38 protein-coding genes are annotated in these 44,681 nt (G+C 65.5%); 2 read left to right on the top strand and 36 right to left on the bottom strand.

What is annotated here, in order from left to right; genetic code table 11:
• Positions 1-423: 423 nt before the first annotated feature.
• From miaB to rimP, 28 genes are all read right to left on the bottom strand, one after another.
• Positions 424-1,962, bottom strand: a complete 1,539-nt coding sequence (gene miaB, locus QP415_RS08415; RefSeq protein WP_016461922.1) for a tRNA (N6-isopentenyl adenosine(37)-C2)-methylthiotransferase MiaB — start codon at positions 1,960-1,962, stop codon at positions 424-426.
• Between the two features lie 11 nt (positions 1,963-1,973).
• Positions 1,974-2,486, bottom strand: a complete 513-nt coding sequence (locus tag QP415_RS08410; RefSeq protein WP_016461923.1) for a CinA family protein — start codon at positions 2,484-2,486, stop codon at positions 1,974-1,976.
• Positions 2,474-3,100 carry a regulatory protein RecX gene (locus tag QP415_RS08405; protein ID WP_048675833.1) on the bottom strand — a complete coding sequence of 209 codons (627 nt, stop codon included), beginning with the start codon at positions 3,098-3,100 and terminating at the stop codon, positions 2,474-2,476. Before QP415_RS08405 ends, QP415_RS08410 begins: the two co-directional genes overlap by 13 nt.
• Positions 3,101-3,103: 3 nt before the next feature.
• Complete coding sequence (gene recA, locus QP415_RS08400) at positions 3,104-4,195, bottom strand: recombinase RecA (RefSeq protein ID WP_003796169.1); 1,092 nt, start codon at positions 4,193-4,195, stop codon at positions 3,104-3,106.
• A gap of 248 nt (positions 4,196-4,443) precedes the next feature.
• Positions 4,444-4,668 carry a DUF3046 domain-containing protein gene (locus QP415_RS08395; protein ID WP_016461925.1) on the bottom strand — a complete coding sequence of 75 codons (225 nt, stop codon included), beginning with the start codon at positions 4,666-4,668 and terminating at the stop codon, positions 4,444-4,446.
• Between the two features lie 3 nt (positions 4,669-4,671).
• Entirely contained in the window at positions 4,672-4,986 is a 315-nt protein-coding gene (locus tag QP415_RS08390; protein ID WP_034475698.1) for a helix-turn-helix domain-containing protein, read from the bottom strand.
• 170 nt (positions 4,987-5,156) lie between these two features.
• Positions 5,157-5,879, bottom strand: a complete 723-nt coding sequence (gene pgsA, locus QP415_RS08385; RefSeq protein ID WP_285099678.1) for a CDP-diacylglycerol--glycerol-3-phosphate 3-phosphatidyltransferase — start codon at positions 5,877-5,879, stop codon at positions 5,157-5,159.
• Positions 5,880-5,896: 17 nt separating this feature from the next.
• Positions 5,897-8,746 (bottom strand): DNA translocase FtsK, encoded by a 2,850-nt coding sequence (locus QP415_RS08380; protein ID WP_048675841.1) that lies wholly within the window; start codon positions 8,744-8,746, stop codon positions 5,897-5,899.
• 57 nt (positions 8,747-8,803) lie between these two features.
• A complete protein-coding gene (locus QP415_RS08375; RefSeq protein WP_034475700.1) occupies positions 8,804-9,703 on the bottom strand; it encodes a PfkB family carbohydrate kinase in 900 nt (299 codons plus the stop codon).
• Between the two features lie 117 nt (positions 9,704-9,820).
• Positions 9,821-11,512, bottom strand: coding sequence for a ribonuclease J (locus tag QP415_RS08370; protein ID WP_016461930.1), 1,692 nt, complete (start codon positions 11,510-11,512; stop codon positions 9,821-9,823).
• A 99-nt stretch (positions 11,513-11,611) separates the two neighbouring features.
• On the bottom strand, positions 11,612-12,286 hold the full coding sequence (locus tag QP415_RS08365) for an ABC transporter ATP-binding protein (protein ID WP_016461931.1): 675 nt from the start codon (positions 12,284-12,286) through the stop codon (positions 11,612-11,614).
• Position 12,287: 1 nt separating this feature from the next.
• The gene (locus tag QP415_RS08360) at positions 12,288-13,496 is read right to left on the bottom strand and encodes an ABC transporter permease (protein ID WP_048675827.1); all 1,209 of its coding nucleotides are present in this window, start codon (positions 13,494-13,496) and stop codon (positions 12,288-12,290) included.
• 27 nt (positions 13,497-13,523) lie between these two features.
• Positions 13,524-14,714 (bottom strand): FtsX-like permease family protein, encoded by a 1,191-nt coding sequence (locus QP415_RS08355; protein WP_285099677.1) that lies wholly within the window; start codon positions 14,712-14,714, stop codon positions 13,524-13,526.
• Positions 14,711-15,592, bottom strand: coding sequence for a DUF6273 domain-containing protein (locus QP415_RS08350; protein WP_285099676.1), 882 nt, complete (start codon positions 15,590-15,592; stop codon positions 14,711-14,713). The genes QP415_RS08355 and QP415_RS08350 overlap by 4 nt, the downstream gene beginning before the upstream one ends.
• Positions 15,593-15,605: 13 nt before the next feature.
• Complete coding sequence (locus tag QP415_RS08345) at positions 15,606-16,031, bottom strand: DUF4418 family protein (protein WP_285099675.1); 426 nt, start codon at positions 16,029-16,031, stop codon at positions 15,606-15,608.
• 149 nt (positions 16,032-16,180) lie between these two features.
• Positions 16,181-17,077: a 4-hydroxy-tetrahydrodipicolinate synthase gene (gene dapA / locus QP415_RS08340; protein WP_034464064.1), complete on the bottom strand. Its 897-nt coding sequence runs from the start codon at positions 17,075-17,077 to the stop codon at positions 16,181-16,183.
• 104 nt (positions 17,078-17,181) lie between these two features.
• Positions 17,182-17,724 (bottom strand): GNAT family N-acetyltransferase, encoded by a 543-nt coding sequence (locus QP415_RS08335; RefSeq protein WP_285099674.1) that lies wholly within the window; start codon positions 17,722-17,724, stop codon positions 17,182-17,184.
• On the bottom strand, positions 17,721-18,461 hold the full coding sequence (gene dapB / locus QP415_RS08330) for a 4-hydroxy-tetrahydrodipicolinate reductase (protein ID WP_048675808.1): 741 nt from the start codon (positions 18,459-18,461) through the stop codon (positions 17,721-17,723). The genes QP415_RS08335 and dapB overlap by 4 nt, the downstream gene beginning before the upstream one ends.
• 97 nt (positions 18,462-18,558) lie before the next feature.
• Positions 18,559-19,863 carry a M16 family metallopeptidase gene (locus QP415_RS08325; protein WP_285099673.1) on the bottom strand — a complete coding sequence of 435 codons (1,305 nt, stop codon included), beginning with the start codon at positions 19,861-19,863 and terminating at the stop codon, positions 18,559-18,561.
• Between the two features lie 131 nt (positions 19,864-19,994).
• Positions 19,995-22,349, bottom strand: a complete 2,355-nt coding sequence (locus QP415_RS08320) for a polyribonucleotide nucleotidyltransferase (protein WP_016461940.1) — start codon at positions 22,347-22,349, stop codon at positions 19,995-19,997.
• Between the two features lie 184 nt (positions 22,350-22,533).
• Positions 22,534-22,803: a 30S ribosomal protein S15 gene (gene rpsO / locus QP415_RS08315; protein WP_007587851.1), complete on the bottom strand. Its 270-nt coding sequence runs from the start codon at positions 22,801-22,803 to the stop codon at positions 22,534-22,536.
• A 241-nt stretch (positions 22,804-23,044) separates the two neighbouring features.
• Complete coding sequence (locus QP415_RS08310) at positions 23,045-24,034, bottom strand: bifunctional riboflavin kinase/FAD synthetase (protein ID WP_048675804.1); 990 nt, start codon at positions 24,032-24,034, stop codon at positions 23,045-23,047.
• Between the two features lie 10 nt (positions 24,035-24,044).
• Positions 24,045-25,097, bottom strand: a complete 1,053-nt coding sequence (truB, locus tag QP415_RS08305; RefSeq protein ID WP_048675802.1) for a tRNA pseudouridine(55) synthase TruB — start codon at positions 25,095-25,097, stop codon at positions 24,045-24,047.
• Between the two features lie 5 nt (positions 25,098-25,102).
• Positions 25,103-25,552 (bottom strand): 30S ribosome-binding factor RbfA, encoded by a 450-nt coding sequence (gene rbfA / locus QP415_RS08300; protein WP_016461943.1) that lies wholly within the window; start codon positions 25,550-25,552, stop codon positions 25,103-25,105.
• 99 nt (positions 25,553-25,651) lie between these two features.
• On the bottom strand, positions 25,652-28,456 hold the full coding sequence (gene infB, locus QP415_RS08295; RefSeq protein ID WP_016461944.1) for a translation initiation factor IF-2: 2,805 nt from the start codon (positions 28,454-28,456) through the stop codon (positions 25,652-25,654).
• A 136-nt stretch (positions 28,457-28,592) separates the two neighbouring features.
• Positions 28,593-28,859, bottom strand: a complete 267-nt coding sequence (locus QP415_RS08290) for a YlxR family protein (RefSeq protein WP_204370722.1) — start codon at positions 28,857-28,859, stop codon at positions 28,593-28,595.
• Between the two features lie 65 nt (positions 28,860-28,924).
• Entirely contained in the window at positions 28,925-29,953 is a 1,029-nt protein-coding gene (gene nusA, locus QP415_RS08285; RefSeq protein ID WP_016461945.1) for a transcription termination factor NusA, read from the bottom strand.
• A 6-nt stretch (positions 29,954-29,959) separates the two neighbouring features.
• Positions 29,960-30,430, bottom strand: a complete 471-nt coding sequence (gene rimP / locus QP415_RS08280) for a ribosome maturation factor RimP (RefSeq protein ID WP_016461946.1) — start codon at positions 30,428-30,430, stop codon at positions 29,960-29,962.
• Between the two features lie 71 nt (positions 30,431-30,501).
• Between rimP and QP415_RS08275 the strand changes: the two genes are divergently transcribed.
• The gene (locus QP415_RS08275) at positions 30,502-31,506 is read left to right on the top strand and encodes a hypothetical protein (protein ID WP_048675797.1); all 1,005 of its coding nucleotides are present in this window, start codon (positions 30,502-30,504) and stop codon (positions 31,504-31,506) included.
• Between the two features lie 90 nt (positions 31,507-31,596).
• Here the strand turns inward: QP415_RS08275 and QP415_RS08270 are convergent, their stop codons facing one another.
• The 6 genes from QP415_RS08270 to QP415_RS08245 form a co-directional block, all read right to left on the bottom strand.
• Positions 31,597-32,646, bottom strand: coding sequence for a 3-isopropylmalate dehydrogenase (locus QP415_RS08270; RefSeq protein ID WP_285099672.1), 1,050 nt, complete (start codon positions 32,644-32,646; stop codon positions 31,597-31,599).
• Positions 32,647-32,786: 140 nt separating this feature from the next.
• Positions 32,787-35,042, bottom strand: a complete 2,256-nt coding sequence (locus QP415_RS08265) for an exo-alpha-sialidase (RefSeq protein WP_285099671.1) — start codon at positions 35,040-35,042, stop codon at positions 32,787-32,789.
• 161 nt (positions 35,043-35,203) lie between these two features.
• On the bottom strand, positions 35,204-36,400 hold the full coding sequence (locus QP415_RS08260) for a glycosyltransferase (protein WP_016461950.1): 1,197 nt from the start codon (positions 36,398-36,400) through the stop codon (positions 35,204-35,206).
• A 442-nt stretch (positions 36,401-36,842) separates the two neighbouring features.
• Positions 36,843-37,868 (bottom strand): ketol-acid reductoisomerase, encoded by a 1,026-nt coding sequence (gene ilvC / locus QP415_RS08255; protein ID WP_048675789.1) that lies wholly within the window; start codon positions 37,866-37,868, stop codon positions 36,843-36,845.
• Between the two features lie 2 nt (positions 37,869-37,870).
• On the bottom strand, positions 37,871-38,383 hold the full coding sequence (gene ilvN / locus QP415_RS08250; RefSeq protein ID WP_016461951.1) for an acetolactate synthase small subunit: 513 nt from the start codon (positions 38,381-38,383) through the stop codon (positions 37,871-37,873).
• Complete coding sequence (locus QP415_RS08245) at positions 38,383-40,149, bottom strand: acetolactate synthase large subunit (protein ID WP_016461952.1); 1,767 nt, start codon at positions 40,147-40,149, stop codon at positions 38,383-38,385. Before QP415_RS08245 ends, ilvN begins: the two co-directional genes overlap by 1 nt.
• A gap of 332 nt (positions 40,150-40,481) precedes the next feature.
• Here QP415_RS08245 and QP415_RS08240 point away from each other — a divergent pair, with 332 nt between their 5' ends.
• Positions 40,482-42,074, top strand: coding sequence for an aspartate:alanine exchanger family transporter (locus tag QP415_RS08240; RefSeq protein ID WP_016461953.1), 1,593 nt, complete (start codon positions 40,482-40,484; stop codon positions 42,072-42,074).
• Between the two features lie 696 nt (positions 42,075-42,770).
• Here QP415_RS08240 and QP415_RS08235 read toward each other — a convergent pair.
• Positions 42,771-42,926, bottom strand: coding sequence for a hypothetical protein (locus QP415_RS08235; protein WP_285099670.1), 156 nt, complete (start codon positions 42,924-42,926; stop codon positions 42,771-42,773).
• Positions 42,923-44,218 carry a threonine/serine ThrE exporter family protein gene (locus QP415_RS08230; protein ID WP_016461955.1) on the bottom strand — a complete coding sequence of 432 codons (1,296 nt, stop codon included), beginning with the start codon at positions 44,216-44,218 and terminating at the stop codon, positions 42,923-42,925. The genes QP415_RS08235 and QP415_RS08230 overlap by 4 nt, the downstream gene beginning before the upstream one ends.
• Positions 44,219-44,681 lie beyond the last annotated feature (463 nt).

Raw genomic sequence — 44,681 nt, 5'->3', positions numbered from 1 at the left:
CCCAGATTCACAGACACGAAAAGCCTCCCATTCCCTGGACTTCAATTTCGATGTCCAAGAAACGGGAGGCAGTTCATCGCTGGAGGAGCGGGGCACTCTCGGTGGAGTGTGCGCCGACTACATGCGAAGGCGCGGCACGTACCGCGTGCGCGGGAAAAGCCACGGGTCGCATAGGGGGGCTCGAATCGACCCGCACTACCGAGAGTGCTCCCGCATGCCGATCGCCTCACCATCGTGACGATCGCCACGAAACAAAAGTAACTCAGGAGTAGCACGTCACACGCTCGTTTGGCGGCGACATTTTCCCACTTTTCACTTGTACGACCGATCAAATGTGCAGTGCGGTCCGTACACGGTCCCCCGTGACATGTGGGCCTGTGCAGACAAGATGTCCACGCAGGCCCACATCAGTGCAACTCAGCGTCAGCGCGGGGCACCCACGCGCAGCGTGGGAATGCCCAGGGACACCGTGGTGTCCGGCTCATCCTTAGCCTGACGAGCCTCCCACGCGTCCCCAGCGCGCGTACGACGCACCTCGAACAGACCACCCTGCGTGCCCGAGTCGGCGATCAGGTGGTGAGGCGCCCCGTATGTGACGGTCGCGCGGATCATGTCACCCGGGCGCGGGCGATCGGCCTCGGACAGTCCCTGCGGCAGAGCGACGTGCACGAGGCGATTATCGCGCGCGCGGCCCGAGATACGGTGCGTGGCTCCATCCTTACGGCCATCACCCTCGGAAACGAGAACCTCAACCTCCGTCCCGGCCAACGCGGCGTTGTCCTCCGCGCAGATACGCTCCTGAAGCTTAATGAGGCGCTGGTAGCGCTCGAGCGCCACGTCGTCGGGAACCTGATCCTCGCGATCCGCAGCGGGCGTGCCCGGCCGCGGGGAGTACAGGAACGTGAAAGCCGAGGAGAAGCGAGCCTGCTCGACGACATCAAGGGTTGCCTGGAAGTCCTCTTCGGTCTCCCCCGGGAAGCCAACGATGATGTCCGTCGTGATCGCCGCGTGCGGGATAGCGGCACGCACACGCTCCAGAATGCCCATGAAACGATCACGGCGGTAGGAGCGGCGCATCTGACGCAGGACCGCATCGGACCCGGACTGCAGGGGCATGTGCAGGCTCGGCATGACCGTGGGCGTCTCCGCCATCGCAGCGATCACGTCATCGGTGAAAGCAGCCGGATGCGGCGAGGTGAAGCGCACGCGCTCGATCCCCTCCACGCGGCCAACGGCGCGCAGCAGGTCGGCGAAAGCGCCACGCTCACCGAAGCCCACGCCGTAGGAGTTCACGTTCTGACCGAGCAGGGTCACCTCAATGGCTCCCTGCGAGGCGACGGCCTCAACCTCGGCGAGGATATCGCCGGGACGGCGGTCTCGTTCCTTACCCCGCAGATGCGGGACGATACAGAACGTGCAGGTATTGTTGCAACCCACCGAAATCGACACCCAGGCGGCGTAGGCACTCTCACGGTGCGTGGGCAGCGTCGAGGGAAAGACCTTCAGGGATTCCTCGATCTCAACGGCCGCCTCACGGTTGTGCTCGGCGCGACGCAGCAGAGCAGGCAACACGTCGATGTTGTGCGTCCCAAAGACGGCGTCCACCCACGGGGCCTTCTCAACGATGCCGTCTCGCATCTGCTGGGCGAGGCATCCACCGACCGCGATCTGCATACCGGGACGCTTGCGCTTGACGGCCGCGAGCTGCCCGAGGTTACCGAAGAGACGGGTCGCAGCGTTTTCGCGGACGGAGCAGGTGTTGATCACAATGACATCGGCGCCCATGTCGCCCGCATCGGTCGCGCGGGCGGCAGCCTCAGGGACCTGCTCAACGGGGACGAGGCCGGCCTGCTCCAGCAGACCCGCCATGCGTTCGGAGTCGTGTTCGTTCATTTGGCACCCGAGCGTGCGCACCGCGTAGGTGCGGGGCGTCGCGGCACCATCCTGCATCATCGTATTCATCGCAGTGAAGTCTAGTCGCCGACCTGCGCGCCGGCGAAGTCGAGCACGTCACGCACGAGCAGGAGCGCGGCGTCAATGGCACCCGCACGCACAGCCGCGCGATCACCCTGAAGGTGCAGGAGCAGGTGCTCCTCCCCTGTCGGGTACGTGCACGCGATATGCACGGTTCCCGCTTCACAGCCGTCGGCCGGGCCGGGACCGGCGACTCCGGTCGTCGAGACGCCGATGTCCGCGCCGAACAGGGAACGTGCGCCCCGAGCCATCTGGCGCGCAACCTCCTCGTCGACAGGGCCCGTCAGCGCCAGCCGGCTTTCCGAGACCCCCAGCACTGAAGCCTTCGTATCCACCGCGTACGTGCAGGCTCCCCCACGAACGACACGGGATGCGCCGGGCACGTCAACGAGACGCGCGACGAGGCCACCACCCGTCAGTGACTCCGCCGTCGCAATCGTCAACCCGCGCCCTGTGAGATCAGCGATCAGCTGCGCAACCTGCTCGTCGCCCATGATGCTCACAGTCCCCATTGCCAGCTCTCCTCTGCGTTATCGTCGTCGTCACCCCACGCGTCGAGCGCCTCGCGCACGGCTGCGGATGCCACGGACGGCGAATAGCCTTTGCGCGCGAGCATCGAACTCAGTCTACGGTAGGCCGTCTGACGTGGGACGCCCGCGAGCGAGCGCCTTTTGCGGGCCACCAGCTGGGCCGCGCGCTCAGCCTCGTCCACGCGGTCAATCTGGGACAGGGCGCGCTCGATGGTCGCCGAGTCCAATCCTTTGCGCACGAGGATCTCGCGTAGCGCGCGGCCGGAGGCACCCGTGCCCGAAAAACGAGATCGGACGAGCGCATCGGCGTAGGCCTGGTCGTCGACGAGACCGACAGCCTCAAGGCGGTCAACGACCTCGGCGGCGAGCTCGGCGCTAAAACCGCGTCCTTCGATCGCGCTGGTCAGCTCGATGCGCGAGCACGCGCGCGCATCGAGCTTGCGCAGCGCAACTTCGCGTGCGGCTTCCACCGCCGCCGTGCCCGTCAGGGCCGCATTGCGTTCGCGGGCGCGCGCAAGCCTCTCGCCCGGGGAGGAGCGTCGACGACGCTCCTCCCCCAGCTCGGGATTATCCTCCGGATCCAGGTAGCGGACCACGACTCAGAAGCCCGCGTCCTCATCCGGATCGATGTCGGGCACGTCCTGGGAGGCCTGATCCGGGTCCGGAGCCTCGCCGATACCCAGCGAGACGAGGATCTTCTGTTCAATCTCGTTGGCCAGCTCGGGGTTATCCACGAGGAATTGACGCACGTTCTCTTTACCCTGACCGAGCTGGTCATCCCCGTAGGTGAACCAGGAGCCGGACTTACGCACGATGCCAGCCTCGACTCCCATGTCGATGATCGAGCCCTCGCGCGAGATGCCCTTGCCGTAGACGATGTCGAACTCGGCCTGCTTGAAGGGCGGAGCCATCTTGTTCTTCACGACCTTGGCGCGCGTGCGGTTACCGACGGGCGCACCGGCTTCCTTGAGGGTCTCAATGCGGCGCACGTCGATGCGCACCGACGCATAGAACTTCAGCGCCTTACCGCCCGTCGTGGTCTCCGGGGAACCAAAGAAGACGCCGATCTTTTCACGCAGCTGGTTGATGAAGATCGCGGTGGTGCCGGTCGCGGACAGGGCACCCGTGATCTTACGCAGGGCCTGGCTCATGAGTCGAGCCTGCAAACCGACGTGGGAGTCACCCATCTCGCCTTCAATTTCAGCCTTGGGCACGAGCGCCGCGACGGAGTCGATGACGATGATGTCGATGCCGCCCGAACGGATCAGCATGTCCGCGATTTCGAGGGCCTGCTCGCCCGTGTCAGGCTGGGAGACCAGGAGGGAGTCGGTGTCGACACCCAGGGCACGCGCATAAACAGGGTCAAGGGCGTGCTCCGCGTCGATAAAGGCAGCGTTACCGCCAGCCTTCTGGGCGTTAGCGACGGCATGGAGGGCGACCGTGGTCTTACCGGAGGACTCGGGGCCGTACACCTCGATGACACGACCGCGCGGCAGGCCGCCGATACCCAGGGCAACATCGAGGGCGAGGGAACCCGTGGGGATCACCTGGACTGGCGGACGATTATCGTCGCCGAGGCGCATAACGGAGCCCTTACCGAACTGCTTATCGATCTGCGACAGGGCGACTTCGAGTGCCTTATTGCGATCATTGGTCGCGGGCTTTGCGGCGGGTGCTTTACGGGCAGCCATGGTGATCCTTTCGTCTGCGGCCTCTCCGGCCTGCGGGTGTCCTGGCCTGGAATGCCACCCCTCTCCGAGGCGACATGACGAGTATGCGACCGGCCATCGTCATCTGCGTCCCGCGCGCATGCACCCTGTGGATGACACACGTCGGAACGTCGTCGCCCACAAGCTTAAATGGAACACATGTTCGATTGTTGATCGACACGCCGCAGACGAGCCAGACGGGCGTCACTCACAGGAGCATCGTCGCCCGTTCAGCGTCCTCGCTCGCGCGGATCGACGCGATGAATCCAGCGCGCATCCTCGCGCCCGGTTTCCTCACACAGCGTCGACCAGACCTCGTCAGGGTTTACTCCCGCGGCCAGCGCGTCATGCGCGGTCGCTCCCAGCGAGGCGAGATACAGGTCGGAAACGTACGAGCGGCCGAGGGCCGACCCGAAGGTCGCCTCGACCGCCTCGTAAAACTCAGAGTGCTTCACGCGTCAGGAAATCAGCGTGACGGGCACGATCTCATCGGGCACCGCGTCCGGAACAACCGCGCCATCGATGATCGCCATGCGCTCGGAGACCTCGCGCAGGACAAACCACAGCGGGACACGCAGGGCCGACGTGATGGCCTCAAGCAGTTCGGAGGATGCCTCCTTCTGGCCGCGCTCAACCTCGGACAGGTACCCGAGGGAGACCTGCGCCTCCGAAGAGACTTCGCGCAGGGTACGACCCTGGCGCTGGCGAATGCCGCGCAGGACATCGCCCAGTTCGCTGCGCAGCAGCGGGGTTTCGCTCAGTGTCTTTTCCATAGTGTTACTGTAGCCGTTCTGTTTTGAGGAGCGCATTGTCAGTTCGCGCATCGAAACGCTGTGACGCTGCTTTTTCATTCCTCGGCTTGCATTCATATCTACGCAACGCGGGAGGTTTCAGGCTTATTCCACCGACGAGTCAATGAGCCTATGGGTTGCGTCACCCAGGCTCAACTCTGGACGTGCTGCCCCGCGAAACCCCGCTTTGACGGCTCCTTCGACGCTTCCTCGTTCACGGATGCATCCGGGGTTGAGCTCTCATCCTCGCTTCCACCGGAACCACGCATGAGGCGCACACCCTCGAGGACGTACATGAAGCCCGAGTAGAGCGTGAGCGCGAGAGCGACGCCTGCGAGGGCCTGGCCGAGGTGAATGACCACGACGACCCATCCCTCGTTAGTCTCACTCAGTGCGGTGAAGTGCGCCCACGGGATCAGTAGCACACCGAGGGCCACGATCTGCATGAAGGTCTTGAGCTTGCCCGCCTGATTCGCGGAGACGACGACGCCGCGGCGCAGGAAGAAGGCACGCATTGCGGTAATGCCCAGCTCGCGCACGGCGATGAGGATCGTCACCCACCAGGGCAGGAATCCCTGGTAGGACAGCAGGCCGAAGCCGCACAGGGTCAGGGCCTTGTCAGCAATGGGGTCCGCGATGCGACCGAAGTCGGTGATCTGACCCCACGAGCGCGCAAGCTCGCCGTCAAAGCGGTCCGTGATGGCCGCAACGGCGAAGACGACGAAGGCCGCCCACAGCGCGGTCCATGACTTGCTTTGCAAGCCTAGAACCACGAACACGGGGACGAGAATCAGGCGCAAAACGGTCAGCGCGTTGGGCAGGTTCACGACGGGAACCTTGCTGTCTCGCTGCACGCGCGACACGTTATCGCTCATGACCGTTTCCTTTCCTCTCAGCGGCCCGTGAGCTGCCAAGCATCCTCGTTGTCCTCGGGCTCCTCGTCAACCCAGTCGGGCGATGAACCACCAAAGTTATGACCAGAGTACGGGTCTACCCCGCTGCCGCGCGAATCGCTGGCGTCAGCCGTGCCCATTTCGTAACCGGATGCGGGCGATTGCGTGGGAGCGGACGAGGCCGGGGCACCTGCCGTGCCCCCCGCGGCAGAGCCGACGGCCGGGCTGGGTGCCGCCTCGGGAGCGGCCGGAGCGGGCGCGGGGGTGGGCTCAGGGGCGGGCTCGGCGATGCCGGCGGACTCTCCGCGAAGCATGGCGAGGACCTCGGGAAGCTGCTCGGGAGTGACGAGCACCTGGCGAGCCTTGGATCCTTCGGAGGGGCCGACGATCTCGCGTGATTCGAGAAGGTCCATGAGGCGCCCGGCTCGGGCGAAACCGACGCGCAGCTTGCGCTGGAGCATCGAGGTGGAACCGAGCTGCGTGGAGACGACGAGCTCGGCGGCCTGCAGCAGGTCTTCGAGGTCGTCTCCGATGTCTTCGGCGACCTTGGTTTCCTTCTTGTCCGGCACGACGTCGTCACGGTAGTGCGTCTCCATCTGGCTCTTGACGTGCGCGACGACCTGGTGGATCTCGGATTCGGAGACCCACGCGCCCTGGACGCGCATGGGCTTGGAGGCGCCAGCGGGCAGGTAGAGGGCGTCGCCCTGGCCGATGAGCTTTTCGGCGCCGGGCTGGTCGAGGATCGTGCGCGAGTCGGTCAGCGAGGATGTCGCGAACGCGAGGCGCGAGGGGATGTTGGCCTTGATGAGGCCCGTGACGACGTCGACCGAGGGACGCTGTGTGGCCAGGACCAGGTGGATACCGGCGGCGCGGGCGAGCTGCGTGATGCGCTGGATGGAGGCTTCCACGTCGCGCGGCGCGACCATCATGAGGTCGGCGAGCTCGTCGACGACCACGAGCAGGTACGGGTAGGGGTGCAGGGTCCGGTTGAGGCCGGGCTTGGCCTGTACCTGTCCGGCGGCCACCGCCTTGTTGAAGTCGTCGATGTGCTTGAAGCCGTAGTCCGACAGGTCGTCGTAGCGCGCGTCCATCTCCTTGACGACCCATTCGAGGGCCTCGGCGGCCTTCTTGGCGTCGGTGATGATGGGCGAGATGAGGTGCGGGATGCCCTCGTAGATCGTGAGTTCCACACGCTTGGGGTCGACGAGGATCATGCGCACCTGCTGGGGCGTCGCGCGCATCATGATCGAGGTGATCATGGAGTTGACGAAGGAGGACTTACCGGAGCCGGTCTGGCCGGCGACGAGCATGTGCGGGGTCTTCGCCAGGTTGGTGACGACGTAGCCGCCTTCAACGTCCTTGCCGACGCCGACGACGAGCGGGTGCTGGTTACGACGGGCGGCTGCGGAACGCAGGACGTCGCCGAGGGCCACGTTTTCGCGGTCGGCATTGGGGATCTCGATGCCAATCGCGCTCTTGCCGGGAATCGGCGCGAGGATACGCACGTCGGCGGAGGCCACGGCGTAGGCGATGTTTTTCGACAGGTTCGTGAGCTTGTCGACCTTGACGCCGGCGCCGAGGACGACCTCGTAGCGGGTGACTGTCGGACCGCGCGAGAATCCCGTGACGCGCGCGTCGACGTTGAAGTCTGCGAAGACCTGGCCCAGTGCCGCGACGACCTGATCGTTGACGGCCGAACGCGTCATATGGGGCGGGCCAGAGACGAGGAGGTCTTCCGACGGCAGGGTGTAGGTGATCGAGTCATCCAGGTTGGGCTGGAAAGCGCCCTCGGGCTCGTCGGTGATCGGCGGGGGTGCCGGCTCGTCCTCGGGTTCCGGTTCGGGTTCGGGCACGTGGGCAGGAACCTGTACGGGTGCGGGAGCCACGGCGGGGCGCATCTGCGTGAGCATCTCGGTGGGCGCGTCGGGCGCCGAGGAACGAGGCCGGGGCGTGGGCGTGGGTGCCTGCGCAGCGATCGCTCCCGACTCGAGAAGACGCGTTTCTTCGGCCGAGTCGGAATCGGTGGCCTTGCGGAAGGACTCGTCGCCGTCGTATTCGTCGAGGAAGGCGTCGTCTCCTGCGGCGAGGTCCTTGCGGGACTTGCGGCGAGCTTTCTTGGCGGGGTCCTCCGCGTCCTTTTCTGCGGACTCAGCCTCTCCCTCGGCGCGCTGGCCACTGAGATGTGCAGCGAGGTCGCCAAGGCGCGCCGGCACATCCGCGACAGCCGTGCGGGTGGCCAGCAGGATCGAGTACGCGAGGAGCAGAAGCAGGAGGGCGCCAGCACCCCAGCCGGACAGGAGAAGCGCGAGAGGGCGTGCGACGAACCAGCCGATGAGGCCGCCAGCGGCCTCGATGCCCGGGTCGTCAGCCATACCGGGGTTTCCGCGTGAAATATGCACGAGGCCCGTCAGCGCTGCGGTGATACCGATACCTCCAGCCACGTGGTGTGGCAGAGCCGAGCGTCCGGATCGGGCGGTCACCAACTCAACGGCCAGTGCGATGAGAACCAGAGGAAGCACGACCGAGAAGATGCCGAACAGGCCCGCGGAGGCGTGGTGGATCGCATCCCCGGCCTCGCCGGAAATCTGGAACCACTCACGCAGCGCGATCACAATCGCTGCCGCGACCACGACGAAGGCAGCGGCGTCGCGCTTCACCTGCGCGTCGGTAGCCTTCCACGCGCGCACGGCACCGATGCCCGCGCGGCCAACCGCAGAAAAGAAGCGTGCCAGGAAACCCGGCTGCGTTGGTTCGGGCTGGGGCGTCTGGGCAGACCGAGAGGAGCCTCCCTTCGCGCGCGGGCGCGCGGGAGCCTTACCGGACGAAGAGCGTGGAGACGATTGTGCCATGATCATTCCACCATATCGCCCGCCGCGGCCCGACTCCGCCAGGCGCGCCGCGTAAGATCAGCGCAGGATGTTCGTCACGACCCCGGTTTCAAGGACGTTCTCAACCTGATCGCGCGTGGGAACGGGCAGCGCAGACTCGTGGGAAATTGCCAGCGCTGCGCCCGCGTTCGCCATCAGGCATGCGGTCTCCAAGTCGTAGCCCATCACCAGGCCCGCACACATCTCGGCGATGTGCGTGTCCCCCACGCCCGCGGTGTCCGCGATGGGCGTCTGGAAGGCGGGGATGGAAATAACGGGCGCATCAGCGAATTTTTGCAGCTCGCAGCCCCGCTCCCCCACGCGACGAACGGTCGCCGCGTCGGCGCGCATGTAGGAACGAATCGTCGAGCCGCGGCGGTTCGCCTCCAGGATTTCTGCCAGTGTCGCAGCCTCCCAGCTGCTCATCGTCACCACGTCCGCGCGCGCGAAAATCGTCTCCCATGCCTCGAGCGGAACCTGCGCAACTGCGGGCGAGACGGACACGACGAGAGTCACGAAGGGCGGAAGACCCGCAGCCCATTCACTCAGCTCGGAGGCTGCATGCGCGCTCGTCATATCGGAGGCGGCCACGTGGACCACGTCCCCTTCGCGCAATTCGATGCTCGTCAAAGCTGCGCGCGACGGTTCTGACTCGACGCCCGCCGTCACGACGGAACGCATCGACCCGTCTTCGACAATCAGCTGGATGACAACGCCAATGTCACCCACGAGCTCGGGGGTCAGAACCTCGACACCGGCTTCGACGAGCTGCTGACGCACCGCAAAGGAATTCGGTCCCGTCCCCAGAGGCGAGGCAGCGGCCGTCGGCACTCCCATTGCCGCAGCAGCGCACAGGGTCGTAAACCCGCCGCCCGGACGCGAGCTGGCTGCATCCGCGTGGACGGACCCCCCTCGCTCCGGCATGTATGCGATGTGCATCGGCAATACAAGAGCGACAGAATGCGTCGAAATGAAACGACCCGACACGAATTTTCCTTCCTTCAAGCGCGCGCTACCGCCCAGCACGCCACGGCCTCGTCGATGAAGACAGTCAGCCTACTGCTCGGTCACGACCGGAACGATCATAGGACGACGATGCAGGCGCCGCGCAACCCAGCGACCGATCACGCGACGCATCGCCTGCTGCAGGATGTAGGGGTCCTGACCGCCGGGTGCCGCAGCATCCTTGAGCGCCTGGGTGACGTCGGGGAGAATCTCCTCGAAGACCGAGTCGTCCTCGGCCATGCCGATCGCGCGGATCTCCGGGCCGGCCAGCACCATGCCCGAGTCGTGCTCGACGACCGCAAAAATCGAGATGAAGCCCTCCGAGCCCAGGGTGCGGCGGGTCTCCAGTTCATCTTCGGAGATCTCTCCGATCGAACGGCCGTCCACGTACACGTACTCACACGGCACGACGCCCGACACGCGCGCGACGCCATCCTTCAGGTCGACCGTCACCCCGTCCTCCGCCAGGACCACATTCTGCGGATCCATGCCGGTCTTGACGGCCAGCTGGCCGTTACCGACCAGGTGGCGAACCTCGCCGTGAATGGGCATCACGTTCTTGGGCTGAACGATGTTGTAGCAGTAGATGAGCTCGCCGGCGCTCGCGTGGCCGGACACGTGTACCTTCGCGTTCTCCTTCGACACGACGCGCGCACCCAGGCGGGTCAGGTCGTTGATGACGCGGTACACGGAGTTCTCGTTACCGGGGATCAGCGAGGAGGCCAGCACAACCATGTCGCCGGGCTCGATCGTCACGGTGCGGTGCGACCCCACCGACATGCGCGACAGGGCCGCCATCGGCTCGCCCTGAGAACCGGTCGCCATGTAGACACGCTCGGAGGGCGGCAGCTCGCTAATTCCCTTGAGGTCCACGATGAGGCCCTCGGGGATCGACAGGTAGCCCTTCTCCTCCGCGATGCGCATGTTGCGCTCCATGGAGCGGCCCACGAAGGCCACACGACGCCCGTGATGGGCGGCCGCGTTGATGACCTGCTGGACGCGGTGCACGTGTGAGGCGAAGGACGCGACGATGATCTGGCCACTCGCCTCGCCGAAGACCTGATCGAGCACCGGGCCAATCTCGCGCTCGGGCGTAATGAATCCGGGCACCAGCGCGTTCGTGGAGTCCACCATGAACAGGTCGACACCCTCCTCGCCCATGCGGGCGAACGCACGCAGGTCGGTGAGGCGGCGGTCCAGCGGCAGCTGATCCATCTTAAAGTCACCCGTGATGAGGACGTTGCCTGCATCCGTGCGCACGAAGACCGCGAGCGCATCGGGGATCGAGTGGGTGACAGACACGAATTCGAGGTCGAAGGGGCCGACGGTGAGGCGATCGCCCTCGGCGACGACATTGAGACCCGGGTCGGACAGGCGGTGTTCACGCAGCTTGGGGGCGACGAAGGCCAGGGTGAGGTCGGATCCGTAGATCGGGATGTCGCCTCGCAGCTTGAGCAGGTAGGGCACGGCACCGATGTGGTCCTCGTGACCGTGGGTGAGGACGAGGCCGACGACGTCGTCCATGCGGTCCTCAATCCACGAGAAATCCGGCAGGATCAGGTCGACGCCGGGCTGTGTCTCTTCGGGGAAGAGAACGCCACAGTCCACGACCAGGAGTTTGCCCCGGTACTCGAGGACGTTCATGTTGCGGCCGACCTCGCCGAGACCTCCCAGCGGGATCACTCGCAGTGCGCCCTCTTCCAGGGGCGCGGGTTCGCTGAGGTTCTCGTACAAAGACTTCATGATGCCAGTCTGCCACGTTGGCGCCCTTTTACCCGCATCGGGAGCCACGTTGGACAGGTCGGTCCCCTCACATTTGGCGTCATCGGGCGCGATCGTGGGTCACTGGTCGTGCAGGCGTCCGCCTTCCATGGCGTAGCAACGGTCGGCGAAACGCTGCGCCTCGGACTCGTGGGAAACGACAAGGACGGCCGTTCCACGATCGGCGGCGTCACGCAGGAGGGTCAGGACGGCGGTCGCGTTCGCGTTATCGAGGCCTGCTGTAGGCTCGTCCGCCAACACGATGGACGGTTCCATGAGGAGGGCGCGCGCAATCGCCATGCGTCGTAGTTCTCCGCCCGACAGCTCGGTGGGCTTGGCATCGGCAAGGTCGGTCAGTCCCACGGCGTCCAGCAGCTCGCGCGCACGGCCTGCCGACGCCTCGTCTGCGCTGTAGAGGATCGAGGGCAGCAGCACGTTGTCGAGGACACTCAGGGCGCGCAGGGCTGTATTGCCTTGGGGGACGAGGCCGATGCGCGCGTTGCGCAGCCGGGAGCGCTCCTCGTCGCGCAGCGAGTATAGATCCGTTCCCTCGACACGCACGTGTCCAGCCGTGGGCGTGAGGATCCCGGCGAGCATGGTCAGCAGGGTGCTCTTACCGCTGCCCGAGTGGCCAGAGATGACGGTCAGTTGCCTCTCGTCCAGGCCAAAATCCAGCGGGTGGACCGCGGTGAAGACCCGCTTTCCTCCGCGTGCCCTGGCGAACTCTTTCGACACACTCGTTGCCTCGATGATCATGTCACTCCCCTTCCTTCAGGGCCAGGCTGGCATCCATTGTTGTCACGTACCGCAGCGCTATCCACGAGGAGACGAGGGCGACGATGCCCACCGACGCGAGCGCCCCCAGAGCCAACAGCGCCAGCGTCAGCGCGGATGGCACGAGGAATCCGCCCCCCAGGCTCTGGTCGACGAGGCCGGAGAAGGACACGAGGAGGACACCCGAGATGATGATGCCGCCGACGCCTCCGAGGATGTTGACGCCGAGCGCCTCGCGGATGATGATGCCGGAGATCATGCGCCGGTGCGCGCCCATGGCGACGAGGGTGGCGAACTCGCGCCTGCGTTCGGCGACCATCAGGACGAACAACAGGGTGATCATGAGCAGGCCGACGCCCCACGCGACGCCGATGAGGACAGCCACCGTGCGCGACGTCGAGTCCAGGGATTGTGCGATGCCGCTGACCATCCTCGCCGACGTGGCGACCGCAACACCGGGCACCTGCTGCTGGATCTGGGCGGCCACGGCCTCGGCATCGTATCCGGGCGCCACTTTGACCATCACCGAGGAGATAATCCGGTCGGTCTCAAGCGTCGAATACTTGTTGAGGCCCTTGCGCAGCGAGGAGTCGATGACCTTCTTGGCGGTCTCAAAGTTCATGTAGACCGCGTTGTCAAGGGTCGATCCGGTCGCATCGAATTGCCCGACGACCCGCAGCGTGTTGTCGAAGAGCTGGAAGTTGTTGGGGTCGTTGGCCAGCACGTTGGCTCCGACGATCACCTCGTCGTCTCCCAGTTGTGTGCGCCCCACCGCGTCCCTCATCCACGGCTGGATCGTGAAGTCGGTGGCGGGATCGTAGGCGATCACCTGGTAGCGGCCCGAACAGCAGCTCGCCCTCGCCGAGGCCAGGAAGAGCTGGGAGGACGCAGCTTCGACCCCGTCAACGGCGGCCACCTCATCACGAGTCGCCGCATCCATGTAGAAGTATGACGGCTCGGCGCTCACCAGGAACGTCTGTGCGTCAAAATCGGTATCGGCCTCGGCGGGGGTCACCATGATGTCGGCTCCCAGGCGCGACTGGACCGTGCGCAGGCCGTGTTCGATCCCCTGGACGATAAGGGTCCCTCCGAAAATCGTCATCGTCATGAGCATGGAAAAGAGGACGAGGGTCCCCGTCCGCACGGGGTACCCGCGCAGGTTCATCCACGGAAGTCGCGAGCGCGACAGCATTGCGTCATTCCTCCTTGACCATCGTCCCTAGATCAGGACCGTTTTCTGTCCGCGCACCACGCGGCTTACCCGAACGAGGGCGAGGCGCGTTCCCGCGATCCCCACACAGGTGACTGCGGCTATCGATACACCGGCGAGGGGCAGTGACGTCCCGGGGGCGGTGAGGACCTCACGTATGCTCTCATCCGCTGCGAGAGGCAGAACGATGGCCGCGAGTACCACCCCCGCGAGTGCACCCACCGCGTGGAGTAACGCGGATTCACCCAGCATGACGCGGTTGATGATGCCATGCGATGCCCCGATCGAACGCCAGACGGTGAGTTCGGCGCGTCGTTCGTTCATGAGACTCACCTGTGCGACGACGAGAGCGCCGAGCAGCACCAGCCAGATGGCGCCGAGGACCCCGATCGCGAGCCCGCGGTGGGATCGAATGCCCGAGGCAGTGTCGACGAGGGCTTCGCTGCTGCGCACGGCCCTCACCTTACGCACGTAGAGGTTGATCCAGTTCGTGACGCTCTCGATAGTGTCACTGCCCGACGTGCGGACAAGCGCCGCCGAGTAGTCGGAGCTCGGGTCAACGGTGGCGTCGATGTCTTTGCCCGCCGCGCGGGCACCCGCGACAATGTCGGAGAGGGTATCCATACTGACGAAGACAGCGTTATCCAGCTCCGAGCCAGTGGCGAGCAGATGCGCGTTGATCGGGTGCTCCTCGCCGAAGACGGAGAGGGTCTGCCCGTCCGCCCCGGGGACAGCACTACCCACCGCGACGCTCCCGCGGGGCAGGGACGCCCGCTCCCCCTCGCGCATCCAGGGACCCAGCACGAAATCCGTCTCCGGTTCGAATCCGATAATCCACCGTGTGGAGCCATCGGAGAGCGTCTCTGAGACGTACAACTGGTGAGACACCGAGGCGATGTCCTCGTTCGAGGACATGCGCGCCAGAGCCGAGCGCGGCTGGTGGCAGCCCACGGGAGTACCGAGCATGAGGAGGCGCTTCTTATCCACCTGGTTCAGGCAGCTCGTCGGGTAGACGACGAGGTCGGCGCCGAGCCGCCGCTCGGCAAGGGACAGTTCGTTCCTCGCGGCAGCGACAAGAATGAACCCTCCGAAAACACACGCCGCCTGCGCGAGCGCGAGGAAGATGATGACGACGGACCGGAGCGGATGCGCCTGAGCGTTCGCGAGAGGAACGCGGCGCAGGGACAGGGCACCCTTCATCGGGTCCCCTCGCCGGTCCCCACAACATCGATCCAGAGGGCGGGGCGAACCCCGTACTGCAGATCGACGTTTGCCCCGCTGAGCGACGGCGTGCCCGAGGCATCGACGAATTGCGTGGCGAACCCGTAGGTTCCGGGAGAGCGCAGCCACCAGTCGGCGGTCCCGTCCTCGGACACGCTCAAGGGGCTTTCGGCAGCGTGCTCGGTGGCGAGGGCAGCACCGATGTCGCTACGCGCGGCCGGGGTGTTGAAGTAAATGACGCTCTCGGTCTCGCTCAGCGCGAAGACACGGTCATCGGTCGGCGCACCACCGCTCGCGCCCGTGATGGACTGATCCGCGTTCTCGTTGTGCACCGTCTCGATGAGGCCACGCTGAACGGGGGTAAACGCTGCCTCGTAAAAGTCCCCGTTCATCCACGCGCGCAGATCGGAATGTTCCCATGTGATGTCCTCGAAGGGCACGTGGTGATACTGGCGGGCCTCGAGGACATCCGCGCTCAGCAGCAGCAGCTGGCCATCGATCTCATCGAGAACGATCCACCGAATCGGCTCGGCCCCATTGGACGTGTCGCCATCTTGCTCGTAGGAGCCAAACTCGATCGTGTCACCTTTGGACGCGCGGCGGTACGGCAGCGCCGGATCGGCATCAACGAGGGCCTGCGCGCGCTGCGCGGCATCGCTGTAGCGTCCCAACGAATGGAAGATCTCGTAGGCGCCCTGGGCATCCCCGGCCTCGTCAAGGGCGACGGCCTGACGGTAGCGCATCGCGTTGCGCGCGATGACCGTCAGAGCGATAGCGAGCGAGAGCACAAGGAGAACCGCGCCAATGCGCACGGTTTTTCGACGAAGTAGGGCCCTCACGCCGTCATTGTCTCCCATCTGGGCGTATCCGTCAGGCGGAGATCTTCTGGTCCTTCTTGAAGGAAGCGACCAGCGCCCCGATGCCACTGCCGGCGACAAGGACGCTCATGATGCGCACAAAAGGCTGGAAAACCGTGTGGCAGCGCATCGTCTTCATCATGCACAGCGGGCAGATGCCGCCGGGAATAAAGAAAACGACGACGCTGGCGATCACCGCGAGCGCGAGCAGGGCCAGGCGTACGGGCTTGTTCTTGACGAGGGCTGAGGCGCCGTAGAGCGCGATGAGTCCAACTGCGCTGCCGGCCACCATGTTCTGGCACTGATGGCAGTGCATCCACGTACCGTCGGCCCGTTGCTCGCACGCCGAAAAGACGGTCACCCCTCCGGCGAGCAGCAGCGCACTGAGGGCGGCAGGAACCAGGGGGATGATAACGTCCTTCTTTGCCACGGTATCCATTCCTTGCAGACACAGTCAGTGTTGGTGAACTTTACTTAGGTATATTAAGCCTTATTTCACATGACCGTCAACGATCGGCCCTCCCCTCCTCGGCAACGCCGCCGAGGAGACACGTCGCCCCCGCCGGATCTCGACGGGGGCGATACGTATCAGAGCAGACCAGCGGCGCACAGGGCGCGGCGCAACGCCGACACCTCATCATCGCTGATTCCAACCATCGGCAGGCGCACGGCCGGGCTATCGATGACGCCCTGGAGCCACAGCGCGTACTTCGCCATGACCGCCCCCTGGCCACCGCCCATAATGGCGTGCACAAGGGGACGCAGCGAATACGACAGCTCACGGGCCTCCCACACCTGATCGGAGTCGAGCAGCTCGATCATGCGGCGGTAGTGGGCCGAGGCCACGTGCGTCACCACCGAAATGAAGCCCGAGGCGCCACCCGTCATCCACGCGAAGTTCAGGCCGTCATCACCCGAGTAGTACTCCAGGCCCGTGCGGTGCATGCGCTCCACACCGGTCTCCACGTCACCCGTGGCGTCCTTGACGCCCAGGATGCGCGGATGCTGGGCGAGGATGTCCAGTGTCGAATCAGAAAACGCGATGCCCGTACGACCCGGAATGTCATAGAGCATGACCGGCAGATCGGTCGCATCCGTCACGGCGCGCACGTGCGCACGCAGGCCCTCCTGGGAAGGACGATTGTAGTAGGGGGACACGATAAGCAGACCGTCCGCTCCGTGCTCCTGGGCGCCCTCGCCGATACGCACCGCGTGCGCCGTGTCGTTCGAACACGCGCCACACAGGATGAACGCGCGATCTCCTACCGCCTCACGGACGGCGTCCGTCAAGTCATTCTTCTCCGGCTGGTGAGTCGTCGGTGACTCACCCGTCGTGCCGGACAGCAGGATCGTGTCGCATCCCTCGTCGACCAGCTTGATCGCCAGGCGCTGCGCGGATGGCAGATCAATCTCACCGGTGGCGGTCATCGGCGTGACCATGGCGGCTGCGAGGGAACCGAAGCGGCGGGGAGGAATGTTACTCATGCGCTCCATGATACGCACGCCCCTGTACTCCGGGCACGACCGGCTCGAACGTGGACAGACAGCACCGCCGCTTGCCCACGTGGGATGGCTCGCGCCGTGGGCCCTTAGTCGCGCTCGGCCCACCACATGTGCTGCGTAGGCCCATCGCCCAGCACGCGCACCGCGCCGGAAGGCTCAAAACCCGCCGACGTGTAAAAACGCTGACGCTCCTCGTCGTCGACACCCACCCACACGCGCAGCTGGCCACTCGTCAAGTCAGCAACAGCCGCCAGCAGGCGCGACGCGTGCCCCGACCGCCGGAAGTTCTTCTCCACCGTCAGTTCGTACACCTGCGTCGCGGCCACCGCGCCGTCGCCCGAGGAAACAGAATCGCCCGAGGCGGCCCCGGCCTCGTCGGGGCCCGCGAGTGCGAAACCGACAACGGTATTGCCGTGGAGGGCGACGAGGAGGGCAGTACCCGCGGGCCGCGGAGAGGCCAGCGTCGCCTCCCATTGGGCAGCGAGGGCCTCTTCCGTAATGCCCTGGGCGTCGAGGGCGTCCTGCCCCATGAGGGAGCGCCAGGCCTCGACCTGCAGGCGAGCAATCGCGCGCGCGTCGCCGCCCTGAGCGGGACGCACGGAGCGGTCGGGGCCGACAGGCGAGCTCACAGGCCCATCACCTGATCGAGCCCGATCGTCAGGCCCGTGCGGCCACTCACGCGGCGCACGCCCAGCAGGACGCCGGGCATGAAGGACACGCGATCAAAGGAATCCGTGCGAATCACCAGCTGTTCGCCCGCGTTGCCCAGCAGGATCTCCTCCGAGGCGGTCAGGCCACGCAGGCGCACGGCGTGGACCGGAACCCCGTCGACGCGGCCTCCGCGGCTGCCCAGCTCATCGGTCTGCGTCGCGTCGGGCATCTCCCCCAGTCCGGCCTCGGCGCGGGCCTTCGCGATGCCGCGTGCGGTCGCCACGGCGGTGCCCGAGGGGGCGTCCACCTTGGCGGGGTGATGCATCTCGATGACTTCAGCGGACTCGAAGTACGGGGCAGCCATGGCTGCGAACTTCATGGCCAGGACCGCACCCATCGCAAAGTTCGGGGCGATCAGGACGGCGCGCCCCACGGCCTCAGCATGCTCGCGCACGCGCGCGTAGGACTCATCCGTCCAGCCGGTCGTGCCCACGACGACATCCACGCCCGCGTCGAGGAGCGCGTGCACGTTGGACTCGGTGACGCTGGGGATCGAGAAGTCAACGGCCACCTGCGCGCCGTTCACACTCTCGGCCGTGATCTTATCTCCCGCGTCGAAGAGCGCAACAACCTCCATATCCGGGGCGCCCATCACCGCCTGGACAACAGTCGAGCCCATACGGCCCTTGGCTCCGGTCACTGCCACGCGAATCATTGCGCTCTCCTTCATGGGTTATGTGTTGTCTTCAGAGTATTCCCGCGCCAGCGAGGGCTCACGCGGATGGACAGGGGGTTTCTCACTCCCCCGTTTCTTACTTGGCAGGCAGGACGAGGGCCCGACAATCCAGCTTGATGATGAGAGACGCAGCCAGTGCGCGCACGTCGGATGCCTCCACCGCGTCGAATTCTGCAAGAGACTCGTCAATAGGACGGTAGCGTCCGATGATCTCCGAGCGGCCCAGGCGCATCATGCGCGACCAGTTGTCTTCCAACCCCAGGACGACACCGCCACGTACCTGTCCGCGCACGCGTGTCATCTCCTCCTCGGTCGGGCCCTCTGCTGCCAACTCCTCCAGCTGTGCGCGCATGATGGCCTCGACCTCGTCGACCTTGTCGGGGCTGCAGCCCGCATACATGCCGAAGGTTCCCGTGTCCGAGTAGGCAACATCGAAAGCGTAGGTTGTGTAGGCCAAGCCGCGCTTTTCGCGCACCTCCTGGAAGAGGCGCGACGACATGGATCCACCCAGGACCGACAGCAGGACACTCATGGTCGGGCCCGCCGGGTCCGTCGCCGACAGGCCCTCGCACCCGATGATGACGTGCGCCTGGGTGACGTCGCGTCGGCGGGTAATGTCCTTGTCGTGTTCGGCAATCGGGCTCGGGGCAGTCGATCGACGAGGCCGGGGCGAGGCCGCACTGCGCCCATCCCAAGGAGATCCATCCAGGGCGACCTGCACGCGCTCGCACACTGATTCGTGGTCGACGTTACCGGCGGCGGCAACAATGAGAGACGAGGGGCCGTAGTGAGCCTGGTAGTGCTCCCACACGTCGGCGCGCTCGACCTCGCGGATCGCCTGAGCCGTACCACCCACAGGGCGCCCGATCGGACGGTCGCCATGGACGGCCAGCTGGAAGGCATCGTGAACCGTATCGGTCGGCGAATCTTCCCCCATCGCCAGTTCGTCCAGGATGACGCCGCGTTCCATCGAAAAGTCATCCTCATCCAGGCGGGAGTCAGTGACCATGTCGGCCAGCGTCTCGATCGCCATGTCGAGGTCCGCGTCACGCACGCGCGCCCAGTATGCCGTATGCTCGCGCGCAGTTTCTGCGTTCGACTCGCCGCCAACGCTATCGAAAGCGACAGCGATATCGAGCGCAGAACGCTTGTTCGTGCCCTTGAACAGAAGATGCTCCAGGAAGTGCGTCGACCCGGCCGTACGAGGCCCCTCATCGCGCGAGCCCACGGGCACCCACAGAGAGACTCCCGCGCTCTTCGTCGCCGGAATCCTCTGGGTCAGAACGCGCGTCCCAGCTCCCAGGATCGTGCGTTCAATGCGGGTGTCGCCGTCCTCGATAGACAGGCGCGCCTCGTCGAGCGGCAGTGGCTTGGGGGTCATACTTCTCCTCTTGCATCCCTTGATCGGGACTAGGCACGAAACGTTCACAGTGTAGCCGCAAAAAGGCCGGTGGCCGGGCGGAGCACACGCCCCATCCCGACCACCGGTCCGATTCAGCTAGCGGGAGCTACTCACTCCTCGGAAGCGCCCTCTTCACGCTCGTCATCACGGCGACGACGGGTGCGGGTGCGGGGGCGACGCTCGCGACGCTCGGAGCGATCACGACGCTCACGACGCTCACGACGCTGCTCGGCCTGCTCGCCCTCGGGGGCCTCAAGCTCACCGGCCTCGCCGTCGATGACGGCGTGCAGGCTCAGCTTGCCGCGGTCGCCGATCTCAGCGATCTCAACCTCGACCTGCTGGCCGACCTGCAGGACGTCGTCCACCGAGTCGATGCGCTTGCCGCCCACGAGGCGACGCACCTGCGAGATGTGCAGGAGGCCGTCCTTGCCGGGGGTCAGCGACACGAAGGCGCCGAACGACGTGGTCTTGACGACCGTGCCGACGAAACGCTCGCCGACCTCGGGCATCTGCGGGTTCGCAATCTGGTTGACCATCGTGCGGGCAGCCTCGGCGGAGGCGCCATCGGAGGAGGCGATGTAGACGGTGCCGTCGTCCTCGATGGTGACATCGGCGCCGGTCTCGTCCTGGATCTGGTTGATCATCTTGCCCTTGGGGCCAATGACCTCGCCGATCTTATCGACGGGGACCTTGACGGTGATGATACGAGGAGCGTTGGGGCTCATCTCATCGGGGCCGTCAATCGCCTGGTTGATGAGGTCGAGGATCGCCAGGCGGGCGTCGCGGGCCTGGGCCAGCGCGCCGCGCAGCACCTGGGAGTCGATGCCGTCGAGCTTGGTGTCCAGCTGCAGGGCCGTGATGAAGTCACGGGTACCGGCAACCTTGAAGTCCATGTCGCCGAAGCCGTCCTCGGCGCCCAGGATGTCGGTCAGGGTAACAGCCTTGAACTGGCCGTCGACCTCGCCCGTCATGAGGCCCATCGCGATGCCCGCGACGGGGGCGCGCAGCGGCACGCCGGCCTGGAGGAGGGACAGGGTCGAGGCGCAGACGGAGCCCATCGAGGAGGAGCCGTTGGAGCCCATGGTCTCGGAGACCTGACGGATCGCGTAGGGGAAGTCCTCACGCGACGGCAGGACGGGAACCAGAGCGCGCTCAGCAAGGTCGCCGTGGCCGATCTCGCGGCGCTTCGGGGAGCCGACGCGGCCGACCTCACCCGTGGAGAACGGGGGGAAGTTGTACTGGTGCATGTAACGCTTGGCGTTGACGGGCGACAGGTTGTCGATCTGCTGCTCCATGCGCAGCATCGCCAGGGTGGTGACACCCAGGATCTGGGTCTCGCCGCGCTGGAAGAGGGCGGAGCCATGCACGCGGGGCAGGACCTCGACCTCGGCGGACAGGGAACGGATCTGGCGCGGCGTACGGCCGTCCATGCGGATCTCTTCGCGCAGGGTGCGGTTACGGATCGTTGCCTTCTCGAGCGAGCGGAAAGCAGCCTTGAGGGCCTTCTCCGACTCGGGGAAGCGCTCGGCCAGAGCGCCCAGCATCTCTTCCTTGACGGCGTCGACGGCCTCGTCGCGGGCGAGCTTGCCCTCGGTCAGCAGGGCCTGAGCGATCTTCTCGGCCGCGTACTCCTCGACCGCCGCGTACTCTTCGTCGGTGTAGTCCAGGAACAGCGGGAAGTCGGCGGTCTCCTTGGAGGCCTTCTCGGCCACCTTGATCTGAGCCTCGCACAGCGCCTTGATGAAGGGCTTGGCGGCCTCGAGGCCGTCGGCCACGACATCTTCGGTGGGGGCGGTGGCACCAGCCTGAATGAGCTCCCACTCATTCTTGCCGCCGCCGGCCTCAACCATCATGATCGCGACATCTTCGGAGCCGTCTTCCTTGGTGACGATGCGGCCCGCGACAACGATGTTGAACACGGAACGCTCGAGCTCGCTCCAGCGCGGGAACGCGACCCACTGGTCATCGATCAGGGCCAGGCGGGTGCCGCCGATCGGGCCCGTGAAGGGCAGACCAGCGATCTGGGTGGACATGGACGCGGCGTTGATCGCCAGAACGTCGTAGGCGTCGTCCGGATCGATCGTCAGGACGGTCTCGACGACCTGAACCTCGTTGCGCAGGCCCTTGACGAAGCCGGGGCGCAGCGGGCGGTCGATGAGGCGGGCGGCCAGGATGGCCTCGGTGCCCGCGCGGCCTTCGCGGCGGAAGAAGGAACCGGGAATGCGACCCGCGGCGTACTGACGCTCTTCAACGTCGACGGTCAGCGGGAAGAAGTCGAACTGGTCCTTGGGGTTCTTGCCCACCGTGGTGGCGGACAGAACGGTGGTGGAATCGTCCAGGTAGGCCAGGGCAGAACCCGCGGCCTGCTTGGCGAGACGGCCGGTTTCGAAGCGCACGACGCGCTTGCCGAAACGGCCGTTATCGATAATCGCCTCTGCGGCGATGATGTCGGAGCCTTCCATCATGGGGCGTTTCTCCTTGGGTTGTTGGTGTCGCGCTCCACTTCGGCCTTCGATCGAAGCCCACGGATTAACGCTCCGTAGGCCACTGTCGAAAACCGGCGGCTTGTGCGCGAAAAATAACGGTTTGCCCGAGGCGGGCGTGTGAAAACCGGCCCGTCTCCGCTACGGGAGGCGGGCCGGCCCAAAATCAGCGGCGCAGGCCGAGACGCTCGATGAGCGAGCGGTAACGCTCGATGTCGATGTCAGCCAGGTAACCCAGCAGGCGGCGACGACGGCCGACCAGCAGCAGCAGGCCACGACGGGAGTGGTGGTCGTGCGTGTGGGTCTTGAAGTGCTCGGTCAGATCCTTGATGCGGCGGGTCAGCAGCGCGATCTGCACCTCGGGGGAACCGGTGTCGCCCTCGTGGGTAGCGTACTCGGCGATGATCTGGTCCTTGACGTCCTTGCTCAGCGGCACAGGCTTCTCCTTTGTTTTCGTTGCGCGGGGCATCCGGGCTTCTCCCGGATGCTGACAGTCCGCGGCCGGTGTACGGCCTTTCTACAGTAGCACGCCACCCGCCTTGTTCCCACAGTGAGCGACCAACCTAACGATTCCGCTCATCAGCGAGGCCAATGCCCCTCCCCTGCTCGCTGCCCCCAGGCCCCGGGCGGGGTGGGTGCGCCCCGTAGCGCTGCGCCAACTGTGAGGGGAAGGCCCGCTATCGGGCGGTCACCGAATCCGGGTCGACACGCCCAGCGACGCCGATGCCGAGGACGGATGCGGTCTGACGCAGGTCATCGTCCATCTGGGTCAGCAGCCCATCGAGGGAGTCGAAGGACATCATCGGGCGGATGCGCGACACGAAGGTCACGGCAATGCGTTCGCCGTAGAGGTTCAGGTCCGAGCGGCCCAGGACGTGGGCCTCGACGGTGCGCTCCTCGCCGTTGAACTGAGGGTTGGTTCCCACGGAGATGGCAGCGGGAAGGAACTCAGCGGACTGCGTGCCGGGCACTGCGCGAACGACCCAGCCAGCGTAGACACCGTCGGCGGGGATCACGCCTTCGACGTCCTCGGACAGGTTCGCGGTCGGGAAGCCGAGTGTGCGGCCGCGCTTGAAGCCGTGGCAGACGGTGCCGCGGATGCGATGGAGGTGTCCGAGGACTCGGGCAGCACCGGAGACGTCTCCGGCCGCCAGGAGCTCACGTACCCAGGAGGAGGACCAGCGCCGTCCTTCGGGCGCCTCAATGTCGGTGACGGTAATAACACCAAATCCGTAGCGGCTTCCCAGCTCGCGCAGCGTGTCGATCGTCCCCGCGTTGCCACGTCCGAAGCGGAAGTCTTCGCCGACGACGACCTCGCGGGCACCACAGCGCTCCACGAGGTATTCGTAGACGAATTCCTCGGGCTCGAGGCTGTAGACACTCGCGTCATAGCGCGCAACGAGCGTCGCGTCCAGACCGGCCGCAGCCATCGCGTCGAGGCGGTCACGCAGCGGGGAGATGAGCTGGAGGCCCACCTCGGGCTTGTGTACCTGGATGGGGTGCGGGTCGAAGGTGATGGCCACCGCGTCGACTCCGAGCTTGTGGGCGCGCTCAATGCACGTGGAGACGACCTTCTTGTGTCCGTTGTGCATGCCATCGAAATTGCCAATGGTCACGACACTGGCCTCGTTGCCGGGGATGTCAGAGAGGGAATACCAGACGTTCATGAGTCTCTTTCTAGAAAACCAGGACGGTACGCAGGCGCGCCTCGTCAATGCGGAGCAGGCCCAGGACGGTGCCGTCCGGCGCGAGCGCAGCGATCGGCGAGGCTTCCTCCTCGGACGAGCCGTTCGGGCGATAGCCAGCCTCGGCCACCCACTGCGCCAGTTCACCGCGCGAACGCCTGGGGGCCTGACCATGAGCGAACGCTCCGGCCTCGGCCTGCGTCAGGAGGAGAGTGGGGAACATGGTGCGCGCGGCCTCCCCCAGGGGGACGAGGGGCAGGATCGGTTCCGCCTCCGGCTCTCCTTCCGGGGTGGCTGCCTCGACAGCAGCGCCCAGCTCGTCGAGCGTCATTGCCGACTCCACGGGTATGTCACCCACGCGCGTGCGACGTAGCGCGGTCAGATGGGCACCCACGCCGAGCGCCTCACCGGCGTCGCGCGCAAGGGCGCGCACGTATGTGCCCGAGGAACACTCGACGACCACGTCAACATCCACGACGCTCACGGGTCCCGAGGGCAACTCAGCGTTAGGCACGTTCTCTCCGTCGGCCTCGTCACGGACATACTCCGCGGGGCGCGGGGGCGCCAGGACCTCCAGGCGCGAAATGCGCACCGGACGCGCCGCCAGTTCGACGTCCTCGCCCGCGCGGGCAAGCGCGTAGGCGCGTTTTCCATTCACCTTGATCGCCGAGACCGTGGAGGGAACCTGCATGATGTCCCCGCGCAGCGGCGCGAGCGCCAACTCAAGATCCTCCTCACTCAGCGAGGAACAGCCCACGGCTGCGGTCGCGACACCTTCTGCATCGTCTGTGTTGGTAGAGACGCCGAAGCGGATCGTCGCCCGATATTCCTTCGAATGTCCACTCACCCAGGTGAGCAGCTTCGTTGCCTTGCCAATGCCGATCACGAGGACTCCCGTCGCCATCGGGTCCAGGGTGCCACCGTGCCCCACCTTGCGGGTGTGGGCCAGTCGTCGCACGCGTGAGACCACGTCGTGGCTGGTGAGCCCCTGCGGCTTGTCGATAACGACGAGGCCGGGGCGCGGATTATCGGGTCGACGAGCCATGAGGGTCAGGCCCAATCCTTCTCGGCGTCGTCCTCTTCGTCATCGTGACGGTAGGGGTCGGCGTCGCCGGCGTAGGTGGCACCGGCAGAGGCGGCCGCGATGGCCTCGTCCTTCGCCTTGGCCTTCGCCAGCGCATCCTCGAGCGCAGCGGCGCTTTCGGGCAGCGCATCGGGAATGAACTCCAGGGTCGGAGTCAGACGCAGGCCCAGAGCCTTGCCCACACGCGAGCGGAACAGGCCCTGCGCGGATGCGAAGGCTCGTGCGGCCTTCTCACGCTGCTCGTCATCGCCGAGCACCGTGTAGAAGATGGACGCGTGCTGCAGGTCGCCCGTCACGCGCACGTCCGTGATCGTCACGAGCTCCAGGCGGGGATCCTTCACCTGGCGTCCAATCATCGACGCGACAGTCTGCAGGATTCGCTCCTGCACCTTACGAACGCGAGCTTCGTCAGCCATCGCGCCCTCCTTTCGGGCACTCACGCCCTTGTCGAAACACTAGATGAGAGAAGATCGGGGTCCGAGCATGCCCGGACCCCGATACTTCACGCCACGGACTCAGTCACGAGCCTTCTCGCGCATCTCCCAGGTCTCAATGACGTCGCCCTCGGCGATGTCCTTGTAACCCAGCGTGATACCGCACTCGTAGCCCTCGCGGACCTCGGTGACGTCGTCCTTCTCGCGACGCAGGGACGCGATCTCGAGGTTGTCGGCGACAACGACGCCGTCGCGCACCAGGCGCGCCTTGGTGCCACGCTTGATCGTGCCAGAACGGACGATCGAACCGGCGATGTTGCCGAACTTGCCGGAGCGGAAGACCTGACGGATCTCCGCAGTGCCCAGCTGGACCTCCTCGTAGATCGGCTTGAGCATGCCCTTGAGGGCCGCCTCAATATCGTCGATCGCAGAGTAGATGACGTTGTAGTACTTGATCTCGACGCCCTCGGCATCCGCCATCTCGGCCACGCGCTCGGCGGGTCGGACGTTGAAGCCGATGATGACCGCGTTGTCGACGGTCGCCAGGTTGACGTCGTTCTGCGTAATCGCACCGACACCGCGGTGGATGATACGCAGCGCAACCTCGTCGCCCACGTCGATGCGCAGCAGCGAGTCTTCCAGGGCCTCGACAGCGCCGGACACGTCGCCCTTGATGACCAGGTTGAGGGTGTCGACCTCGCCCTCGGCCAGGACCTTGTCGAAGTCCTCCAGGGAGACGCGCTTGCGGCGCTTGGCCAGCAGGGCCTGACGCTCGGCAGCCTCACGCTTGTCGGCGATCTGGCGGGCCGTGCGGTCGTCGGGCGCAACCAGGAAGGAATCGCCGGCGCGCGGGACGGACGTGAGACCGAGGACCGCGACGGGGGTCGACGGACCGGCCTCGGAGACGTCGTGACCGGCGTCGTCGAACATGGCGCGCACGCGGCCGTAGGACGAGCCGACCACCAGAGAGTCGCCCACGTGGAGCGTGCCGCGCTGGACCAGCATGGTCGCGACGGCGCCGCGGCCCTTGTCCAGGTTCGCTTCGATGGCGACACCGCGCGCGTCGGTCTGGGGGTTGGCCTCGAGGGTCAGCGCCGCGTCGGCGGTCAGCAGGACGGCCTCCAGCAGCTCGCGGATACCCGTGCGCTGCTTAGCGGAGATGTTGACGAACATGACGTCGCCGCCGTACTCCTCCGCGACCAGGCCGTACTCGGTGAGCTGGGAACGGATCTTCTCCGGGTTCGCCGTGTCCTTATCGACCTTGTTAACCGCGACGACGATCGGAACACCGGCCGCCTGTGCGTGGTTGATGGCCTCAACCGTCTGGGGCATCACACCGTCATCGGCCGCGACCACGAGGATCGCGATATCGGTGACCTGCGCGCCACGGGCACGCATAGCCGTGAAGGCTTCGTGACCGGGGGTATCGATAAAGGTGATCGGGCGGGCGGTGCCGTCCTCAGCCTTGACGGTGACCTGGTAGGCGCCGATGTGCTGGGTGATGCCACCGTGTTCGGTGTCGACGACGTCCGTGTGGCGGATCGCGTCGAGCAGCTTGGTCTTACCGTGGTCGACGTGACCCATGACGGTAACGACCGGCGGACGGGGCTGCATATTCTCGGCGTCGTCGAGCTCTTCGGCCTCGAGGTCGATGTCGAAGGACTCGAGCAGCTCACGGTCCTCGTCCTCGGGGGAGACGACCTTGACGTCGTAGCCGAGCTCCGCGCCCAGCGCCTCGAAGGTGTCCTGGTCGAGGGACTGCGTGGCGGTCGCCATCTCGCCCAGGGCGAAGAGGACCGTCACAAGCGCTGCGGGATTGACGTCAATCTTCTCGGCGAGGTCAGCAAGGGATGCGCCCTGACGGATGCGGATCTGCGCGCCGTTACCGCGCGGGATCGAGACACCGCCGATGACGGGTGCGTTCTGCTGCTCGTACTCTTGGCGCTTCGCGCGCTTCGACTTACGTCCGCGCTGCGAGCGGCCACCTCCGCGGCCGAATGCGCCCGGCGTCGAGCCGCGACCACCGCGGCCACCGCCGCGGGGACCGCCGAAGCCGCCGCCGTTGTTCTGAGGACCGCCGGCGCCTGCACCTGCGCCACCGGGACGGCCATTGCCGCGACCGCGGCCACCGCCGCGACCGCCGCGCTCTCCACCACCGTTACCGGAAGCAGCATTACGAGCGAAGTTCGCCTGGCCGGGCATCATGCCCGGGTTCGGGCGGTTACCACCGGGGCGCGGAGCGCCGGGACGGGGACCGCCGTTACCGGAGGCACCCGAACGCGCAGCGCCGGGACGCGGGCCACCGTTGCCCGAGGCTCCCGGACGCGGCCCACCGGGGCGAGGACCACCGGAGCCACCCGGACGGGGCATGCCCTGGGAGGAGGCGTACGGGTTGTTGCCCGGGCGCGGGCCACCGGGGCGAGGGCCACCGGGACGAGCCGGACGAGGGGCATCGTTACGACGCGGCGCGGGCTTGGGAGCGTTAGCGTCCGCAGGCTTGCGGCCCGCGGGCTTGGGGGCCCCTTCGGGCTTCTTGCCGCGAGGCTTGGGAGCACTCTTGGGGGCCGCAGTGGGCTTCGGCGCGCCAGGCTTGGGGACGCCAGCCTTGGGTGCGGCAGCCTTGGGTGCCGCGTCGGCGGGGGCAGCAGCCTTCTTCGCAGCGGGCTTGGCCGCGCTGGGCTTGGGGGCCTTGGCGGCGGGCTTTGCATCCGCCTTCTTGGTCTTGGGGGTCGCCGCGAACTTCTCGCGCATCTGCCGCACGACGGGCGGTTCGAGCGAGGACGAGGACGACTTGACGAATTCACCTGCTTCCTTCAGGTGACCCATCAGTTCTTTGCTGGTGATTCCGAGCTCTTTGGCGAGCTCGTGGACACGCAACTTTGCCACATTTCTCCATTCCGGAAGCGTCTCCGCTCCGGAGACGCCTTACTGATATTGCTGGCAGCTCATCGCTGGGTACTCATCGGGTGCCCATCAGCTTCCAACCCGCTTCCATTTTCTCGGCGTTGATGGCGCGTGGCCATCACTGGTGGTTGATCAACTCCTCCACGTCGTCCCACACGTCCTCCGGAACGTTTCCCGTTCGGAACGAGCGCGCGAGGCCGCGTCTGACTCGGGCTTTCTGGATACACTCCGCATCGGGGTGAACCCAGGCGCCTCGGCCTGGAAGAGTCGCCGCCGGATCGAGGTGAATCGATCCGTCTGGCGAGCGCACGATCCGTACGAGTGCGGTTCGATGCGCGTGTGCGCCGCATCCAATGCAGGTGCGCTGGGGCCCGGAGGTGGGCACTGGCGGCACAGAATACGACACAATTCCCTAGCTTAGTCCAGCTAGGGGATTGCTCGTCTGAGAAACTATGAGCGACTTGTCACGTCATCGGGGGTGGAGACGCGCGACACGATCGCGTCGTCGCCGGTTTCCGTGTCGGCGTGGATGTCGATGTGGTAGTTCGTCAGGCGCGCGGCGAGGCGAGCGTTCTGACCTTCCTTGCCGATCGCGAGGGAGAGCTGGAAGTCCGGAACGATGGCCGTCGCAGTGCGGTTATCCACGGAGTGGACGACGACGCGGGTGACGCGGGCGGGCGACAGCGAGTTTGCAACGAAACGCGCCGGATCGTCGGAGTAGTCGACGATGTCGATCTTCTCCCCGCCGAGTTCGGCCATGACGGAACGTACGCGTGCGCCCATCGGACCGATGCAAGCACCCTTGGCGTTGATGCCCTCGCGCGTAGCGGCCACGGCGATCTTCGTGCGGTGTCCGGCCTCGCGGGCAATCGCCTTGATCTTGACGAGGCCCTGCTGGATCTCGGGAACCTCACGCTGGAAGAGACCGGCGACGAGGTTGGGGTGGGTGCGCGACAGGGTGATGCGCGGACCGCGCTCGGTGCGCTCAACGCCCACGACGTAGGCGCGGATGCGGTCACCGTGGCGGTAGGACTCGCCGGGGACCTTTTCCCCGTCAGGCAGGACGGCCTCAAAGTCGTCGGAGACCTGGACCATTGTGGGGCGTCCAGGGCGCGGAGCCTGGACGGTGCCCGTGATGACCTGCCCTTCGCGTCCCGCGAAGTCGCCGAACACGCGCTGGTCGTCGGCGTCGCGCAGGCGCTGCATGATGACGGAGCGCGCGGTCGACTGGGCGATGCGACCGAAGTTCTTCGGGGTGTCATCGAACTCGCCGATGGGGTTGCCGTCTTCGTCCTCGTCCATGGCCATGACGGTGACGCGTCCGGTCTTCTTGTCGATTTCGATGCGGGCCTGGGAGATGGCTCCGGGCAGGTTGTGGTACGCCTTGAGCAGGGCTTCTTCGATGGCGTCAACGAGGGTTTCGAGGCTGACGCCCTTCTCGTTTTCCACCATCCGCAGAGCGGTCATATCGATTTCCATGGTCTCCTACTTCCCCGTTCCAAAGTCGACGCGGGAGCGCGCCTTCCTCATGTCAGAATAGTCAATGGTAGTCGTTTCACCGTCGACATCGATCGTTGCGCTGGTCTCGTCAGCCGCAACGACGCGTCCGGAAACATATCCACCGGCGCGCAGCTTGATGCGCACGAGGCGTCCGATCTGGCGCATCCAGTGCCCGACTTTCGTCAGTTCGCGTTCGGCCCCCGGTGTGGACACCTCCAGCAGGTACTCGCCGTCGATCGGATCTGCGGCGTCCAATGCTTTCGACACGGCGCGGGATACGTCGGCGAGCGTGTCGGAGTCGATTCCGTCGGCGCCGATCGGCGCTTCGACGATGACCCGCAGGAGCGGCATCGCGTCGGAGCGTGAGCGGGTCACTGAGTCCAGTTCCAGTCCCGACTGTTCGACCACGGGAGCCAGCAGCTCCTCGAGCGGTCCATCTGACGTGGACGATGCCATATGCGCCTATCTTTCTCTCGCGTACGCGGGTCAGTTCCCTATCCTACCCGGGGGTGTGGGATGATGCGGGTGTGCGTTTCGCAAAACTGACTTTGACCACACGCCGCTTCCCCGGCCTCGTCGCGACTGGGGTGGCGGTCCTCGCGCTATCCGCGTGCTCGTCGTCTTCTCTGCCCACCCTGACTGGATTCGCCGCCGTGCGCGACCAAGCGGCGCGTACGGAGTCGGCGGCTTCTGATCGGGCGACCCAGCTCGCCGAGGTCGCGACGGACTGCGCGTCCTGTTCGGCAGCTCTGCGCGCCGTCGCCTCGGCGTCACACGAGCGCCTTGAGGCACTGGGTGGCCTGTGGGACCCGTGGGGCGGAACCCCGCCCGAGGGTGCCTCTGCCCCCGCCGCCGTGTCCGAGGCCCCCACCGACGTGTCGGCGTTCGTCGCGTGGCTTGCCCGCACGGCGACCCGCGACCTGGAGATCGCTGCCGACACTAATCGCACGAGCGCCGATGAGGCCCGCACCCTGTCGGCTGCGGCACTCGGTCGTTACGCGAGCGCGGTCACGATCGCCCAGGCGTATGGCATCGACCTGGATGCGGGGCTGGACCAAGCGCTCCTTGTCAACGACCGCGTGAATGCGGCCTCGCGTCAGGGAGTCCAGACCTGGTCCATCGATCTTTTCGACGCGCCGGGAATATCAGCGTCCTTCGCCCCCTCGGGCAAGGATCTGGCATCGTCTCAGGAGCTGTCGAGCGCAGTCGCTACCTGGGATTGCACGGCGTCAACCCTCCCTCAGGCGCAGGTGAGTGCGGGCACGCTGAGTGACGCATACGCCGTGTCGGGCGAGCTCCTCGCGCGCGCCGATGTCGCACTGCGTGCCGGAGCTGCCGACACGCGAACGCCTCGCTGCACACTTGGTTTCCTCGATGCACCCTCCCTGGCATCAAACCTGCTCGCGGCGGACTCCGCCATGCTCGCCAGCAACTCCTCCGACGTGCGTGCGGCCGGGGCCAGCGCCGCGCTCGCGGACATCCAGCAGTGGGCTCCTCGCACGTCCCTGCCCGCCCTCATCGGCACGCGCTGACAGCGAGCACCTCGCCTCACGGGCGCTTCCATACAAACACGAGGGCCGCTCCCCCATCCCGGGGAGCGGCCCTCGTGTTTCGCGTCAGTCTCAGACCCTAGCGGCGATGTCATCGCCGATCTGCGAGGTGGAGCGCACGAGCGGGTGACCGCTCGCCGCCGCCTCGGCGCGCGCTGCCATGTCGGCATCGATCGCGGCGCGCACGCGCGCGGCTTCCTCGGCGTAGCCCATGAAGTCGAGCATCAGCGCGACCGAGGAGATGGTCGCGGTCGGATCTGCCTTGCCCTGGCCCGCAATGTCGGGGGCAGAGCCGTGCACGGGCTCGAACATGGAGGGGTACTCTCGCGAGGGGTTGAGGTTGCCGGACGCGCTCAATCCGATACCACCGGTCACGGCTCCGGCCTCGTCGGTGAGGATGTCACCGAACAGGTTGTCGGTGACGATGACGTCAAAGCGCGCGGGGTCGGTGACCATGTAGATGGTGGCAGCATCGATGTGGCAGTAATCGACGCGCACCTCGGGATACTCCTCCCCCACCTCGTCGACGATGCGACGCCACATGTGTCCGGCGTTTACCAGGACGTTGTGCTTGTGGACGAGGGTGAGGTGCTTCTTGCGTGAGGCGGCCGCCTCGAAGGCGTAGCGAACGACGCGCTCGACACCGTAGGCGGTGTTGACGCTGACTTCGGTTGCGATCTCGTGCGGGGTGCCGACGCGAACGGCGCCACCGTTGCCGCAGTAGAGACCCTCGGTGCCTTCGCGCACGACAACAAAGTCGATGTCGCCGGGGTTGGCCAGGGGGCTGGGAACACCCTCGTAGTACTTGGAGGGACGCAGGTTCACATAGTGGTCGAGAGCGAAGCGCAGCTTGAGCAGCAGCCCTCGCTCAAGGACGCCGGAGGGGACGGAAGGGTCGCCGACTGCGCCGAGAAGAATCACGTCGTGGCGCTTGATGGCCTCGAGATCCTCGTCGGTGAGGGTGTCGCCGGTCGCATGCCAGCGCTGCGCACCCAGATCGAAGTGGGTCGTGGAGTAGTCGACGCCCTTATCCGCCAGGACACGGTCCAGGACTTTGAGGCCTTCGGGGACGATTTCCTTGCCGATACCGTCGCCAGGGATTACTGCGATGTTCAGTGTCATGGCTCCATCTTCCCCCGCCCGAGCGCCCCGCGGCGGAATCGTTCCACCACGTGGGCTGTTTTCCGGGTGACGTCTCCCATAGACGAGGCCGGGGCCGGGAGGGCATGCACGCTCCCCCGACCCCGGCTCGGTTGGACGGATCAGATCCACGCACCCGAGGGAGCGAAGAAATACCAACGGCCGTCGACCGACTGCCAGCCGGTGACCATGTGGCCGTCACCCGCGAAGTAGTACCAGGTGGAACCGATGTGCTGCCAGCCGGTGAGCATGGCTCCCGAGGGGGCCAGGTAGTACCAGCTACCGGCGTACTGCCAACCGGTGAGCATCGCACCCGAGGCATTGAAGAGGTACCAGGTACCGCCGACCTGCGCCCATCCGGTCGCCATCGCTCCGGTCGTGGGATCGAGGTAGTACCAGGCCCCATCATGGATCCAGCCGCTCACTCGGGCACCGTAGGCGTTGTAGTAGCTCCACACGCCGCCCTGGTTATCCCAGCCGGTGACCATCATGCCGTCTGCGCCGAAGCGGTAGGTGGCCTCGCCGATCGTGATCGTCTGGTTCGTCGCGTAGCTGGAGTCTTCCAGCTGCCACTTCCAGCCGTTTCCGGTGTTGACCCAGTGCGCGGGGGTGACAGCGGGCGCAGGTTCAGGCGCAGGCTGTGGATCCGGGGTCGGATCAGGCGCGGGCTGCGGGTCGGGTGCAGGCTGCGGGTCCGGAGTCGGTTCAGGCGCGGGCTCTTCGCCGGGATCGGTCAGGCCGAGGTAGGATGCGTCGACGCGCATGAACTCGATGTTCTTGTAGCCGCCGGACTCGTACAGCAGGCCCCAGGTGCCATCCCCGAGGGGATGCAGCGTCGAGTAGGCCATCTCGCCACTCTCGAAGACCGTGCCGTCGTTCCAGGTGAAGCCGTCGTCGTAGGAGACGCGGATGGTGCCATTGGCGCGGGCGCTGGACGAGTCGGCGTTGGAGAAGAGCAGGACGCGGGCGCGCGCGGAGCCCTCGGGGGCGTCCGGGTAGGCGCGCACGATGGAGGCGTTGTTACGCGGGTCGGTCAGATCCCAGTTGTGGCGGAACGGGCCCCAGGTCTGTCCACCGTCGTAGGAGATAGCCTCGAGGCGCTGGCCCGCGGTTCCCTGCGTGCGAGAGTTGAGGAGGAGGCGCCCATCGGAGAGCTCGACAACCTTGTTCTCGTCGGCGCTGCTCTCGGTGGGCGCGCCGGGCTTCCAGGTCGCGCCGTGGTCGTCGGAGTAGACGGAGACGGCCATGAGCGAGGTGGTGCCGGAGTTGGCAACGGCGTACTGCTGGATGAGGCGACCGGCGTGGGCACCGTAGCGAAGCTGGATTCCTTCACCGGAGGAGGCGAAGCGCGTGAACCACTGGTCGGTGTGGCCTGCGGTCACCTGGTCGGTGATGGTGCGGGGGTTGACCCAGGTCTCGCCGTTGTCATGGGATTCGACGACGTGGGCGTGCAGGATGTTACGCGCTGCGGGGTCGGTGCCCAGCTGGGACTGGAAGAGTCCGGCGTCGTAGGACTTGACCGAGAACAGGAAGATCGTTCCTGTGCTGCGGTCGACAACGAAGGAGGGATCGGAGTAACCGACTTTCTCCGCGCCGGGGGTGCCTGCGAGGGCGGTCTGGATCGGGGTCCAGGACTTGCCACCGTCCTTCGAGATGCGGTAGACGATGGAGTTAGCCTGGGGCGCGTCCTGGCAGGTGTTGGGGCGCCCGTCCCACGCGGCGATGATCCAGCCGTTGTTGGCGGTGGTCAGCGCGGGGATGCGGTGGCAGCTGAAGCCGGCCAGGCCGGGGGACGCGAGGCGAACCTTCTCGCCGATCGCGTAGTCGTGCGGGGTCTCCAGCGGGTCCGGAGCCGGCGGGCGCTCGCCCTGGGCGACGGTCACGGTGTCAGCGTTCGCGGTGATGTCACCGGCGATGACGTCTGTACCGTTGCGGTCGCGGGTGGCGGCCCACGTGGTCATCGGGGTGAAGGTTCCGGCCGCGACGTCGTCGGCGGTCACGGTGTGGGTCGCGGTCGTGCACTGCTTGGTGGTGTGCGCAGCGAGGTTGTGCCAGCGGCAGTTGGGGGCGCCAGTGGTCAGCACGCCGGACAGGTTCGAGGCCACCGGGAAGACGGTCAGAGCACTGTCTGTGTTGTTGGTGTAGGTGACGGTGATGGTGATGAGGTCACCTTCGTACACCTTGTCTCCGTGGGAGTCGGTGCGCGCCACAGTGACGGTGATGGGGGCCGAACCTTCGTCGGTTACCGAGGCCGTCACCGGGGTTGCTGCACCGGTGTCACTGGTCGGGGTGGCGAGCGCGGGAACCGAGAGAGTCGCGCACAGCAGCACGGCTCCCGAGGCTGCCGCGAGGGCACGCCCGTAGTGGCGGAGGGTCATCGTTGGTCCTTCCGAGATGAGTTGTCAATCAGCGGGCAGTGAGTCATGACTCACTCTCCACGAGATTCATCATACAAATTTGGATGCTGACTAACCAGTTATACGACAGATATTTTTATCAACGTCTAGGATAATTACCCCACAACTTCGAGGATCGGTGTTCACCTGTCAGGCTGAGCACCTGGGAATTCTCCCCCGCCGACCAACCAGCCATAGACACGCTCCAACTCACGAACACAGACACGGATGTCATACTGAGCTTCCACACCCCGATATCTCACAGCCTCAGCTCGACGCGCCTCGCCCCCTCGGTCAATCCACGCATCAATGACGCGCGCGAGCGAGCGCGGATTCCCCGCCTCGAACACACTCTCCTCCGTCAGCGCAAACTGACTGGTTGCCGTCAGAGGACCACGCGCGAGAACGGGGACCACGCCGTGACGCAGCGCCTCAAGAGCGCCGAGTCCCTCCACCTCGATCCGAGCCGCGTGCACATAGAGATCAGAGCGCTCCGAGGCCCGAGCCATCTCCCCCGCGTCCATAAAAGCAAAGCGAACAGGATGTGCGATCACACCATCGCGCACGAGACGATCCGCCTGGGCCCGCAGCTGCCGCTCGGTCGGACCCCGCCCCGCCAGGGTCAGCTCGATGGAGCGAGCATGAGAACTGAAGCGAAGCGCCCGCAGAATCGTCGCCTGATCTTTCTCGCGCGAAAAGCGCCCGATTGACAGCAGACGCACAACGGACAACTCTTCCTTCCTGCCCCCACATCCAACGCTCACACCACCCAGCGGGACACCATTAGAGAGAACAAACAGCCGCGGAGAAAGCCCTAACGAGGAGACCCGCCTCCATACCGATTCTGAAGGGCACTGGAGCGCGCCGCACCGATCGAAAATGAAGCACTTCCACAGCCGGAGAATCGCACGATTCAGAACAGCGCAACGATCGAGATAGACGGTGGCCGTGAGATTTTCGGGATGAATGTGGTAGGTCGCCATCGCAGGCACGCCACGATCGCGCGCACGCCGAGCAACCACGGCCTGCAGCATGAAAGGCTCCTCCAGGTGGACCACATCTGCCCAGCTGAGCGCTCGATCAATCTGGCGCCGATCCGACCGAGCGAGGGCGTAGCCCTGCGAGGCAATCAGAGGCGCCACAAGCGGAACGCGAAGATACGGGAGCGGATAGTCAGGGGCGCCAATACCGCAATCATCACCATCGAGCGGCGGCGCGGACAACACACGCACATCATGCCCTCGCTCACGCAACAGAGCGATGGTGCGACGAGCGGACGCGGCGAGTCCGTTCCCACGCGTATAGAGGTCATTGATGACGAACAGGATTCTGAGCTGCACGATTACCCCCCTCCGCAAGCCCTACACCATCAGACTAGGAACACCGCGAAGCTCATGGACCCGTTTCTTCACACCTGACAGCATGGACTAGCACACAGCACGCACACTTGCCAAGAATCTAGTTACTGATAAACTAGAGCTGTCAATCATCCTTGCCGTACGAAGGACACACCTTGCGCCCCTCCCGTCGAACTCTGACACGCGTTGCCTCGGCCGCCGTCGCCTCCCTCGTGATCGTCGCACCGATTTCCACAGTCTCGAACGCTGACGCGCTCTCCCCCGCCTCCCTCCCATGGACAAACGGGGCTGACGAAGCACCGGCGAACTAAACCTCGCAGGAACGCATCCTGGCGTCCCCGCACCTTTCGACATCAAACAGCTCCGGCCTCGTCCCACGTGGGAACGAGGCCGGAGCTTGGTCTATCCGAGAAGGACAGCGAGATCAGCGCGCGGCGCTGCCCTCGGTGTAGTCCTCGTCAGAGTCGGTCCAGCCGAAGGCCTTGCGCAGCTTCTGGCCGGTCTTCTCGATCGGGTGAGCCTCTTCCTCGGCGCGCAGCGCCTTGAACTCGAGGGCGCCGTTATCCTGATCGGCGATGAACTTGCGGGCGAAGGTGCCGTCCTGGATGTCGGCCAGAACAGCCTTCATGGCCTCCTTGGAGGACTCGCCAATGACGCGCGGGCCGGAGACGTAGTCGCCGTACTCAGCGGTGTCGGAGCAGGACCAGCGCTGCTTGGTGATGCCACCCTCGTTGATGAGGTCGACGATCTGCTTCATCTCGTGGCAGACCTCGAAGTAGGCGATCTCGGGCTGGTAGCCAGCCTCGACGAGGGTCTCGAAGCCGGCCTGGATCAGGTGGGAGACGCCACCGCACAGGACAGCCTGCTCGCCGAACAGGTCGGTCTCGGTCTCCTCGGTGAAGGTCGTCTTGATGACGCCGGCGCGGGTGCCGCCGATGCCCTTCGCGTAGGACAGAGCCAGATCCCAAGCCTTGCCGGAGGCATCCACCTCAACGGCGACGACGTCCGGGGTGCCCTTGCCCTGCACGTAGGTCTCGCGGACCTTGTGGCCGGGGCCCTTGGGGGCGACCATGATGACGTCGTGGCCGGCGGGGACCTCAATGTAGCCGTAGCGGATGTTGAAGCCGTGCGCGAAGAGGAGGGCGGCGCCTTCCTTCAGGTTGGGGGCGATCTGCTCGGCGTAGACGTAGCGCTGGACCTGGTCGGGCAGCAGCACGGAGACGACGTCGCCCTCGGCGACGGCCTCGGCCACGTCCTTGACCTCGAGGCCAGCGGCCTCAGCCTTGGCCCACGAGGAGGAACCGGGGCGCAGGCCGACGACCACGTCAACTCCGGAATCCTTCAGGTTCAGCGCGTGAGCGTGACCCTGCGAACCGTAACCAATGATGGCAACCTTCTTGGACTGGATCAGCGCCAGGTCTGCGCCGTCATCGTAGATGATCTCTGCCATTTTCATTTCTCCTTCAGTTGATCCGTGATCGAGCGCGACCCGCGGCCGATAGCCACGGCGCCCGACTGGACGAGTTCGGTGACGCCGTAGGGCTCCAGGGCCCGCAGCAGCGCCTCCAGCTTGGGTAGGGAGCCGATCGATTCGATGACGACCGACTCGGGTTGCACGTCGACGACGTGTGCGCGGAACAGGTCCACGATCTGCAGGACCGAGGTGCGACGGGTCTCGTCAGCCTGGACCTTCATCATGAGCAGACGCCGTTCGACGGAGTCCTCGGGTTCAAGCTCGACGACCTTGAGGACGTTGATGAGCTTGTTGAGCTGCTTGACCACCTGTTCGATGGGCGCGGAGTCTGCGTCCACGATGATGGTCATGCGGGAGATCTCGGGGTGTTCGGTCTCTCCCACGGTCAGCGACTTGATATTAAAGGCGCGGCGGGCGAAAAGCGCGGCGACGCGAGTGAGGACGCCGGGCTTGTTCTCGACCAACACGGCCAGAGTGTGACGATTCGTCATCAGTCTTCCACCTCCCAGTCGGGCGCCATGCCCTTGGCGTAACGAATCTCATCGTTGGACACGCCCGCGGCGACCATCGGCCAGACCATCGAGTCCTTGGAGACGCGGAAGTCAATGAGGACGGGGCGATCGTTGATCGACATGGCCCATTCGATGGCCTCGTCGACCTCGTCGATGGAGCGCACGGTGCGTGCCGCCATGCCGTAGGCCTGCGCGAGCATCTCGAAGTTGGGGATCTGCTCGCCCTCGACGGGGTTGAGCGTCGTGTTCGAGTAGCGCTTGCCGAAGAACAGGGACTGCCACTGGCGCACCATGCCCAGCACCGAGTTGTTGATGAGCGCGACCTTGATCGGGATGTTGTTGATCGTGCAGGTGGCCAGTTCCTGGTTGGTCATCTGGAAGGAGCCGTCTCCGTCGATCGCCCACACGACCTTGTCGGGGGCGCCGACCTGGGCGCCCATGGCCGCAGGAATGCAGTAGCCCATGGTGCCGGATCCGCACGAGGAGATGAAGCTGCGCGGGTTGTCCAACGTAATGAACTGAGATGCCCACATCTGGTGCTGCCCCACGCCCGTCACGTAGATCGCGTCCGGACCGACGCGCTCGGAGAGCTTCTTCAGGACCTCCTGGGGCGCCATCATACCGTCGTCGGGCTCAGCCCATCCGATCGGGTACTTGGTGCGCAGACGGTCGAGGTAGCGCCACCATCCGGAGATGTCGGCCTTGTTGTCCGACGAGGCCTGGGCGATTTCCTGGGTGAGGATCGGCAGTGCGGTCGCCAGGTCGGCGACGATCGGAATGTCGGCGTGGCGATTCTTGGAGATCTCCGCAGCGTCGATGTCGATGTGCACGATGGTCGCGCGGGGCGCGAAGGAGTCGAGGCGGCCGGTCACGCGGTCGTCGAAGCGGGCACCGAGTGCCACGATGAGGTCGGCGCGCTGGAGTGCACCGACGGCGGCCACGGTACCGTGCATGCCGGGCATGCCGAGGTTGTGGCGATCAGAGTCGGGGAAGGCGCCGCGGGCGGTCAGCGTGGTGACAACGGGGGCGTTCGTGACCTCAACGAGCTCAGCGAGGGCGTCAGTGGAGCCGGAGCGGACGATGCCGCCGCCCACGTACAGGACGGGGGCCTGGGCGTCGGCGATCGCGCGGGCTGCGGCGCGCACCTGCTTCATGTTCGGCTTGTCCGCGACGCGGTAGCCGGGCAGATCCAGGGTCGGAGGCCAGGAGAAGTCCATCTCGGCGACCTGCGCGGACTTGGTGATGTCCACGAGAACGGGGCCGGGGCGACCGGTAGCCGCGAGGTGGAAGGCCTCAGCCAGGCGCGCGGGGATCTGCGCGGGATCCGTGACGAGGAAGGAGTGCTTCGTAATGGGCATCGATGCACCCACGACGTCGGCTTCCTGGAAGGCGTCGCTGCCAATCAGGGAAGCGCCGACCTGACCCGAGATCACGACGATCGGGACCGAATCCATGCACGCGTCGCCCAGGGCCGTCAGCACGTTGGTGGCTCCAGGGCCGGACGTCACGATCGCGCAGCCAACCTTCCCGGTGGCCAGAGCGTAACCTTCGGCGGCATGTCCCGCACCCTGCTCGTGACGGACAAGAATGTGACGCAGAGACGTCGACGCCATCAGCGGGTCGTACGTCGGAAGAATTGCGCCGCCGGGCATACCAAACACGTCGGTAACGCCCAGGGCCTCGAGGCTGGCCACAATAGCCTCGGCTCCGGTCATGCGGGTGGTGTTGGCGGTGTCGCTCACCATTCGTCCTCTCAATCGTTGGACCGTCTCAAAGAAAAAACCCCGTCAGATCCGGCAGTAGCGGATGCGGGGATTTAGGCGTGCGATCCATCCTCACGTTACGCGGCAGGCATCGCACGCCCGGGTACGATGACCAGGGCGAGGACTCCAATTCCGCGAACGTCGAGCATGGCTTTACCGTATCTCTCCTGCGCTCTCCGCTCCTTATCCATCTCATTGTGCGGACCTTGAGACCGTGAGCGCCATCTAGGACGATGGACTGAGATACACAGCACGTATTGCTGCTTTAATTGATACATACCTCATATCACAATCCACAACACGGAGATTTCATCGTGCACCAGGTGTTCGAGATTCTGAGCGAGCAGCCAGTTCTGTTCCTCTTCATTCTCATCGGTATAGGCATGGCGTTTGGCCATGTGAAAATCAAGGGCATTAGCCTCGGCGCTGCCGCCGTTCTTTTCTTTGCCATCGCGTTGGCTGCGTGGGCGCAGTCCTACGACATCGAGCTGCGAGTCACCCCCCAGCTGGGCACTCTCGGCCTGACCCTGTTCACCTTCGCGATCGGCATCAACTCGGGCGCGTCGTTCTTCCACAACCTCAAGACCGCTGTTGGCCCGATCCTGACGATGGTCGCCTTCTACGGCATCGCTGCTGCAGCAGGCCTCTACATCGGTAAAGCCATGGGGATGGATGTTCCACTCATCGCCGGTACCTTCGCAGGTTCGGTGACGAACACGCCCGCACTGGCGGCCGCCGGCGAGGCCTCGGGTGATCCCGCCCGCGCAACGGTCGGTTACTCGATCGCCTACCTCTTTGGCGTCATCGGCATGCTGGCCGCATCGATGGCTGCCCTGCACTACGGACGCAATGACAAGGACGCCCCCTCTCCCCTGTCGAACCGCACGATCCGCGTCGAGCGCGACGATCATCCCTTCGTCGGGGACATCTACGAGAAGCTCGGCGAGAAGGTTTCCTTCTCGCGCCTGCGTCGCGGCGAAACCGGCCCGATTACCCGTCCCCAGATGTCGGACACCCTGGATCCCGGTGACCTCGTGACCGTCGTCGGCCCCCGTGAGCTCGTCGCTCGTGCCGCCACCGAGCTGGGTCACGCATCCTCTCACTCCCTCATGCAGGACCGCTCCTACCTGGACTTCCGCCGCGTGACGATCTCGAACCCGAAGATCGCGGGCCGCACAGTTGCGTCCCTGGGCCTGGCCAAGGAATTCTCTGCGACGATTTCGCGCGTTCGCCGCGGCGACGTCGACATGGTCGCCGAGCCGGGCCTCGTCCTCCAGGAGGGTGATCGCGTGCGCGTCGTCGCCCCCACGTCGAAGATGACCGAGATTACGAAGTTCTTCGGTGACTCGTCCCGAGGCCTCACGGACCTCAACCCGATCGCCCTGGGCATCGGTATGGCCCTCGGTATCGCGATCGGCGAGCTTCCGATCCTGACCCCCTCCGGCGAGTACTTCTCGATCGGTTCCGCGGCCGGTACGCTCATCGTCGGCCTCATCTTCGGCCGTATCGGCCGCATCGGCCCCATCGCGACGGCTCTGCCCTTCACGACATGCCAGGTGATGGCCGAACTCGGCCTGCTGATCTTCCTCGCGCAGGCTGGCGCAAAGGCCGGCGGCCAGATCCTTGAGGCCTTCACCTCGGGTGACTGGATCCGAATCTTCGCGCTCGGCGTCATCATGACCTCGATCATGGCGATCGGCCTGTACTGCACCATGCGGTGGGTGTTCAAGATGGGTGGCACGAAGCTCGCCGGTCTGCTCGGTGGCGCGCAGACACAGCCCGCAGTCCTCGCCTTCGCGAACGGCCGCACCAACGCCGACCCGCGCGTGGCTCTCGGTTACGCGCTGGTCTACCCGGTCGCGATGGTCGGCAAGATCGTCGTCGCCCAGATCCTGGGTGGCATGTAACGGCATCGTCTCCTGCGGGTTCAATCCCGCGGCACAATGGGGCCGACCCTTTTGGGTCGGCCCCATTCGTCTACCTTCTCGCCGCCTCCTGGGCGCGCCACGACACGGCAGCGCCGTCCCTACCAACGGCGCTGTGAGGCTTGCAGGACCCAGCTGGGGTGCCCAGCTGGGGTGCCAGTGGCCCCTGAAAGAACCTACTCCCCCAAAGTCGCACGTAATTCGATTGCATGAACATTCAACAACGCCCGAAAACGTTGCAATTTCAACACCTTGAGTTCATATCTTGAAACAGTCGCAGGGGAATTACGTGCGAAATTTCTGAGAAGCGCGAAAGCACCAATACGATCACATGAAAGTCAGCGCATGGCCGCCGAGGCCTGGCTGCGGTGCCCGTGGGCGGTGGCGAGGTCTCGATCGTAAGACGCAGCCCTACTTACTATCACCGCCTGGCCCCTCGCGGCGTCGCCTTTGTTCCGGGCACCGCATGGCCTGCCCGCCCGCTCGCCGCCCGCGCCGCGAGCTGCGCTCGGCGCGTCGTCTCGAAGCCCGTCCAGGCCCTGCAGGCCCTGCGGCGCCCTCCACAAGGGCAACGCCTGCTCATTACGTTGTAGTGGTCCCTGCGCGTCTGTTAACTCCACCAACGCGCAACGAGGCCGCGACCGGTTTCCCGGCCACGGCCTCGTCAATGAATGAGCGTCAGCGCTGGATGAGCGCGACGAGCACTCGAGCGGTCACTGCCGCCACGCACACGATCACAATGTTGCGGCCGACGGCGCGGATCTCGTCGCGGTCGATCGCGTACTCGAATTCGAACGACGGCGGCTTCAAACTCGCCTCAATGTCGAACTTCATGCGTTCTCCTCCTCGTACTCCCACAGGTTGGGGACTCGATCTTGCTTTTCGACAAGCCAGTTCTTATCGGTGAGCATACGCGAGAGTGCCAGGCCCATGCCGATGGCAACGATCGTGAACATGACCGTAAAGAGCGCACCGAGTGCCTCGTCAATCTGCTGGTTGTTCAGGTACGTGAGCGCTCGGTAGAGCGGCACACCGGGAATCATGATGACGACAGCGGGAACGGACAGCGTCACGCGCGAGAAGCGTGTCCTGCGGGCGACAAACACGGCGAGAAGACCCGCAGCAAGGGCCGCGAGGCCAACGGCTGCCGGAGCAGGGACGCCCAGCTCCAGGTGCAAGGCGATACGGCCGGTGTTGATGACGGCACCGATGATGGCTGCCGTCGCACACACGCGTTGTGGCGAATTAAAGAGCATCGCGAACCCGTATGCCGCGACGAAGCTCGTCAGGAAGCGCAGGAGGTAGTGCAGCCACGGAACGAGCGACACACCGTACTCGGGCGTCACAGACCAGCCGAAGATAGCGGAGATCGCCCACACAGCCACACCCGCCGACGCGACAAGCATCGCGACGTAGACGAGGCGCCCGAGGCCGCCCTGGAAGTCTTGTCGGACGAGATCGATCAAGCCCGTCACAAGCGGGAAGCCGGGAACCAGGAACAGCAGTGCGGAAATAAAGCCCGCCTGGTGGGTCGACTCGATGCCAAGGAAGTGTTGGGCCGGTGCAACCAACAGAATGTAGATCATCGCAGCAAGAGCACCGCAAGCCATCCACACACCGAAGTGGTTCATGTGCCGCACGAGCATCTGACGACGCAGCGCCTGGCCGAAGAACGACGCCACGGCCACGGCAGAGCACTCGACCCATCCCCCACCGTTGAGGAACGCGAAGGCCGCACACGCAAGGCCCGATGCGAGCGCGTTCGAGAACCAGTCGTAGAGACCCGGAACCTTCGCGATCTTGTCGAGCTCATCGGATACATCCTCAACGCGCACGGACTTACCGTGGAGCGAGGCGACGTAGTTATTGATGCGGTCGATCTTGTCTGCGTTCACGCCCATGAGGCGCTGCTCGGCGAGCTCCGTGCGGAATGTACCGTTGGCGTACGCCGTCGCAATGATCTCGGTGTACGTGACCTGCGCGCGATGCTCAGAAATACCCACCGCCCGGGCGACGTCCGCCATGGACTTCTTCACGCGGTAGGCGCTCGCTCCGAAGGACAGAAGCATCTGTCCGAGCCGGAGCACAACCTGGGACTGATGCGCGAGGCGATCATGGGCCGCCATACGTTGAGCAAGAACCTCGTCCTTCCCACCGTGTCGGTGGGGCGAGTCTGGTTGATGTGCAGAAGTGACCATGGGAATAGCATCGCACGACTCATGCCGTTTTGAGGGCGACGTTGGTCCGTGACGTGTGTTTTTTCATCTGGTGGACATGCAACTGCATGCGGATGGAGCATTGAGACGAGGCATGGGCCCGGTAGACAGGTACGGATACCCGAGTCACCGATCCTCCGGCAAAACGGGGAGAACGCGGTGCCACGATGCACCAAGTGACCGCCGAGGGCGGCATCGATAACGTGAATCACCCGAGGGACTGAACGTATAGCCGAGCAATTCAATGTATAGGAAGAGCGGCCAGAAACCCGGAGGTTTCTGGCCGCTCCCCATCAGTGTGTTGTGGCGGTGTCCTACTCTCCCACAACCTGGCGGTTGCAGTACCATTGGCGCTGCCGGGCTTAGCTTCCAG

Origin of the sequence: Pauljensenia sp. UMB3104 (assembly GCF_030217285.1) — a bacterium.
Classification (GTDB): domain Bacteria; phylum Actinomycetota; class Actinomycetes; order Actinomycetales; family Actinomycetaceae; genus Pauljensenia.
Note: the sequence above shows the minus strand (reverse complement) of the source record. Positions and strands in the feature narration are given on the sequence as shown.

What these genes read in the sequence shown, in the direction of transcription:
- miaB (WP_016461922.1), bottom strand. Translation starts at nt 1,962, where the DNA reads ATGAATACGATGATGCAGGATGGTGCCGCGACGCCCCGCACCTACGCG.
- QP415_RS08410 (WP_016461923.1), bottom strand. Translation starts at nt 2,486, where the DNA reads ATGGGGACTGTGAGCATCATGGGCGACGAGCAGGTTGCGCAGCTGATC.
- recA (WP_003796169.1), bottom strand. Translation starts at nt 4,195, where the DNA reads ATGGCTGCCCGTAAAGCACCCGCCGCAAAGCCCGCGACCAATGATCGC.
- QP415_RS08390 (WP_034475698.1), bottom strand. Translation starts at nt 4,986, where the DNA reads ATGGAAAAGACACTGAGCGAAACCCCGCTGCTGCGCAGCGAACTGGGC.
- pgsA (WP_285099678.1), bottom strand. Translation starts at nt 5,879, where the DNA reads ATGAGCGATAACGTGTCGCGCGTGCAGCGAGACAGCAAGGTTCCCGTC.
- QP415_RS08380 (WP_048675841.1), bottom strand. Translation starts at nt 8,746, where the DNA reads ATGGCACAATCGTCTCCACGCTCTTCGTCCGGTAAGGCTCCCGCGCGC.
- QP415_RS08375 (WP_034475700.1), bottom strand. Translation starts at nt 9,703, where the DNA reads ATGCACATCGCATACATGCCGGAGCGAGGGGGGTCCGTCCACGCGGAT.
- QP415_RS08370 (WP_016461930.1), bottom strand. Translation starts at nt 11,512, where the DNA reads ATGAAGTCTTTGTACGAGAACCTCAGCGAACCCGCGCCCCTGGAAGAG.
- QP415_RS08365 (WP_016461931.1), bottom strand. Translation starts at nt 12,286, where the DNA reads ATGATCATCGAGGCAACGAGTGTGTCGAAAGAGTTCGCCAGGGCACGC.
- QP415_RS08360 (WP_048675827.1), bottom strand. Translation starts at nt 13,496, where the DNA reads ATGCTGTCGCGCTCGCGACTTCCGTGGATGAACCTGCGCGGGTACCCC.
- QP415_RS08355 (WP_285099677.1), bottom strand. Translation starts at nt 14,714, where the DNA reads ATGAAGGGTGCCCTGTCCCTGCGCCGCGTTCCTCTCGCGAACGCTCAG.
- QP415_RS08350 (WP_285099676.1), bottom strand. Translation starts at nt 15,592, where the DNA reads ATGGGAGACAATGACGGCGTGAGGGCCCTACTTCGTCGAAAAACCGTG.
- QP415_RS08345 (WP_285099675.1), bottom strand. Translation starts at nt 16,031, where the DNA reads ATGGATACCGTGGCAAAGAAGGACGTTATCATCCCCCTGGTTCCTGCC.
- dapA (WP_034464064.1), bottom strand. Translation starts at nt 17,077, where the DNA reads ATGAGTAACATTCCTCCCCGCCGCTTCGGTTCCCTCGCAGCCGCCATG.
- dapB (WP_048675808.1), bottom strand. Translation starts at nt 18,461, where the DNA reads ATGATTCGCGTGGCAGTGACCGGAGCCAAGGGCCGTATGGGCTCGACT.
- QP415_RS08325 (WP_285099673.1), bottom strand. Translation starts at nt 19,863, where the DNA reads ATGACCCCCAAGCCACTGCCGCTCGACGAGGCGCGCCTGTCTATCGAG.
- QP415_RS08320 (WP_016461940.1), bottom strand. Translation starts at nt 22,349, where the DNA reads ATGATGGAAGGCTCCGACATCATCGCCGCAGAGGCGATTATCGATAAC.
- QP415_RS08310 (WP_048675804.1), bottom strand. Translation starts at nt 24,034, where the DNA reads ATGAACGTCTGGTATTCCCTCTCTGACATCCCCGGCAACGAGGCCAGT.
- truB (WP_048675802.1), bottom strand. Translation starts at nt 25,097, where the DNA reads ATGGCTCGTCGACCCGATAATCCGCGCCCCGGCCTCGTCGTTATCGAC.
- rbfA (WP_016461943.1), bottom strand. Translation starts at nt 25,552, where the DNA reads ATGGCTGACGAAGCTCGCGTTCGTAAGGTGCAGGAGCGAATCCTGCAG.
- nusA (WP_016461945.1), bottom strand. Translation starts at nt 29,953, where the DNA reads ATGGAAATCGATATGACCGCTCTGCGGATGGTGGAAAACGAGAAGGGC.
- rimP (WP_016461946.1), bottom strand. Translation starts at nt 30,430, where the DNA reads ATGGCATCGTCCACGTCAGATGGACCGCTCGAGGAGCTGCTGGCTCCC.
- QP415_RS08270 (WP_285099672.1), bottom strand. Translation starts at nt 32,646, where the DNA reads ATGACACTGAACATCGCAGTAATCCCTGGCGACGGTATCGGCAAGGAA.
- QP415_RS08265 (WP_285099671.1), bottom strand. Translation starts at nt 35,042, where the DNA reads ATGACCCTCCGCCACTACGGGCGTGCCCTCGCGGCAGCCTCGGGAGCC.
- ilvC (WP_048675789.1), bottom strand. Translation starts at nt 37,868, where the DNA reads ATGGCAGAGATCATCTACGATGACGGCGCAGACCTGGCGCTGATCCAG.
- ilvN (WP_016461951.1), bottom strand. Translation starts at nt 38,383, where the DNA reads ATGACGAATCGTCACACTCTGGCCGTGTTGGTCGAGAACAAGCCCGGC.
- QP415_RS08245 (WP_016461952.1), bottom strand. Translation starts at nt 40,149, where the DNA reads ATGGTGAGCGACACCGCCAACACCACCCGCATGACCGGAGCCGAGGCT.
- QP415_RS08235 (WP_285099670.1), bottom strand. Translation starts at nt 42,926, where the DNA reads ATGAAGTTCGACATTGAGGCGAGTTTGAAGCCGCCGTCGTTCGAATTC.
- QP415_RS08230 (WP_016461955.1), bottom strand. Translation starts at nt 44,218, where the DNA reads ATGGCGGCCCATGATCGCCTCGCGCATCAGTCCCAGGTTGTGCTCCGG.